Annotated in this window: 41 protein-coding genes and 2 pseudogenes (1 of these 43 running past the window's edge); 15 read left to right on the top strand and 28 right to left on the bottom strand. The window is 55.4% G+C overall.

The window, feature by feature from the left end:
* The 6 genes from Z948_RS17655 to Z948_RS17620 form a co-directional block, all read right to left on the bottom strand.
* A protein-coding gene (locus Z948_RS17655) for a calcium-binding protein (RefSeq protein ID WP_245604532.1) crosses the window boundary here: on the bottom strand, window positions 1-605 show its 5' portion. 178 nt of this gene lie to the left of the window's left edge; 605 of the gene's 783 nt are visible here — the first part of the coding sequence; the start codon lies at window positions 603-605; its stop codon lies off the left edge, out of view.
* Entirely contained in the window at window positions 574-1,764 is a 1,191-nt protein-coding gene (locus Z948_RS17650; protein WP_037968732.1) for a matrixin family metalloprotease, read from the bottom strand. Before Z948_RS17650 ends, Z948_RS17655 begins: the two co-directional genes overlap by 32 nt.
* 152 nt (window positions 1,765-1,916) lie before the next feature.
* Entirely contained in the window at window positions 1,917-3,146 is a 1,230-nt protein-coding gene (locus Z948_RS18345) for a hypothetical protein (protein ID WP_025057575.1), read from the bottom strand.
* A gap of 157 nt (window positions 3,147-3,303) precedes the next feature.
* Entirely contained in the window at window positions 3,304-4,923 is a 1,620-nt protein-coding gene (locus Z948_RS18340) for a calcium-binding protein (protein ID WP_025057574.1), read from the bottom strand.
* A gap of 151 nt (window positions 4,924-5,074) precedes the next feature.
* Entirely contained in the window at window positions 5,075-8,041 is a 2,967-nt protein-coding gene (locus Z948_RS18335; protein ID WP_025057573.1) for an ELWxxDGT repeat protein, read from the bottom strand.
* A gap of 178 nt (window positions 8,042-8,219) precedes the next feature.
* A complete protein-coding gene (locus tag Z948_RS17620) occupies window positions 8,220-9,614 on the bottom strand; it encodes a calcium-binding protein (RefSeq protein WP_052836229.1) in 1,395 nt (464 codons plus the stop codon).
* Between the two features lie 73 nt (window positions 9,615-9,687).
* Between Z948_RS17620 and Z948_RS0100200 the strand changes: the two genes are divergently transcribed.
* The 7 genes from Z948_RS0100200 to Z948_RS0100165 all read left to right on the top strand — a co-directional run bounded on the left by Z948_RS0100200 (window position 9,688) and on the right by Z948_RS0100165 (window position 17,173).
* Complete coding sequence (locus Z948_RS0100200; protein ID WP_025057572.1) at window positions 9,688-10,623, top strand: glycosyltransferase family 2 protein; 936 nt, start codon at window positions 9,688-9,690, stop codon at window positions 10,621-10,623.
* A 123-nt stretch (window positions 10,624-10,746) separates the two neighbouring features.
* Entirely contained in the window at window positions 10,747-12,186 is a 1,440-nt protein-coding gene (locus Z948_RS0100190) for a mannose-1-phosphate guanylyltransferase/mannose-6-phosphate isomerase (protein WP_025057571.1), read from the top strand.
* A 70-nt stretch (window positions 12,187-12,256) separates the two neighbouring features.
* The gene (rfbC, locus tag Z948_RS0100185) at window positions 12,257-12,829 is read left to right on the top strand and encodes a dTDP-4-dehydrorhamnose 3,5-epimerase (protein WP_025057570.1); all 573 of its coding nucleotides are present in this window, start codon (window positions 12,257-12,259) and stop codon (window positions 12,827-12,829) included.
* Window positions 12,826-13,875, top strand: coding sequence for a dTDP-glucose 4,6-dehydratase (gene rfbB, locus Z948_RS0100180; RefSeq protein ID WP_025057569.1), 1,050 nt, complete (start codon window positions 12,826-12,828; stop codon window positions 13,873-13,875). The genes rfbC and rfbB overlap by 4 nt, the downstream gene beginning before the upstream one ends.
* 3 nt (window positions 13,876-13,878) lie before the next feature.
* The gene (gene rfbD / locus Z948_RS0100175; RefSeq protein WP_025057568.1) at window positions 13,879-14,730 is read left to right on the top strand and encodes a dTDP-4-dehydrorhamnose reductase; all 852 of its coding nucleotides are present in this window, start codon (window positions 13,879-13,881) and stop codon (window positions 14,728-14,730) included.
* A complete protein-coding gene (rfbA, locus tag Z948_RS0100170; RefSeq protein WP_025057567.1) occupies window positions 14,727-15,605 on the top strand; it encodes a glucose-1-phosphate thymidylyltransferase RfbA in 879 nt (292 codons plus the stop codon). The genes rfbD and rfbA overlap by 4 nt, the downstream gene beginning before the upstream one ends.
* A gap of 65 nt (window positions 15,606-15,670) precedes the next feature.
* Window positions 15,671-17,173: a hypothetical protein gene (locus tag Z948_RS0100165; RefSeq protein WP_025057566.1), complete on the top strand. Its 1,503-nt coding sequence runs from the start codon at window positions 15,671-15,673 to the stop codon at window positions 17,171-17,173.
* Window positions 17,174-17,194: 21 nt separating this feature from the next.
* On the opposite strand, the gene Z948_RS0100160 is transcribed toward Z948_RS0100165, so the two are convergent.
* On the bottom strand, window positions 17,195-18,373 hold the full coding sequence (locus Z948_RS0100160; RefSeq protein WP_037968731.1) for a nucleotide sugar dehydrogenase: 1,179 nt from the start codon (window positions 18,371-18,373) through the stop codon (window positions 17,195-17,197).
* A gap of 141 nt (window positions 18,374-18,514) precedes the next feature.
* Here Z948_RS0100160 and Z948_RS18600 point away from each other — a divergent pair, with 141 nt between their 5' ends.
* Window positions 18,515-19,030, top strand: a complete 516-nt coding sequence (locus Z948_RS18600; protein ID WP_025057564.1) for a hypothetical protein — start codon at window positions 18,515-18,517, stop codon at window positions 19,028-19,030.
* A 49-nt stretch (window positions 19,031-19,079) separates the two neighbouring features.
* On the opposite strand, the gene glmM is transcribed toward Z948_RS18600, so the two are convergent.
* The 3 genes from glmM to Z948_RS0100140 all read right to left on the bottom strand — a co-directional run bounded on the left by glmM (window position 19,080) and on the right by Z948_RS0100140 (window position 23,466).
* Window positions 19,080-20,417 carry a phosphoglucosamine mutase gene (gene glmM / locus Z948_RS0100150; RefSeq protein WP_025057563.1) on the bottom strand — a complete coding sequence of 446 codons (1,338 nt, stop codon included), beginning with the start codon at window positions 20,415-20,417 and terminating at the stop codon, window positions 19,080-19,082.
* 50 nt (window positions 20,418-20,467) lie between these two features.
* On the bottom strand, window positions 20,468-22,306 hold the full coding sequence (gene glmS / locus Z948_RS0100145; protein WP_025057562.1) for a glutamine--fructose-6-phosphate transaminase (isomerizing): 1,839 nt from the start codon (window positions 22,304-22,306) through the stop codon (window positions 20,468-20,470).
* 170 nt (window positions 22,307-22,476) lie between these two features.
* Window positions 22,477-23,466 (bottom strand): replication initiator protein A, encoded by a 990-nt coding sequence (locus Z948_RS0100140; protein ID WP_025057561.1) that lies wholly within the window; start codon window positions 23,464-23,466, stop codon window positions 22,477-22,479.
* A gap of 444 nt (window positions 23,467-23,910) precedes the next feature.
* Between Z948_RS0100140 and Z948_RS0100135 the strand changes: the two genes are divergently transcribed.
* From Z948_RS0100135 to Z948_RS18325, 5 genes are all read left to right on the top strand, one after another.
* Window positions 23,911-25,287, top strand: a complete 1,377-nt coding sequence (locus tag Z948_RS0100135; RefSeq protein ID WP_025057560.1) for an AAA family ATPase — start codon at window positions 23,911-23,913, stop codon at window positions 25,285-25,287.
* Between the two features lie 106 nt (window positions 25,288-25,393).
* On the top strand, window positions 25,394-26,407 hold the full coding sequence (locus tag Z948_RS0100130) for a ParB/RepB/Spo0J family partition protein (RefSeq protein ID WP_025057559.1): 1,014 nt from the start codon (window positions 25,394-25,396) through the stop codon (window positions 26,405-26,407).
* Between the two features lie 473 nt (window positions 26,408-26,880).
* Window positions 26,881-29,274 carry a calcium-binding protein gene (locus tag Z948_RS18330; protein ID WP_025057558.1) on the top strand — a complete coding sequence of 798 codons (2,394 nt, stop codon included), beginning with the start codon at window positions 26,881-26,883 and terminating at the stop codon, window positions 29,272-29,274.
* A 119-nt stretch (window positions 29,275-29,393) separates the two neighbouring features.
* A complete protein-coding gene (locus Z948_RS0100120) occupies window positions 29,394-34,229 on the top strand; it encodes a beta strand repeat-containing protein (RefSeq protein WP_025057557.1) in 4,836 nt (1,611 codons plus the stop codon).
* Window positions 34,230-34,418: 189 nt separating this feature from the next.
* Window positions 34,419-36,920, top strand: coding sequence for a hypothetical protein (locus tag Z948_RS18325; protein ID WP_025057556.1), 2,502 nt, complete (start codon window positions 34,419-34,421; stop codon window positions 36,918-36,920).
* Window positions 36,921-36,950: 30 nt separating this feature from the next.
* Here Z948_RS18325 and galE read toward each other — a convergent pair whose 3' ends face one another.
* The 10 genes and pseudogenes from galE to Z948_RS0100055 form a co-directional block, all read right to left on the bottom strand.
* The gene (gene galE / locus Z948_RS0100110) at window positions 36,951-37,955 is read right to left on the bottom strand and encodes a UDP-glucose 4-epimerase GalE (RefSeq protein WP_025057555.1); all 1,005 of its coding nucleotides are present in this window, start codon (window positions 37,953-37,955) and stop codon (window positions 36,951-36,953) included.
* Between the two features lie 234 nt (window positions 37,956-38,189).
* Window positions 38,190-38,495 (bottom strand): NAD-dependent epimerase/dehydratase family protein, encoded by a 306-nt coding sequence (locus Z948_RS0100105; RefSeq protein ID WP_025057554.1) that lies wholly within the window; start codon window positions 38,493-38,495, stop codon window positions 38,190-38,192.
* Window positions 38,470-38,991, bottom strand: a complete 522-nt coding sequence (locus Z948_RS0100100) for an NAD-dependent epimerase/dehydratase family protein (RefSeq protein ID WP_037952761.1) — start codon at window positions 38,989-38,991, stop codon at window positions 38,470-38,472. The genes Z948_RS0100105 and Z948_RS0100100 overlap by 26 nt, the downstream gene beginning before the upstream one ends.
* A 588-nt stretch (window positions 38,992-39,579) precedes the next feature.
* Window positions 39,580-42,093: a DUF927 domain-containing protein gene (locus Z948_RS0100095; RefSeq protein ID WP_025057552.1), complete on the bottom strand. Its 2,514-nt coding sequence runs from the start codon at window positions 42,091-42,093 to the stop codon at window positions 39,580-39,582.
* Complete coding sequence (locus tag Z948_RS19125) at window positions 42,090-42,488, bottom strand: hypothetical protein (protein ID WP_025057551.1); 399 nt, start codon at window positions 42,486-42,488, stop codon at window positions 42,090-42,092. Before Z948_RS19125 ends, Z948_RS0100095 begins: the two co-directional genes overlap by 4 nt.
* 547 nt (window positions 42,489-43,035) lie before the next feature.
* A pseudogene (locus Z948_RS19120) lies at window positions 43,036-43,320 on the bottom strand (ISNCY family transposase); the annotation flags it as partial.
* A gap of 64 nt (window positions 43,321-43,384) precedes the next feature.
* Window positions 43,385-44,517 (bottom strand): IS3 family transposase gene (locus Z948_RS0100080; protein ID WP_245604531.1). Its coding sequence is split into 2 segments (ribosomal slippage): window positions 43,385-44,238 and window positions 44,238-44,517, totalling 1,134 coding nucleotides; the frame shifts between segments, so codons are not numbered across the junction.
* Window positions 44,518-44,585: 68 nt separating this feature from the next.
* Window positions 44,586-44,726, bottom strand: a pseudogene (locus tag Z948_RS18830) (helix-turn-helix domain-containing protein); the annotation flags it as partial.
* Between the two features lie 101 nt (window positions 44,727-44,827).
* Window positions 44,828-45,829, bottom strand: coding sequence for an IS30 family transposase (locus tag Z948_RS0100065; protein ID WP_025057547.1), 1,002 nt, complete (start codon window positions 45,827-45,829; stop codon window positions 44,828-44,830).
* A gap of 619 nt (window positions 45,830-46,448) precedes the next feature.
* Window positions 46,449-48,089: a calcium-binding protein gene (locus Z948_RS0100055; protein ID WP_025057546.1), complete on the bottom strand. Its 1,641-nt coding sequence runs from the start codon at window positions 48,087-48,089 to the stop codon at window positions 46,449-46,451.
* Between the two features lie 241 nt (window positions 48,090-48,330).
* On the opposite strand from Z948_RS0100055, the gene Z948_RS0100050 reads away from it, so the two are divergent.
* Entirely contained in the window at window positions 48,331-48,561 is a 231-nt protein-coding gene (locus Z948_RS0100050) for a hypothetical protein (protein ID WP_025057545.1), read from the top strand.
* 23 nt (window positions 48,562-48,584) lie between these two features.
* Here Z948_RS0100050 and Z948_RS0100045 read toward each other — a convergent pair whose 3' ends face one another.
* From Z948_RS0100045 to tnpA, 4 genes are read right to left on the bottom strand one after another with little or no spacing between them, the layout of a single operon-like run.
* Window positions 48,585-49,160 (bottom strand): plasmid pRiA4b ORF-3 family protein, encoded by a 576-nt coding sequence (locus tag Z948_RS0100045; RefSeq protein ID WP_025057544.1) that lies wholly within the window; start codon window positions 49,158-49,160, stop codon window positions 48,585-48,587.
* Window positions 49,129-50,748: an IS66 family transposase gene (gene tnpC, locus Z948_RS0100040; RefSeq protein WP_025057543.1), complete on the bottom strand. Its 1,620-nt coding sequence runs from the start codon at window positions 50,746-50,748 to the stop codon at window positions 49,129-49,131. Before tnpC ends, Z948_RS0100045 begins: the two co-directional genes overlap by 32 nt.
* Before the next feature lie 54 nt (window positions 50,749-50,802).
* A complete protein-coding gene (gene tnpB, locus Z948_RS0100035) occupies window positions 50,803-51,156 on the bottom strand; it encodes an IS66 family insertion sequence element accessory protein TnpB (RefSeq protein WP_025057542.1) in 354 nt (117 codons plus the stop codon).
* Window positions 51,153-51,554, bottom strand: coding sequence for an IS66-like element accessory protein TnpA (gene tnpA, locus Z948_RS0100030; protein ID WP_245604529.1), 402 nt, complete (start codon window positions 51,552-51,554; stop codon window positions 51,153-51,155). Before tnpA ends, tnpB begins: the two co-directional genes overlap by 4 nt.
* A 24-nt stretch (window positions 51,555-51,578) precedes the next feature.
* Between tnpA and Z948_RS0100025 the strand changes: the two genes are divergently transcribed.
* Window positions 51,579-52,088 (top strand): class I SAM-dependent methyltransferase, encoded by a 510-nt coding sequence (locus Z948_RS0100025; protein ID WP_156023565.1) that lies wholly within the window; start codon window positions 51,579-51,581, stop codon window positions 52,086-52,088.
* Here the strand turns inward: Z948_RS0100025 and Z948_RS0100020 are convergent.
* From Z948_RS0100020 to Z948_RS0100005, 4 genes are all read right to left on the bottom strand, one after another.
* The gene (locus Z948_RS0100020) at window positions 52,085-53,569 is read right to left on the bottom strand and encodes a phosphomannomutase/phosphoglucomutase (RefSeq protein WP_025057539.1); all 1,485 of its coding nucleotides are present in this window, start codon (window positions 53,567-53,569) and stop codon (window positions 52,085-52,087) included. The two genes, Z948_RS0100025 and Z948_RS0100020, sit on opposite strands and share 4 nt — an antisense overlap.
* 67 nt (window positions 53,570-53,636) lie before the next feature.
* A complete protein-coding gene (locus tag Z948_RS0100015) occupies window positions 53,637-54,638 on the bottom strand; it encodes a hypothetical protein (RefSeq protein ID WP_025057538.1) in 1,002 nt (333 codons plus the stop codon).
* Window positions 54,631-56,883: a glycoside hydrolase family 99-like domain-containing protein gene (locus Z948_RS0100010; protein WP_025057537.1), complete on the bottom strand. Its 2,253-nt coding sequence runs from the start codon at window positions 56,881-56,883 to the stop codon at window positions 54,631-54,633. Before Z948_RS0100010 ends, Z948_RS0100015 begins: the two co-directional genes overlap by 8 nt.
* Window positions 56,884-56,952: 69 nt before the next feature.
* The coding region (locus tag Z948_RS0100005; RefSeq protein WP_025057536.1) for an ABC transporter permease at window positions 56,953-57,671 on the bottom strand (719 nt) is incomplete at its 5' end.

The raw sequence follows: 57,671 nt of genomic DNA, 5'->3' as shown, positions 1-57,671 counted from the left end.
GTCGCACTGACATTCCCCAGCACCAGCAGGTCCCCCTCGGCGCTGTTATAATCCTGTATCCAGTCCGCACCGTGGCTGGCGATCCCGAGGTGGAAGAAATCATCCGCGCCGGTCCCCCCGTTCATCCGGTCAAAGCCGAAACCGCCATTGATGAAATCATCGCCATCACCGCCGAACAGCTGGTCCCCCAGCGCCGCACCGCTCATGGTGTCATCGCCCGCGCCACCGATCAGCGTATCAGCACCAAACCCGCCGGCAAGCTGGTCGTTGCCCGCATCGCCGCGCAGCTCGTCGTTACCATAACCGCCATCGATAGTGTCATCGCCGTCGCCGCCAAAGACTACATCGCGCAGATCAGCGTCAGAAGCGCCGCCCGTGATCTCGTCATTGCCGTCGCCACCGATCAGTGTATCGGCCCCAACACCCCCGTCAACATAGTCGTGGTTATAGCCACCCTCCAAAAGGTCATTGCCCGCACCGCCATACATCTCGTCATTGCCATCGCCACCAAACAACTGGTCGTTTCCATTGTTGCCACTCAAGGTGTCATTGCTAAGACCGCCCTGAAGGATATCATTGCCGTTGCGCCCCCCCCAACCAGTCACGCGCATCAGTCCCTGTCAGCACATCATTGGCCGCTGCGCCGTTCTGCTTGGGCGTGGGCGCGCCAAACAAATCCAGTGTACTGCGGATAGTGAGCGAACCGCCAAAGATACGGGTGTCGAACCAGATTTCCTCAACGTCCTCCATCTCAACAACAGCATCAAAGCCATCATAAACGATCCGCCCCTGCGCGCCCGACAGCGCGCTCAGATCATAATAGTCGGTGATCAAAACCTTGTCAGAAGCCCCGGCGCCCCCGTTAATGAGGTGGGTGCCCGTGTCGGCAACAAACCTGTCATTCTCGCCACCACCCAACAAGATATTGCGTCCACCGTCTGCCAACAGGATGTCATTGCCCGCACCGCCGTCCAGCACATCATCCAGATGTGACCCCAGCAGGATATCATCCTCGTCTGTACCAGTAATTTGCATCGTGGCCGTATCCGCATCCCACACCGCCTCCAACGATTGCAATGGCGCTCCATACAGCAGCTCCATCGCCTCACGGTCGACTGTGCCAAGCTGCGTTTCGCTCCTCGTGCGGTTATAGGGCATAATAGTGTAGCCACTGTTGTCGTGACCCGGCTGAATGATCGGCTCCTCGTCAAACGGGTGGCTCAGGCCGAGCGCGTGACCAATCTCGTGCTGCAAAACGCGGTAGCCATCGACACCCGGTGCGATTGTTGAGGCCCGCCAAAAATAATCGTCGCGGTCCAGAAAAATGTCACCGCCAATGCCGTCGTGAAAGGTCACATACTCAGAGATGCCGTTGCGCGATTGACTGTAGGTTTCGGGATAATACGCAAAGCCAGCGATCGAAAATCCGTCGTCGGTGAACTGCCCTTCCATGTCAAGAAATCCAAAGGTGATATCGCCACCCGCATCCGCTGGCACCTCTACAAAGGTAATGCCCGATGTGGCGGCCCATGCATCAAGAGCCGTGCGCGCATGGACGGCATGCGCTGCCGAAAACCCGTCAAAACCGTTTTGCGCACCCGAAAAATTATCATAGGGAGCAGCCTGCGTGGGAAACGAATAGCTGACCACCACAGGTGTCCCGAGACTTACCTCGAAATTCCAGCGCTCTTCTGCCTCCCTCCCTGTGAGGGAATAGACATCATTGCTGGCAACCAGATCGCCGTTACGCTCGAAGAAATCCATGTAAAACCCCTTTTTTGGGCACCATAGCCTCTATGCATGCCACATTCGGCGCACCCAAGAACACCCACACAAGTGAAGGCATCTTATGAAAAATGATCGCGGCAGGGCAATAACAGCACGGTGTTTTTGTATGTATTCAAGGCGGTGTCACATCAACCCACCAGATCATAAAGCTGACCGTCAATTTGGATATTGATGCTGTCTTGTCCCATGCCGTCGACAAGCGCCCACATGATTTGGCCAGTGGGACGGTAGATAACAAATGCCTCTGATACGTCATCTGCGCCCGACCCTTCGGTCACAGCCTCGTTGATCTGGAACTGGGCGCCGGTCGCATCTTCATTCCCGAAGACCAGCACATCGCCTTGCGCGGCATCATAATCCTGTATCCAGTCAGACCCATGGTTGGCGATGCCGATGTGGAAAAACTCGTCTGCACCATTACCACCATTCACCAAATCAGAGCCAAAACCGCCATTTATGAAATCATCACCGCCAGAGCCGAACAGCAGATCCCCAAAAGCAGAACCGGTGAGCTGGTCGTCTCCTTCTCCGCCAATGACCGTATCGGCACCAAAACTGCCTGCAATGGTATCATTGCCGCCGTCGCCGCGCAGGGCGTCATTGCCGTACCCTCCCTCGATACTGTCATTGCCCGCACCACCAAAGATGACATCGCGCAAATCTTGCGCCGTCTCGCCGCCGTACAGCACATCCGCACCATCACCGCCATTGATCGTGTCCGCACCATCACCACCCATCACAGTGTCGTCCCCACCACCTGCCAGCAGCCTATCTATAAAATCACTCCCTGTGATGAGTTCGCTTGCATCGGTGCCAAGGGTCAAGGGCGCCTTTGTGTCCATCTCGCGGCCAAACCAGACGTGATAGGCACGGCCCCCAAAAAATCCGCCACCACTCCCGCTCAGCTCCACACCAACGCCGATCGCGTTCCAGTCGGTATCTGCCCAAATCCCCTGGTTCAGGATCACTTCGTTGTGCCCGGACGACGTTTGCCATCCGGCCAATGCATCCTCTATGCTGCGATATCCCGCTGCCGAAATCTCAAAGCCAAAGCCGGGGTAATCGGTGCCCAGTCTCTCGGGCGCTTCCCACATGATTTCAGGCGCGCGGTGATCACCATAATAGAATGCATCCGACCAACTGTGCAGGTTAGCGCCCTCTGGCAGGGTAACACCCTCGGCCCAGATATTCTCGGTTGTGTCCAGTGTATGGCGCCCTGCCACCAGCGTCAGATCAAATGACAGCGGGATTTCGGACAGTCCGTTTTCGGTACGGTAATCCATGATCATCTGGTACAACTGCAGCTCTTCCAGACTTAGCGTGTCCTGAGAGGTGGGAGCATAAATATCAACTGTCATAGTGCTATCCTGAATCAATGCTAAAAGAGACCTATCCACAGATATGTCCATATGTTCGGTCAAAGCGTATTAAGTCAAAAAGATTTACATTTGATGAGAAGGGGCAGTCTGCTAACAGGCAGGAACCCGCCAATATGCGGGGCCCAAAGCGGCGGTTTCACCCCAACAAATCGAAAGTATCCCCCCCGATGCGAAGATTGATCTGGTCCTGCTCCATCCCATCAATCAGCGCCCAGACGATCTGGCCTGTCGGGCGATAGATCACAAAGGCTTCGGCCACATCATCTGCGCCTGCGTTGGGGGTAAATGCCTCGTTGATCTGGAACTGCTCGCGCGTGGCATTGCGATTGCCGAACACCAGCACATCGCCCTCGGCCGATCCATAATCCTGAATGAAATCCGTTCCATGACCATCCACACCCAAGTGATAGAACACATCCGCGCCAGCACCCCCGTTGGTCTGATCAAACCCGAAACCGCCGTTGATGAAATCATCCCCGTCACCGCCGAACAATAGATCGCCAAAAGCAGACCCCGTCACAGTGTCATTGCCGGTTCCACCAATCATCGTATCGGCCCCAAAGCCGCCTGCAATCACGTCATTGCCCGCATCCCCGCGCAGCGCGTCGTTACCGTGCCCACCATCGATGATATCATCGCCCTCACCGCCAAAGATGTTGTCGCGCAGATCAGCGTCAGTGGCCCCACCGTACAGCACGTCATTGCCATTGCCGCCGATGATGACATCCGTACCGTCACCGCCATACAGCGTGTCCGCACCCTCCAGACCCGACAGGCGGTCGTTCCCTGTACCGCCCAGCAAGATATCTGCGTCCGCTGCACCTGTCAGGATATCGTTGCCGCCAAAACCGGCGATGAGTACGGGGCCGCTGCCATCAGCCGTGATGGTGTCAACCTCAGTGCTTCCCGTGTCGAAATACGCCATTTCACGACCGTTCACAAACAGTGCGGTGTCTTCCTGAAGCGTATCACCCTCCGCAAAGGGGCCTGTAAGGGTTAGAAATGTCTCACCCTGCGGGCCAGAAAGGACAATATCCTCCAATGAGATACCGTCTTCGTCGTAAAACTCACCAAAAGCCAAGATCGATGTCACAATGCCAAAGCTGGCCAATCCACCACCCAGACCCTCTTCAAAGCTGCCGTTGAACGTGACGTCCAAATCTTGCGGGATCGCAACATTCACAGCCTTTGCACCCAGATCAATGTCAAAGGCGACCTCACCACCATCAGACAACCGGAACGACGAGATGTCATAGCGGGCAATGATGGCCTCATACTCCGTCTGCTCATCTTCGGAGACGAATTCAAACTCATCCCCAAACTCGCCGACGGCATCCAGCAGGTCCAGCACATCCGCGAACACGGTTGGAAAGTTACCCTGCACCTCAAGCTGCCGGTCGCCAACCGTCGCGGTCAACATGCGTGACGTGAGGCCAAGGGTAAGGGTCTCCGATCCATCGCCGCGTATCTCAATGCTCTGCAATGTCCCCAGCGAGGTCCCGTTTGCCAAAGCCTCAGCAAAATCCTCGAACGAGGAGGTAGGCGCAAACCCGAACCCGCGAAATTCAACGGATGAATTACCCTGACCGCCAAAAATGCGCGTGCTGGTCACGGATGTTGTATCGGGCTCATCCAGATCAAACCCATTAAGGCCGCCAAAATCGTCCAATGTTAGCTCTTCAAAGGCGCCCAGCGGGTCAATCGACGCGCGATCCATAAAGTTAATGAACGCTTGGGTGATATCGATACGGGCCATGGGATGTCCTTGAACTAGGGAAAACAGGGGTGTGTACGAGACGTTTCATACGCTGGTTCTCGTCTGGGTTACAGAATCAATTATGCGTCAAAAAAGCCCCCGCAGGATCTCTCCTGCGGGGGCTTTAATTTTACAGTGTGCTGGTCAAGTGTCAGCCCATCAGGTCAAAGACATCACCCTGGACTTGCAGATTTATGCTGTCCTGGGCAGCGCCGTCTATCAGCGCCCACATGATCTGTTTGGTCGGGATGTAGATGACAAACGCTTCGTCTACGCCGTCGCTGCCCGCATTGGCTGTGTTGGCATAGTTGATCTGGAACTGGTCTGCAGTCGCACCTGCAATACCTGTCACCAGAACGTCACCCTCAGATGCGTCATAGTCCTGAATGAAGTCAGTACCGTGACCCTCAACACCAAGGTGGAAGAACTCATCCGCGCCGGAACCGCCATTTGTGCGGTCAAAGCCGAAGCCACCGTTGATGAAGTCGTTACCATCCGCACCAAAGAGCAAGTCACCAAAGCCCGAGCCGGTGATGCTATCATTGCCAGAACCGCCAAACACGGTATCTGCCCCAAAGCCACCCTCGACCAGATCGTCGCCCGCGTCACCGCGCACCTCGTCATTGCCGTAACCACCGCGAATAGTGTCATTACCCTCACCACCAAAGATGTTGTCGCGCAGATCCTGCTGGGTCGAGCCGCCGATCAACAGATCGTCGCCTGCCCCCCCCAGGATATTATCGGTACCGTTGTCGCCGCGCAGTGTGTCATCACCGGCGAGACCGATCAGCGTATCATTGCCGCCACCACCTGCGATCTCGTCAGCCAGCGCAGTCCCTGTGAAGGAGTTGGCGCCGGCATCGCCTACCAACGTGACACCTGTGTCGGGTGTTTCGTCTTCATCCGTGACATTGACGGTGAAGATCTGGCTGGAGGTCAGCCCCCCCGCATCGCGCGCCTCAACCGTGACGAACTGGGTCGCCGATTGCTCAAAGTCGAACGGCGCTGTGGTTTGCAGCGTTGTCCCGTTGAGCGTGAAACCGGCACTCGACGAAGCGCCAAGCGAGAAGGTGAGCGCGTCGCCATCAGGATCAGAAGCCCCGACGGTACCAACAATCGTACCGGGTGCTGCATTTTCGACCACAGTGTTGGACGTCAGCGTCACAGCAGTGGGTGCTTCGTTCACATCTGTTACAGTCAGGGTGAATGTCGCGTCTGTGGTTGTGTTGCTGGCGCCCGTTGCGCGCACCGTGATAGATTGCGTTGCACCGCCCATCGCATCAGCATCCAGCGTACCGGCCGTCTGCAACGTGGTGCCGTTCAGCGTGAACAGACCGTTTGCATTATCCACCAACGAGAACGTCACCGCACCGCCTTCTGGGTTGTTCGCTGCTACATTGCCGATCGTTGTGCCAATAGCGCTGGCTTCACTGACCGTGGCATTGGACAGGGTCGGTGCGTCAGGCGCTTCAACAACGTTGGTCACATTCACCGTGAACGTCTGGCTGGATGTCGCCCCACTCGGGTCTGCGGCCTGAACGGTCACACTATGGCTTTGCGCAGTCTCGAAATCGAGCGTGCCGGCTGTGACCAGCAAATTACCACTCAAAGAAAAGCGCCCGCCTGCATCATTGGTCAGCGTATAGGTCAGAGCATCGCCATCCACATCAACAGCCGCCAAAGTACCGATCGTGGTACCCGATGCGACATTTTCAGCGGTTGTATTGTTGCTCAACGTGGCCTGTTCAGGGGCGACATTGATGTCGATCACACCAACCGGCTGGGCAAAGCTGCCATTTGCGCCGACGCGGACGTCCTTGACCAGCGTGGTGCCCGCGGATGTGCCATCCGTGACCCATAGTTCTGCGCCCGACGTGCCGTCATCCGCACCGAAATACATCAGCCCATCCGCCACGATCAGATCAGAAGGTGTCGAACTTCCGCCTCCCGGGTTGAGATCCTTGAACAGAACCGTGCCGCCTGTGGTGCCATCCGTCTGCCACAGCTCGATCCCGTTGGAACCGTCAAAGGCAACGAAATAGCCCTTGTCCTTGAAGATCACAATGTCATCACCGGTGGCATTGCTTGCCGGGCCAAAATAGCTGTCAGAGAAGGCCCCGCCGGGGTTAATGTTGCGCACCAGCGTCGTGCCGGCACCTGACCCGTCCGTTTTCCACAGCTCGATACCGTTGATGCCATCATTAGCGAAAAAGATCAGCTCGCCATTCAGCTCGTGCATCGTGCCTGGGAATGAATCACCTCCGCCGCTGTTAATATCTTTTACAAGGCTTGTACCGCCTTCGGTACCATCCGTGCGCCACAGCTCGGTGCCGTTGCTGCCGTCATCAGCCGCGAAATACAACGTACCGTTCAGCTCCTGCATGCCGTAAGCACTGCTGCCCAAGGCGCCGGGATTGATATCACGTACCAGCGTCGTACCCGTCGAGGTGCCATCGGTTTTATACAGCTCGGTCCCAAACGTGCCTGTTCCATCATCAGCGGTAAAGAACAGCTCACCGTTGAGGATATTGTTCGGGGCCATCGCAGGATTTGAACTGCCGGAGCCTATGTTGAGGTCGAGGATCCGCTGTGTTCCCGCTTCGGTCCCGTCAGAGCGATACAGCTCGTTGCCCGAGGTTCCGTCATCTGCTGCGAAAATCAGCGTGCCGCCCAAATCCACAAGGACATCAGGGTTACTGTTGGAACTACCTGATCTCAGATCCCGCAACAATGACACAGGGCCATCTTCGGTCGTTGTATACAACTCAATGCCGGTGTCGCTGCCAAAAGCCGTAAAATACAGCGTTTCTCCGATGACGAGCGAGCTGGAGAATGAACTGCTAAACGGGTTGGAGCTGTTGGGCCCGAATTCGATATCGGCAAACAGCGATGTGCCCGCAACCGTGCCATCAGATTTGAACAGCTCAAAGCCTGCATTGGTATCGGTCGCCGCAAAGAAAAGTGAATCGCCCAGCGTCTTGCTATAGAAAGACGGGAAAGACCCGTTTGGACCTGCGAACAGATCAATCAGCGTGGCATCAGTGCCATCTGCATTGGTAATCCACGCTTCGGTGCCTGTGCCACCATCATCGGCCGCAAAAAGAAGTACAGAACTCATGTTTATTCCTCCAAAGAATTATTGAAAATATTAGTGCGTAAAAAAAACCGCTTAAAATACAAGCGCCGTAAAAAACGGAAAGCCTCGGACTCATGCTTAATTTTTTAAATTATAAAGACCAAAATTGATATAAAATTTCATCAAGTGGTCGAAATTTTTTACCATCAAGAAAATTCCCCTAGGGAATGATGCCTTGTCGGCAGCAGGTTTTAGGCCGGTAAATCACAAATACTTCCTGTATATTCGCGTCCCCTGCACCGGGGGTCGTGGCAAAGTTGAGCTGAAACTGCGAAGCGTTGGCAGCACTGTTCCCAAACAACAGGCTATCCCCTTCCCGGTGGCTGAAATCCTGCACCCAGTCGGCCCCGTGATTGGGAACACCAAGGTGAAAAAATTCGTCCGCCCCCTCACCGCCATTCATCCTGTCAAATCCAAAGCCACCGTTGATGAAATCATCCCCGTCGCCACCAAACAGCAGATCCCCGAACGCAGCCCCCGTCAACGTGTCATTCCCGTCACCCCCAATGAGCGTATCCGCACCAAAACCGCCCGCGATCTGGTCATTGCCCGCATCCCCGCGCAGCGAGTCATTACCATATCCACCGTCGATAGTATCATTGCCGTCCCCGCCAAAAATTACGTCGCGCAGATCAGCAGATGTGGCACCCCCACGGATCAGGTCATTACCCGCGCCGCCATCGATTGTATCTGCGCCGTCAGACCCGTCGAGCGTGTCTTCTCCAAACCCGCCCAGCAAAACATCATTGCCACCAGCGTTATCTGTCGCGGCGCCCCCTGTCAGGCGGTCATTGCCCGCCCCGCCCTCAAGGGCGTCATCGCCTGCGGCGCCTCCCTCTAGAACATCACCGCCATTGCCACCGCTGATCTGCTGATCGACAGGTTCCACATTCACAACCACGCCATCGCGCATTTCATAAATCCACAGCCCCGGAACGCCGGACGGACCCAACCGCTCATCAAGGTCTCCAAGAACGTCATAGTCGTCGCGCGTCTCGATCAGTAGCGGATTCTGACCGCGCCCGAACAGACCCGCACGCGCACCCACATCCCCCTCACCGGTGCCAATAGTCCACCCAATCGTGTCGTAGCGGTACACGATATCGAAATCACCGCTGCCGCGGTCAAACAGTTGCCGCTGAAATGTGTTGGGGGCCTCCGCGTTGCGCCTGTAGACACCAACCGCATCCCACGTGATCGTCACCACATCACGGACCGCATCCACGTCCACCCAAACAACACCACTCTCGGAACCTTCACCATCCAGCCGCGTGTCCACACCCCCCCAAAAGGGCGCGATCATATCGCGGCTCAGCGTTCCATTGGAAGCCGTCGGATATGCAGATGTCCGTGCCCCGAATGTAACGCTCCCGTTCGTGTTGAGCCACAATTGGTCCGCCGCATATTCACGCCCTAAGTAATTTAATCCGTCTTCGAACACAGAAGCCAACGAAAGCTGCAAAGAGCCGTAAGCACTGCGCGTCATTTCCAGCTCGCCAAATCCGCGTGCACCGCCGAGGCCCGCCACCGCCCTGCCGTCTCCAGTGATCTCCATGAATATCTTCTGTGCGTTGCGCTTATTCGCCCCTTGTCATAGGGTAAAGGCCTTCCCAACTTGAAAGCCTGCCATGCCCGCTCCTGCCGTTGCCATCCTGCTTGCCACCTATAACGGCGCGGTCAATCTGGCCGAACAACTGGAAAGCTTTGCCAGACAGACCTATTCCCCTGCTCTTATTCTGGTGAGTGATGATGGCTCAACCGATGCTACACACACCATTCTGCGCGACTTTTCCGCCGCGCATCCCGCGCTGCCGTTCACAATGCTAAAGGGACCACAACAAGGGGCCGCCGCGAATTTTCTCAGCCTTCTTGCACGCTGCCCCTCCGACATCGACATGGCCTGTTTTTCCGATCAGGATGATGTCTGGCTGGAAACAAAAATCTCGCGTGCTGTGGCCGCTTTGACAGATCATGGTGACAGCGGTACCGCGCCCCTGCTCTATTGCGCGCGCACATGGGAATGTGATATGGATTTAAGCAACCGGCGTCTGTCCCGCCTGCCCCGAAAGCCGCCGGGATTTTGCAATGCACTGGTGCAGAATATTGCGGCCGGCAATACGATTATGCTCAACCGTGCAGCCCTTGGCATGGCGCGTGAGGCCGCAACATATACCAACGAAGTCGCGATGCATGACTGGTGGATTTACCAGCTGATGACAGGGGCGGGCGCGCAAACCATCTTTGATCCCGAACCGGTGCTGCTGTACCGCCAGCACGTTGGCAATCTGGTCGGTGCCAATCGCGGCGGGCTGGCCACCCTGCGCCGCCTGCGCCACCTGTTTACCGGTACATTTCGCACGTGGAACGACGTGAACATCGCCGCACTGGAGCAATCCTCGGACGTGCTCACTACGCAAAACCTCGAACTGCTGCGCCGTTTTTCGACAGGTCGGGCACAAGGGCCACAGGACCGCATGGCGATGCTGCGGGCCACAGGCGCCTACCGTCAGGGCACGCTGGGGCAGGCGTCACTCAGACTTGCGGCTGCATTAGGGCTTCTTTAAGCGCCTGCGCGGTGGTGAAAGCATTTCTGATGACCTGGCATTTTGCCATGATTTTGCTGTAAACTTGGCCTAAGCTCCTCAAAACCTATACCATCCAGAACACCGACCAGCGGAGCGCGCGCCATGTCTTCACCTTCTACCCTTATCCATCCTGTCCTGTTGGCAGGAGGGTCCGGCACACGGCTTTGGCCCCTGTCCCGCCAGTCCTACCCGAAACAATTCTCGAAACTGGTCGGAGACGAGAGCCTGTTTCAGGCCTCAGCACGCCGCTTTGCCAGTCCACAGTTCGCCGCACCCGTTGTCCTCACCGCCGAGGATTTCCGGTTCATCGTCACAGAACAACTCGCTGCGGTCCACCAGTCTCCACAAGCCATCGTAATCGAGCCACAGGGCCGCAATACAGCGCCCGCGATCCTTACGGCTGCCCTGATGCTGGCCACCCAAGACCCCGACGCGCTGATGCTGGTCGCGCCGTCGGATCACGTGCTACCAGATGAGGCCACCTTTCACGCAGCGCTTGAGGCCGCGCGCCCCCGTGCTCAGGCTGGAGATTTGGTCACCTTTGGCATCACCCCCACCAAGCCGGAAACGGGATATGGATATCTGGAACTACAGGCTGGCGCAGACCCCAAATCCGCCACGCCCCAGCCGCTGGCACGCTTTGTTGAAAAGCCCAACACAGCGCGCGCCACCGCGATGCTGGAGGCAGGTAATTTTCTGTGGAATGCTGGGATTTTCTTTTTCTCTGCCCGCGCCGTTATTGCCGCCTATGAAATCCATGCACCCGATTTGATAGCACCCGTGCGCGCCGCACTGACAGGTGCGCAGGCCGATCTGGGGTTTACCCGTCTGGCCGCAGCCCCTTGGTCCACGCTCCCCGAGATCTCCGTCGATTATGCGATTATGGAAAAGGCGGATAATCTAGTTGTCATGCCGTATGCCGCAGGCTGGTCCGATCTGGGCGGATGGGATGCCGTCTGGGCCGAGGAAGGGCCCGATGCGACAGGCACCGCCTGCACCGGCAGCGCCCATGCGATTGACTGTACCGATACTTTGTTGCGCTCCGATACCGATGGGTTGCATCTCGTCGGGATCGGCCTTGAAGACATCGTTGTGGTTGCCATGGCAGATGCCGTACTGGTGGCACGCAAATCCCAAAGCCAGCGCGTCAAAGAAGCGGTTGCCCTGCTCAAATCCAAAGACATCAAACAGGCCACACAACTCCCGCGCGATCACCGCCCCTGGGGCTGGTTCGAGAGTCTGGTGGTCGGTTCGCGGTTTCAGGTCAAACGTATCGTGGTCAAGCCCGGTGCAGCGCTTAGCCTGCAAAGCCATCACCACCGCTCCGAACACTGGATCGTGGTTGAGGGGACGGCAAGGGTCACCGTTGAAGGCAACGTGCAGCTGATCTCGGAAAACCAGTCCGTCTATATCCCGCTGGGGGCGACCCACCGCATGGAAAACCCCGGCAAGCTGCCCATGGTCCTGATCGAAGTGCAAACCGGGAGCTATCTAGGAGAGGATGACATCATCCGCTACGAGGATGTCTATGCCCGCTCCTAAGCGGAATGGTTTTCATTGCAGCGCCGTGGCAGTATGATCAAACCGACACGATTTTCCTTCAGGAGCCCGCATGCTTGACGTAAAGCCCACCAAACTACCCGGCGTGATGATCATCACGCCCGCCCGCCACGGCGACCACCGCGGCTTTTTTTCCGAAAGCTGGAATGTCAGCGCCATGCTGGATGCTGGTCTGGATATTGATTTTGTTCAGGACAACCATTCATTCTCCGCCGCTGCCGGCACGGTGCGCGGCTTGCATTTTCAATCCCCACCCCACGCACAGGGTAAACTGGTACGCTGCGGGCGCGGGGTTTTGTTCGACGTGGCCGTCGACATTCGCACGGGCTCGCCCACCTTTGGCCAGTGGGTCGGAGAAGAGCTGAGCTTTGAGAATGGTCGCCAGCTGTGGATCCCTGCGGGGTTCCTGCACGGCTTTATAACGCGCGAACCCGATACCGAAATCACCTATAAATGCACCGATCACTACGCCCCCCACTGTGACGGCGCGGTCCGCTTTGACGATCCCGACATTGGCATCGATTGGGGTCTGTCCTCGGACAAAGCTGTATTGTCTCCAAAGGACACAGCCGCCCCCCTGCTCAAGGATTTCCAATCGCCCTTCACCTATGAGGCCGCATCATGAAACTGATCGTTACGGGTGGTGCAGGCTTCATCGGCTCGGCCGTGGTAAGGCTCGCTATTGCGCGCGGCCACGAGGTCGTCAACATTGACAAACTGACCTATGCCGCCTGCTTGGACAACGTGGCCGAGGCCGCAAACAGTCCCAATTATTATTTTGTAGAGGCTGATATCTGCGATGCAGAAGCCATGGCAGATGCGTTTAAAACCCACAGCCCCGATGCCATCATGCACCTTGCCGCCGAAAGCCATGTGGACCGCTCGATCGACGGACCTGGCGCGTTCATCGAGACGAATGTGATCGGGACATACACGCTCCTGCAGGCCGCGCGCAGCTACTGGGAAGGCCTCGGCAAACCCGATTCCTTCCGCTTTCACCACATCTCTACGGATGAGGTCTTCGGCAGCCTTGGCCCCACAGGCCAGTTCACCGAAGACACGCCCTATGATCCGCGCTCTCCCTATTCGGCATCAAAGGCGTCGTCAGACCATCTAGTGCGCGCGTGGCACGAGACATACGGGCTACCTGTCGTACTGACCAACTGCTCTAACAACTATGGCCCCTACCACTTCCCCGAAAAGCTGGTGCCGGTTGTCATTCTCAATGCGCTGGCGGGCAAACCCCTCCCGATCTACGGCAAAGGCGACAATGTACGCGACTGGCTCTATGTCGAGGATCATGCCGACGCCCTGCTCAAGGTACTGGCCGAGGGCACCGTGGGCCGCAGCTATAACATCGGCGGCGAGAACGAGCGTACCAATCTGGAACTGGTCACCACCTTGTGCGCCATCCTTGATGATTTGCGCCCTGCCGCAGCACCTTATGCCCAACAGATCACCTATGTCACCGACCGTCCCGGCCATGACGCACGCTATGCCATTGACCCTACCCGCATGAACGAGGAACTGGACTGGCGCCCGTCTGTGACTGTTGAAGAAGGTCTCAAACGCACGGTGCAATGGTACCTTGATAACGAGGATTGGTGGCGCGCGCTGCAAAACCGCGACGGCGTGGGCACGCGCTTGGGAACAGGCTCTAATAAGGACTAATCGATGCGTATTCTTATCTTTGGTAAAACCGGTCAGGTTGCGACCGAGCTACAATTGCAGGCTGATGTTGTGGCCCTTGGCCGCGACAGCGCAGACCTGTCTGATCCGGCGGCCTGTGCCGCTGTGATTGCCGCGTCGGATTGCGATGTGGTGATCAACGCAGCCGCCTATACCGCCGTGGACCGCGCCGAGCAAGAAGAAGCGGTTGCCCACGTTATCAACGGCGACGCCCCCACCGCGATGGCCCACGCCTGTGCGGCGCGCGGCACCCCGTTCATCCATATCTCGACCGATTATGTATTTGCAGGCACCGGCACCGATCCGTGGCGTGTATCTGACCCTGTTGCACCGCAAAACGCCTATGGTCGCACCAAACTGGCAGGCGAAGAAGGCGTGCGCGCTGCGGGTGGGCAATCTGCCATTCTGCGTACCTCATGGGTATTTTCTGCGCATGGCAACAATTTTGTCAAAACCATGCTGCGCCTGTCGCAGACCCGCGATGCGCTGAGCGTGGTGGCCGACCAGATCGGCGGTCCGACCCCTGCGGCAGACATCGCAAAGGCCGCTCTGAGCATGGCGCAACAGATGCTATCAGATCCTAACAAAGGCGGCACGCATCATTTCGGCGGAACACCCGCCGTCTCATGGGCCGATTTCGCCACGGAAATTTTCACACAGGCAAACCGCGCCGTAACTGTCAGCGGCATTCCCACTGCCGACTACCCGACCCCCGCCTGCCGTCCGCTGAATTCACGCATGGATGGCACTACATTAGAGACTGATTTCAACATCGCACAGCCCGACTGGAAAACAGGCCTAGGCTGCGTCCTCAAGACATTGGAGCATACCATATGAAGCGCAAAGGCATTATCCTCGCAGGTGGCTCTGGCACACGGCTGTATCCGATCACCCTTGGCATCTCGAAACAACTGCTGCCGATCTATGACAAACCGATGATTTATTATCCCCTGTCAGTGCTGATGCTGGGCGGCATCAGCGAAGTCGCCATCATCACCACCCCGGAGGATCAAAGCCAGTTCGAGCGCCTGCTGGGGAACGGCAGCCAGTGGGGCATGGAATTCACCTATATCATACAACCAAGTCCCGACGGGCTTGCGCAAGCCTATATTCTGGCAAAAGATTTCCTTGCCGGTGCGCCCTCTGCGCTGGTGTTGGGAGACAATATTTTCTTTGGTCACGGCCTGCCAGAAATCCTTGCACAGGCAGATGCCAAACAGACAGGCGGCACCGTGTTTGGCTATCGTGTAGCAGACCCTGAACGCTACGGCGTGGTCGACTTTGATGACGAAGGGCGCGCAATCTCGATCATTGAAAAGCCCGAAGTCCCGCCCTCGAATTTCGCCGTCACAGGCCTCTATTTCCTCGATGGTGACGCACCTGAGCGCGCGGCACAGGTACAGCCCTCCCCGCGCGGCGAGCTGGAAATCACCACCCTGCTGGAGATGTATCTGGACGAGGGGTTGCTGTCGGTCGAACGGATGGGCCGCGGCTATGCCTGGCTTGATACCGGCACCCACGGCTCACTGCTGGATGCAGGCAATTTCGTACGCACCCTCGAGCGCCGCCAAGGTCTGCAAACCGGCAGCCCCGACGAGATCGCTTATGGCCAAGGCTGGATCAGCGACGAAGCGTTGCACGCCCGCGCAAAGCGCTATGCCAAGAATGATTATGGCACGTATCTTGAGGGCTTAATCGGCGAAAGAAACTGAAATTCAGTCGACCATTTCATCGATGATACGACCCTTTCGCACAGGCACCCTTTGAAAGCTCTCTGATGCATCCAAGCGATTTTTTTTGTTTTACCTCCGACAGCACGCTGCCGCTTCGGTTCTTCCGCGGCTATGCGTTTTGCGACACCGATTTGGTGATCGGGAATGGCGGATTAGACCAATATCACCGCGACGTGCCGTTCCACGAGGACGGACGTTATTTTATGCTTAAAAAAACAGGACCGCGTTTCGTAGGTGGTGCGGACTATAAAGGTAACATGAAGATGTTTACCTACAAAAGTGATGAGGGTTGGGCTTTTTCAAATTCCTTTGCACTGCTTGTGGACAAGGTAAAAGAGCGTGGCTGGAGCATAGCAGTCAGACCTGAACACTTTGCAACATGGAATTTGAAAGGTGCGTTTTGGCAACAACTCTGGTCTTTTGACACTGCCGTTGCCGAAATCAGTCTGCTGCCGTCACACTCCCTAATCAGTATCGAGGCAGGGCAGCTTTCTGTAAAAGTACATGACAACCTTGAGCGGTTTGCCGACTATGAAACCGCGATGGAGAATTTCCTGAACATCTGGTTGGGCCGCGCTGGCACCCTGATGCAAACCCCTTTGAAAGTCGACATCACCGGGGGCGTCGACTCGCGGGTGAACCTTTCACTTTTCCTCGCCGCTTCCAGAGTTTTTGGTGCACCCGCCCAAATGACATTCAACTGTGGTGCTTATGGCCGACACAAAGATGATTACGCCGTTGCCAAGACACTGAGTGGAGAATTCGACTTTGCACTGAACAAAAAGCTGGAAACAGATACCGTTTCAATGGACAGCCATGATATGTTCAGCTTGTGGCGGCTTACCTGCCTCGGGGCGTATAGCCCTCTGTATATGCCGCCACAAACAGCACACCCGAAATTAGTCCATGTGATGGGAGGCGGTGGTGAGGGTCATAGACCTTTCTACGCTCACACCAACATACGCGCGCACCTGCAATCCGTCCGTGGCCCCTTGTCGGATGCAAATTTCGATACCGTACTACAGAGCATTTACCAGAGCATCAAAATCGCAGGAAACAAGGTGCCTCCGATGATGCTACACTACCGTGAGTTCCGCGACCGACTCCATTCTGGACTGCTTGGCAATTACTCGATCCGCATCATGCCCCTTGCCTCACGGCATCTATACGCAGCAACACGGTTCAAGACGGCACAGGAACTGGAGCGCAACCAGCTTCTTTTTGACATTATGAACGCAGCAACGCCCGAATTGATGACGCAGCCGTATGATAATAGTTCAAAAATGCCATCAGAGGCCTGCCTGATGCATCTGCTAGACAGGCCACAACTGGCCCCTATGTCAGGGAAAATCTATTCTGGCACGATCCGCCCGTCCTCAAACACGCAAGGGAAAGCTCATTCTCCGCTTGCTCATCTAGCTGATGCGGCCGCACATACAAACGCATGTGATATCGCCGCACAAATCGCGCGTGAGGGTAAAGTAAGCCACCCTCAAGACGGCATCACGATCCACAACGCCCTCTTGGCTGACCTGTTAAATATATAAATCTATGGGCGTTATGCACCCCTAATCAGACCCGAACAGATCACGGGTGAACACGCGGTCTGTTACATCATCCAGGTCAGACGTCAGGCGGTTGGCCACAATCATATCCGCCTGCTCTTTGAAGCGGGCCAAATCATTCACCACTTCCGATCCGAAAAACCGGGCCTCTTGCATCGCCGGCTCATAGACGATCACTTCGATGCCCTTGGCCTTGATCCGCTTCATAATCCCCTGGATCGAGCTTTGGCGGAAGTTGTCCGATCCCGCCTTCATCACCAGCCGGTAAATCCCCACCGTCTTTGGCGCCGCCGCAATGATCTGGTCCGAAATGAAATCCTTGCGCGTGTGGTTTGCGTCTACAATTGCGCGGATCATATTCTGGGGCACGTCAGAGTAGTTCGCCAACAGCTGCTTGCTGTCTTTGGGCAGGCAATACCCGCCATAGCCAAACGAGGGGTTGTTGTAGTGATCCCCGATGCGCGGATCGAGGCCCACACCTTCAATAATCTGGCGGCTCTCCAGTCCTTGCGCCATCGCATAGCTATCAAGCTCATTGAAATAGGCCACCCGCATCGCCAGAAACGCATTCGCAAACAGCTTGATCGCTTCGGCCTCGGTGGGGCCAGTAAACAGTGTCGGCACATCATCAATATCGGCCCCTTGTTGAAGCAGTTGGGCAAATGCCTCGGCCGTTGGCCCCTGCCCGCCCACGACGATGCGGCTCGGATTGAGGTTGTCATAAAGCGCACGGCCTTCGCGCAGAAACTCGGGGCTGAAAATCAGGCGGTCCGTGCCCAACCGCACAGATAGTGCTTTGGTAAAGCCGACGGGCACAGTCGACTTGATTACAATCGCCGCCGTGGCGTTCATCTCCAAGGCTTGCGTCACAACACTCTCGACACTGGAGGTGTCAAAAAAATTGGTCTTCGGATCATAGTCCGTCGGCGTGGCCACAATGATGAAATCAGCCTGCCTGAAGGCCTTCTCGGGATCAGTTGTTGCGCGTAAATCAAGCTGCCCTCCCGCCAAAACCTCTTCCATCTGTATATCGACAATCGGACACTGCCCGGCATTGACCATAGCTACTCGTTCGGCATTAACATCCAGCGCACACACAGACGTATGACGCGCCAGCAGCACCGCGTTTGACAGACCGACATAACCAATGCCTGCGACAGCAATAAGGGGGGAGGAAGACATTGGGAAACCTTTACTCTAATTCACCTCGTCAGCCATACACCAACGTCCCAGATAGGTCTATTAGCGCAACACTGCCCAGCCATTTGTAGTGGACACCTACCGCTGATAGATGAAACCGGAATACACTGTCAGGAGACCGCCATGAACGACACAGACGATCTGCTAGCTTCGCAATCCGCTGCCAGCGCCGCACAAACCCACGAACAGATCGAGGCCGTCTTGCGCGCCGAGAACATCGCCCTGTCCCAAGAGCTGGAAAGCTTGCGGGCACAGATGGAGACCGATGAAGTGGTAATAGCACTCAAACATCGCCATGCGGTAGAGTTGGCCCTTGCGCGGATGCGCCAAATCGTCTGGTTTACAGGCCACGGCGAAGGATTGCCGGATCTGCAACAGATGAAAGAGATGCTGGACGCGAGCGTGTATTTCGACTCCGACTGGTATCTTGCACAGGATCCCGAACTTCGAGCGTCAGGCATGGACCCGTACGAGCATTACCTGCGCGCAGGCAACTACGAAGGGCGCAACCCCGGGCCAGATTTCAACACGATGGCCTATTACCTCGCCTATCCCGATGTCGCTGAATCGCGCTGGCCCGCGCTGCTGCATTACGAGGCCGCAGGCCGTTCCGAAGGCCGGATAATCGAAGCCCCGTAATCCCTATACAGAGCCTGAATTCCCTAGATTACAGATCTAATATGATCCATTATAGTGCCCGGATTTTCTCTGCGATACCCATCACAACATCCTTCAACAGTGCTGCGTCCTCGCTCTCACCCATCACGCGGACCAACGGCTCCGTGCCAGATTTACGGATCAAAAGGCGCCCTGTCTGCGCCAACCGCACCTCTCCCTGGGCAATGGCATCCTGAATGACAGGCAGCTCAAGCGGCGCAATTTGGGGAGAGAACTTTACGTTTTCCAACAGCTGCGGCACCGGTTCAAAGCTCCGCGTAAGCGCGCTGGCAGGTTTCCCGCTTTCCTTGAGTGCCGCAAGAAATTGCAGGCCCGCCACCAGACCGTCACCGGTCGTGGCATAGTCAGTCATCACGATATGGCCCGACTGCTCACCGCCCATATTAAAACCCCCTACGCGCATTTCTTCCACAACATAGCGGTCGCCCACACCCGTACGCCGCAACGTAATGCCCTGCCCCCGCAAATACCGCTCGAGCCCCAGATTCGACATCACCGTCGCCACAAGCGTGTTATGGTTCAAACGTCCCGCGCGGGCCCAATGGGTCGCCAACAGGGCCATGATCTGATCTCCGTCAGCCACTGTGCCCGTCTCGTCTAATATGATGATGCGGTCCGCATCCCCGTCCAGACAGATGCCGATGTCCGCGCCGTGATCACGCACCGCCTGCCCTGCCATTTCAGGATGGGTCGAGCCGCAGCCGTCATTGATGTTATATCCGTTGGGGCTGACCCCCAGCGGGATAATTTGTGCACCCAGTTCCCACAGGGTTTCAGGCGCGGTTTTATAAGCCGCCCCATTGGCGCAATCGATCACGATCTTCATCCCGTCCAGACGCACACGGTCCGGCAGCGTTGTCTTGGCGTATTCAACATAGCGGCCGGCGCTATCGTTCAGCCGCGTCACCCGACCGATCACATCAACCGGTTGCCCCAACGTGTCCCCGTCCAGAATAGCCTCGATCGCATGCTCAGCCTCGTCCGACAGCTTATAGCCGTCAGGCCCGAAAAACTTGATGCCGTTGTCATGGGCCGGATTGTGGCTGGCCGAGATCATCACCCCTAAATCCGCCCGCATCGAATGGGTCAACCGCCCCACCGCCGGCGTTGCAATCGGACCCAGCGCAAAAACATCCATTCCCGCCGCCGTAAAGCCCCCGGTCAGCGCATTTTCCAACATATAGCCAGAGCGCCGCGTATCCTTCCCGATGACAACACGGTGGCGGCCCTCACCGCGGCGAAAATACTGCCCGACAGCCATCGCCAGACGCACGGCAAATTCCGCCGTCATTGGGTGATGACCCGCACGGCCCCTGATACCATCCGTCCCGAAATAACTTTTGCTCATGATTGTTCCCCTCAAGCAGGATGCTTGTACTAAAATTTATTCTAACTAATTTACTCTACCGTCACCGATTTTGCGAGGTTACGGGGCTGATCGACATCAGTCCCTTTCTCAACAGCGGTGTAATACGCCAATAATTGAACAGGCACCGCATAGACAATAGGAGCAAATGGTCCCTCGATGTCCGGCATCCCGACGGTGTGCCAGACGCCTTCGCCTCCCTCGGCCAATCCTGCGGCATCACTGATCATAACGATCTTGCCGCCCCGCGCCATGACTTCTTGCATGTTGGAAATAGACTTATCGAACATCGCGTCACTTGGTGCTAATACAATCACCGGCAGTTGATCATCCACAAGCGCAATCGGCCCATGCTTGAGCTCGCCGCTGGCGTAGCCCTCAGCGTGGATGTACGAAATTTCCTTGAGCTTCAACGCCCCTTCGAGGGCCAGCGGATACATCGCACCTCGCCCCAGGAACAGAGCGTCATCCACGTGACCAAGTTGCCCTGCAACCTCCCTCACTGCGGTGTCACAGTGTAGCGCCTGCCCCACCATACGCGGCGTCGCCATCAGTTGCTCTTGGAGTTCAACCTCATCGGCCGCATCAATATGCCCCCGCTGGCGCGCCGCCTTGATCGCCATTGCCGCCAGCACCGTCAGTTGGCAGGTGAATGCCTTTGTAGAAGCCACACCAATTTCAGTGCCTGCCAGAATGGGCAGCGCCACATCACTTTCGCGCGCAATCGACGACGTGGCCACATTGACTACAGACACAATGCTGCGCGCCTTGCCCGCGCAATAGCGCAGAGCGGCCAATGTGTCGGCGGTCTCGCCGGACTGGCTCACGAACAACGCCACAGCCCGGTCAGACAACGGCGGCTCACGGTAGCGGTATTCAGAGGCAATATCGACCTCGACAGGCAGCTTAGCAATCTGCTCAAACCAGTATTTCGCCGTGTGACAGGCCAGAGCAGCAGTGCCACAAGCGACCATCACCAAACGGTCCACCTCCGAGAAATCGATGCTGTCCAACAGTCCGCGCCCGGCTCTGTCTGCCGCCTCGCGACCCCCAAGATAGAAATCTGCCGCCGCGGCCAGTACACGCGGCTGCTCGGCGATTTCTTTGGCCATGAAGTGTTTGTAGCCACCCTTGTCGATACTATGGACGTCGATCTCTACCGTTTTGCGCGCGCGCTCTACGACTGCGCCGCCTTCCTCATAAAAGGTAGCCCCCGCTCGGGTCAGCACGGCGACATCGCCTTCTTCAAGATAGGTCACATCCGATGTCATCGTCGCGAGCGCCAGCGCATCAGAGCCGATGAACATCTCGCCCTCGCCCCAACCCACCGCCAGCGGGGAACCCTTGCGGGCCGCGATCATCAGATCCCCCTCGCCTTGAAACAAGAACGCCAGCGCATAGGCGCCTTCCAACTTTGCAATGGTCGCCTTGGCGGACTCTTCGGCGCTGTGCCCCTGATCCAGAAACCAGTTGCACAACATCGCCACGGTTTCCGTGTCGGTCTGGGTTTCAGGGACAATCTGGTGCTGTGCCAGCTCTTCACGCAAGGTGCGGTAATTCTCGATGATACCGTTATGCACCACGGCCACGCGGCCACGGGCATGCGGGTGGGCATTCACAGTGGTCGCCGCACCGTGCGTCGCCCAACGGGTGTGCCCGATGCCAGACGTGCCCGTCAGCGGCTCATGTACCAAAAGATCCGCAAGGTTGACCAGCTTGCCCAAAGACCGGCGCCGGTCAAGCCTGCCGTCTTCCTCGCCTATCGTTGCAATGCCTGCACTGTCATAGCCGCGGTATTCCAACCGCCGCAGCCCGTCCACAAGGATCGGAGCTGCCTGATGTTTACCGATAACGCCAACAATACCACACATAATATTCTGCCTTATTTTAAAATAGTGGTGCCCCAATTTTCAAGATTAAGGCTAAATATGGGGGTGCCCTAAATTAATTTCTCAACTTTGCCAAGCAATCCCAAGCTACGGCGTGTCACCGCGTGTACACTCATGGGCCCAGCCCACGCACCTTTCGTATGCGAAAGCTTTCACCCGCGCACCTGTTTTGTCACCCAACCGATGAAAGCGGCGTCGGGATTGCGCAGAGCTCGCTGGCCCCGTGCCGCCCATGCCGCTTGCCAATCGGCTTGTAAGCCATAAACATCCATTCCTGGCGCAAGGCTACGTGCACGCTCCAGCGCAGCGGCACTGGGCACTGGCATCTGGCGCGGCTCCACAACCGTGCCGCGCCGCTCGAACCGCATCAGATCCCCTGGCACCTCAGCCACCGTATAATCGGGCAATAGATCCGCCACGATCATATCCCGCAGCATTTTGCGAAAAACCCTACGCGGTGAGGCCGATCCGGACTTCTTCAAAAGTGTGTCGACCGAAACAGTCCAGCTTGCCTGTCGCCCACAATGCTTTCGCGCCAACTCATAGATGCGCCGCTCCAGTGGTTTGCGCAGTGTGAAATAGGCGCGGTTCAGTGTCAGCACCGCCTTGTCCAGCACAGCGCGGTAGAGCCACTCGCTCAAGGTGACAGACACCCAAAGCATTCGCCCGCCACGTCCCTGCCGCACGATCTGCCAGTTTTCAATCAGGCCAAAACCCGATGTCACTTCCTGCCCGCCGGTCATCATGTTGGTGGTGATGCGCGTCCCTGCCAGCCGCTCGAAAGCATCACGTAACCGCTTGTATCCATCGCCGGAGGTCTCGCGACAGGTGGCAACCAACAGATCATGCGCCTTGAGCGTCATCGTACGAGTGATGTCACGCCCAATGTTCTGGGCCGCCATCAACTGGCTGATGCAGTAAATCAGGATATCTTTGTCGTGCACGGTCGCCAGTCCGCGCACCGAAGGCGTGACCGTGATGTCTGTGTCATTATGGGTATAGCTGAGGATGCGGCGGTCGGGCCTTGTGGAGAGCGAAAACATCGGATGCTCCATCGAGCCAATGTCGTCTTTCGGGGCAGCGTTAAAGATATCGCACAAAAAAAATGCGCCATCTCCACGTCCTAAAACCGGGGTGTTCATATGCCTGTCCTGTCACTGCATCTGCGCCGAACGGTTACGTACGGACCGTTCGGCGCGAATCTTCTTCGTGGTTTTATTAACACCAGCCTAAAGCTATCCACAGACTGCGTCTATGGCGCGCACAAGAGTGGCGTGGTTTCGGAATCGCTATTTCGTGGTTTCAGAGTCGCCTTAACGTGGTTTCAGAGTCGGGCTGACTGAATAAGTGCCTCCAACCATCTGAATTTGAAGTGCAAAAATCACAGGACTTTTTCTCTAACTAAAATATAACTAAATATAACTTGGAAATTCTCGTACGAGAAACCGCTTTTAAATATCATACCAACAATCAAACCCATCAATTTGCTAAAGAATAGGGCTGTTTGGCTGAGATGTTACTTTAAATATTACATGTAATGCGTTTTGTGATATACAGGTTGAAATACACAACATCGAGCATATCCCATGGCCCCAGAGACACCCAACCTTCCCCCTTATTTCAACATAGATCCCGATCAAGCACTTGCCGATTTAGGTGCGCCTGTGAGCGCAGACAGCTTTGCCAGTATTGCCCAGAACTGTGCCCGGGGGCGGGAAGATCTGGCAGGGCGAGGCCTGGACGAGACGGGCTGTAAAAGCCTGCGACCCTTCTCTACGTGGGAGATTACCCGCTACCTGATCCCCGTAGCCCAAGGCCACTTTCGCCGTGTGCTCAAACAAAATCCCCACCTTCCCCAAGGCGCGTCGGAAACTGCTGGCGGAGCCAAGTGGTTCACCTTTGAAGAGGTACTGTTGCTGCGGGCCCATTTTGCGGATCAGGGGTCAAAGTCGAAAGAATATGCCCCCTACCGACCCGAAGGCGCGAAGGCAAAGATTGTCGCTGTCGCAAACTTTAAAGGCGGGGTGGGCAAAACATCTACCGCAGCGCATCTGGCAATGTCGGCCGCACTGGACGGCTACCGTGTTCTGGTTGTTGATCTGGATTCACAAGGCTCGATGACCTCGATCTTTGGCGGCAAGGTCGAGGATGAGTGGCAGACGGTCTTTCCCCTCATCGCGCGCCATTATGCCACCCACCTGAAAGCCGATAACCAGATGAGGGCCTCTCAGGGGCTGGACCCCGTTTTGCTGGACGAGACACTAACGGAGGCTGTCGATATCACAACCAAGGACCTAATCCAGACGACACATTGGCCCAACATCGATTTGATCGGCGCGCAACTGAACTTATATTGGGCAGAGTTCCAGATCCCTGTGTGGCGGATGCAAGGACGCAGCTGGAAGTTGTGGGATGCGCTGACCGACACGCTAGAGGTGGATGGTGTCTTGGATGACTATGATCTGGTCTTTATCGATACCCCCCCTGCGTTGGGCTATCTCACGATCAACGGTTTGGCTGCGGCAGATATTCTATTAGTCCCGCTGGGGGCATCGTTTTTGGAATTCGATAGCACGGGCCGGTTCTTTGACATGCTGCACGCCACGTTTTCTTCAATCGAGACGGGGGAGAATATGGCCGCGCGCGCGCTGGGGCGACCGGAGTTACAGTTTGAATGGGACGCTGTGCGGGCAGTGATCACCCGTTTTGACGCGGCCCAGCAATCCGAGATGGGCGCGCTAATGCAGGCTTATCTGGGCGATACACTTTCTCCGCACCGGCAGGATTTTACCGCACTGATCGGGCAGGCGGGAGAGCAGGCCAGTGGTCTTTATGAAGCGGATTACCGTGACTTTAACCGTGAAACTTATGCCCGCGGACGGGCCACATTTGACCAGACCTATGCTGCGTTCAAAAAGCTGTTGCTGGGCATTTGGCGGCGTGACGAAGTCTCTAAAGATTAATTTAGGGTCTAATTGAAACCTTTCGCACGCGAAAGGTTTAGGTCCGCACGTAGTGGTAGGGCAGTAATAAGGTGAAGGCGGTTTTAGTGCCGCGAGGAGATACATTATGGCAAAGCGTAGAAGATTAACCCCTGCACAGTTGACGGCTAGTCCGGCTGTGGCGCCCGTAGCGCGTGCCCCGATTGCGCAGATTGCAGGAGATGCGGCATCGGTCGCGGCCTTTGAAGCGCTGCGTGCCGAGCTAGACAATGCGACACGAGAAGGGCGGATCATACGCGCTCTTCCGCTGGGGCAGGTGCTCGAGACTTATCTGATCCGTGACCGGCAACACACAGCGCAAGAAGATATTGATGCCCTCTATCAAAGCATTCAAGCGCGCGGACAGCAGGCCCCCATAGAGGTGGTGATGATCGAGAATGGTTTTGGCCTCATTTCGGGCTGGCGGCGCCTACAGGCGTTGCGGGCACTGTATGCCAATACTGGTGAGGCGCGGTTTGCCACTGTGCATGCGCTCATCCGGCAGCCGGCAGCACAGGCCGACGCTTATATGGCAATGGTTGAGGAAAACGAGATCCGTGCAAACCTGTCTTTTTATGAGCGCGCACGCGTTACGGTCCAGACTTTGAGGGCAGGGGTGTTCGAAACCGACAAGGAGGCGTTGCAGGGGTTGTTTGCGTCCGTAAGCTTTTCCAAACGGTCCAAGATTAAATCCTTCATGCCTGTGGTGGAGGCATTGGACGAGGTTTTGCAATCGCCGCAGGACATTCCTGAACGATTGGGTTTGGCACTGTCCAAGCTGCTGGGTGGGGATGCGCAGGCAGCGGCACAATTACGCGCGCAGCTGCGCGAGGCGCATGCGTCAGGCGGGTCCGAGCGTGAGGTGCTGGAGGCTGCGGTGACCAGTCAGATGAAGTCTGTGAGGCCCTCAGAGATACCTTTGGAAGATACCGGCCCAAAAGAGGAGGTTTCGGTCACCCTGCCCGCCCTGCCGCGGCAGGGGGCGTTGGGGGAGGGGTTGGAGATGCTGGCGCGCGACGGGCGTGTTGTGGTGCAAGGGACGGCGGTGAACTCTGCATTCGTGGCGCGGTTGGAGGCCTTTTTGAAGAATGGCGTGCAATAAATGGCTGTTAATTTTTATTGATTATTAAAGACTTGATTTGCATTTTTGGCATCTGGCATAATCCAACGTAATTCTCGATAAATGACGTATCAAAAAGGGTATTTTTTATACTTTCGATCTTACGCTTGGGGTCTTGGGCTTTAATGTCAATGATGGCTTCCTAATTAGCGGTAGTTCTTTGTATCCTTCTCTTCAATTTCGCAATATCGGGGACGAAAGTGTTGATCCGTCCTAAGCGATCGAGATTACATACTAAACGCCGAACGCCCGCATCTTGACCCCCAACGAGGCCTATGTGAGCCAAACAGAACCAGTGAGATTAGCGGCCTGACATGAAACCCTGATCCACCTTACCAAGGTCGTAAACTGGTCGAAAAACCAGGACCATCTCTGTTTTCAGACCATCGACCCGTTGATTTACTGTGATATAGCGTCTAGAATTTTAATATAATTTTAAAGCATTGGAGCCTGACATGAACGTTTACAAGCTAGATGGTATAACCTTCAATTTTGAATCCGAAACCGACGACGGCGTGACCAGCACGGATACCGTACAGCTCATTGTTACAACGCAAAATGATGTCACAAGCTTTTCATATAGTATCGAGGAGAACTTTTACGAGGGAGAACTTCCCTTCGTAGACGTTGACAGCGGCGAGGGTGGGCTGGTTGCCCTCAACAGCCTTTCGCTGGACGCGATGGTCGATTTGGGTGCCGAAGTTGATGCGTCGGTTGGACAGGTTTCGTGGGGCGCAGGGAAAGCCACACAAGTGCTTGTCCTTGACGTAGAGCGGATCGGCGAAGGGACTTTCGACTCCAACGCATTCATCAAAGAATCTGCGCATGTCTTTGTGCTGGGTGGGGATGCATTTCCGACGCTCAATACAGCGGCTCAAGCAGAAGCTTTTGATGAATCGATCACACTGCTCAGTCCCATCCCTGACAGCTCCCCCCTCGCTGCAGGCAAACAAATCCCGTTTGCAACTCTCCCGGGCGTTGAAGTGGGCATCCTCAATGACGTAACGGGCACAAACGCAGATGACACCCTTATCGGCACAGCAGGCGATGATCTTATCACCGCTCGATCTAACGATTCCGAAGATAAAATCACCGGAACCGCAGGGGAGGACATCATTGACCTCTACGGCACCGACCCTGGATCACGCGATTTCTACACCGTTTCCTACGCGGATTTGGCGGGCGGCATTACCTACACATCCGATGTAGATGCGCTGACAACAATCGTTGAAAAGAATGGAACAGGCCAGACAGATAACCTCATTGACGCGTTCTGGGCAATGAACTGGAACTTCGGAGATGGGATCTGGATCGGCGGTACAGATTTTGACGACACGTTCAACATCAACAATGCCCAGAACAGCACATGGACCGGCCTGCAAGGTGGTGCCGGTGCGGACACCTTCAACATTGAAGGCGGCACTATCGTACGTGTGTCCCACTACAGTGGCGCCACAGAGGGCGTCGACGTCAATCTGGTCACTGGCGTGATTGCAAGCGACGGACACGGCAGCACGGACCAGATCAACAATAACAGCTCGGCAACAAGGGTCGAAATTGAAGGCACCGATTTCGACGATATGATCCTTGGCAGTTACCGCGATGAGCGTTTCATTCTGCGTGAGGGAAATGACACCCTCGATGCAGGCGGCGGCACCGACTATCTGCGCTATGACCGTAGTGGCGTGACAGATGTCTATGCCGATCTGGATACGGGAACAATCACCGGCCTGTGGAATGGCGAGGAGTTCGAGCACACCGTCTCAAACGTAGAAGAACTCACCGGTGCCCGTGAGACAGACAGCGTTCTGGTCGGCAATGGGGCAAACAACCTCCTGCGCGGTGGTCTGGGCGATGACACCCTCGACGGTGGCGATGGCAGCGACACACTTCAAGGTGGCAACGACGGGGACGACTGGTTTTTTGGCGGGCAGGGCTTTGACTATGTGGAAATGTACGGCCAGACGTCGTCCAGCATCACCTTGTCAGGGTGGAGCGGAGCGGGCATCACCGTCAACGCCTCAAATGCAACCCACATCCTCTATGACGTCGAGGAGCTGCGCCTTGCGGATACCACCATTGATCTGACACAGTTCGTCGGCCCTGATGCAACCGCAGAGGACGATATCCTCTATGGCACCGCAGGTAACGATACGCTGAACGGGTTGGCCGGTGATGATAATCTTTATGCGCGTGAAGGCGATGACCGCGTCAATGGCGGCGACGGCAACGACATGATTGAGGGCGGCGATGGCAGTGACATACTGGTCGGCGGAGAAGGCAACGACAGCATCAGAGGCGGAGATTCCGAGAAAGATCTGCGCGACGTCATCTACGGCGGCAATGGCAACGATGACATAAACGGCGGTTACGGCAACGACGAGCTGCGCGGCGATGCTGGCAATGATACCATTGCAGGCGACTTTGGCGCAGATACGGTTATCGGCGGCGCAGGAGATGACCTACTAACAGGCTCTGCCTTGGGCGATATCCTGTTTGGCGGCGACGGCGATGATTTTGTCAACGGCGGCTTTGGCTATGACCGTGTGAACGGCGGTGCCGGTGCGGATGAATTCTACCACATCGGGATTGCCAACCACGGATCGGACTGGATTCAGGACTATGACGCGGCTGAAGGTGATGTGCTGTACTTTGGCAATGCGAATGCAACACTGTCTCAATTCCAGATCAACGTTGCTACCACGGCAAATGCAGGAGAGGCAGGCGTCGACGAGGCCTTCATCGTCTACAAGCCAACGGGCCAGATCATCTGGGCGCTGGTAGACGGGGACGGCCAAGATGAAATCAACCTGCGCATTGGGGCGGATACATTCGATCTAATGGCCTGACAAACGGATAAGGGCAACGACCCCAACACGCGCTTCGCTGCCCTTATTGGGGTCACCACATACGCCTGACACCACTTCACTACTGAGGTGTAAGCATATTAATACTGACAGGGAATTTCATGGTTACGAGGAATGGCAGCGGCGCAAATGATACTCTTATCGGAGATAATAACGCTAACGACACCCTAAACGGGTTTAGCGGTAATGACTTGCTCAACGGGCTTGGCGGTGCGGATGTTTTGAACGGGGGCAGCGGCGATGACCGGTTGGTCGGTGGGCGTGGTGCCGATACGCTTGACGGGGGGGATGGCACTGACGAGGTGCTCTATGACCGGGATGGTGGCACCAGCGGTGTAAGTGTCAATCTCGAAACCGGAGTTGCCCGCGATACCTTCGGTAATACCGATACGCTGACCAATATCGAAGCTGTTTATGGCTCTGACCAGAATGATGTCCTGACGGGTCGCCGCGGCGAAGGTGATCTTCTTGTCGGCGGAGGCGGTAATGACGTGATCAATGGCGCTGGTGGCGATGATACGTTGGCGGGTGGTGCCGGTGCCGATACCATTGATGGTGGGAGTGGGTTGGATCAGGTCGCCTATTTTCGCGAAGACGGGACAAGCGGCGTCAACGTTAATCTGACCACTGGCGTCGCAATTGATACGTTTGGCAATAGTGACCGTATCCTCAACGTCGAATATGTTCTGGGTACGGATGCCAACGACCGAATCATTGGCTCTAACCGTATCAAGGACGACCGTTTGTTCGGGCGGGGAGGCGATGACTATCTTGACGGGCTCGACGGGGACAATCTGATCTTTACCGGTGCGGGCAATGATACTGTTGTTGTAGGCACCACATTGGAAGACGCACGCGACACTGTTGTGATTGACGGGCGCGGCATCAAAACCATCACGGGCACTGGATCTGAAGGGACACGTTATGCGCATCACATCGTCTTCCGGACTGACAGTGCTGTTACCGTAAATCTTGCCAAAGGTATTGCGACCTCTGATGGCATGCGGACTGATTTCAGCGCCGCGCTCCACTTCCTCGAACTCAATGGTTCAGCTTATGCCGACAGTTTAACAGGGGGCAACCTGCGCCATCAGGAGCTGGAATGGTATGTCGGCTTTCAGGGTAACGACACAATCAACGGCGCCACGGGCACCGGTGACACGGTTGTATATAACGCCGAAGTCACAATCGGCCAGCTCAACTATCAGACTGGCCAGATCGAGCGTGGCATACAAGGCGTGGTGGTTAACCTGTCCACCGGTGTGGCCATCGACAGCTTTGGCGACCGCGATACATTAATCAACATTGATCAGGTGCACGGCACGATCTTTGCCGACAGCATCATTGGCGGGGCCGATGATAACGATTTCTGGTCACTTGCGGGCGCGGACACCATCGACGGCGGCGCGGGTATCGATGCGGTGCACTACGGTGAGGATCTGCTTACAGAGGGCGGCACGCTCGGCATTACTGCTGACCTGGTGGCGGGCCGGATCACGGACGGTTTTGGTGATGTCGATGTGGTGCGGAACATTGAGGATGTCTATGGCACCGATCTTGCAGACCTGATCAGTGGGAATGGCGGGGACAACCGTCTCGTTGGCGAGGCAGGGTCCGACACTCTGAATGGCGCCGGCGGTAATGATATTCTGCTTGGGCGCGACGACAATGACGTGCTCAACGGCGGTGTCGGTGATGACGAAATCTGGGGCGGCGCTGGCGCTGATACCATTGATGGCGGGGCTGGTCAGGATCTGGCCCGATATCTCGAGGCAACGGGCGCGGTCAATGCAAACCTGACCACTGGCGTTGTGCGCGACGGGTATGGTTTCACCGATACGCTCACTAACATCGAAGATCTGCACGCCTCTGGCAATAATGACAGCGTTGTCGGATCGAATGGTGCCAACCGCTTGTTCGGCTTCGGCGGGCGAGACACCCTTCTGGGCCAGGACGGCGATGATGTGCTTCTGGGCGGTGAAGGAAATGACAGCCTGCTTGGGGGCAATGGTGATGATGAGATTTGGGGCGAGGCGGGTGCCGACACCATCGACGGGGGCACGGGATCCGATCTGGTGCGCTACCGCGATGAGGCGCGCGGAGTAAGTGTCGATCTTTCAATCGGTGTAGCCACTGATGGTGGACAGGCACGTGACACGCTTATCAACATCGAAAACGTACACGGCTCTGAGCATGTTGACCAGATTACTGGCAACAGCGCGGCTAACCGCCTCTTTGGTTTTGCAGGCAATGACCAGATTTCCGGCAACGCTGGTGACGATATCATTCTGGGTGGGGCAGGCAACGATAGTTTAACCGGTGGTGATGGTAATGACCAGTTGTGGGGTGAAGTTGGGACCGACACGATCAACGGGGGGGCTGGCGCAGGGGATGTTGTGCGCTATCTTAATTCCACCTCTGACGTGACCGTTGATTTGGTCAAAGGCACAGCTTGGGACGGTTTGGGCTATTTCGATACCTTGCGCGATATCGAACATGCGCATGGCTCTGACTTCAACGATTTGCTGCGGGGAGATGGGCAGGCAAACCAGCTGTTCGGCTTTGATGGCAATGATACGATGCTGGGCGGCGAAGGCGACGGTGATGTTTCCTCCGGTGGTGCAGGTGGCGACACTTATATCTACCGTACCGGCGACGGGCGGGATTCCATCAACGATCTGGGCACGACCACAGGCGGCTCCGACACAGTGATCGTCGAAGGGTACCTAGCCGAGAACATGGCGGTCACTCTGGGTGGCGCGGACAATCTGGTTATGGATTTCGGCAATGCCCATGGCGCGCGCGATGTGCTGACGCTGGCAAACTCCTATTCAGGGACACATGCAGGTGCGATCGAGCAGGTGCAGTTTGCGGATGGCTCCACCTTTACCATGGAGCAACTGCACGCGCGGGTCTTCGAAAATCGAAGGGATGCGATCGATGTGGGTGATTTAGTCGAGGTGGGCGATGTGGCCACCAGCGGCGCGGATGTACTGAGCGTGACATCGACCACCACAACTCTCGACGGGCTGGGTGGTAATGACATCATCAGCGGGCGTGAGACAGACGACGTCCTGCGTGGTGGCAGTGGGAGTGATACACTGAAAGGCAATGCGGGGGATGACACCCTTGATGGCGGCACGTCGAATGATGTATTGTTCGGTGGCGAGGGAGCAGACCATTTTGTCCTGAGCACAGGCATGGGCAATGATACAGTGCGGGATTTCGAGTTTGGCACCGACGGTTTGGATACCTCGGGTCTGAGTTCGAGCCAAATCTCGGCGCTTGTGACCACGCAGGTCACAGGAGGTCAGAAAGTAACACTTGCCGATGGGGGCAGCATCACACTGTTGGGGGATACAAGCGGTGATGTCGACCGTCTTGTTATCATTGGTGCCGAGACACAGGATGCCACCCTGACGGTTACACTGGAAGGCGCCACGACATTGCTCGGGGAGACCCCCTCAGCGGTTAGCTATGAATGGTTGCGCGATGGCAATGTCGTCAGCGGTGCAACATCTCAAAGTTATGTGCTGACGCAAGCCGATACAGAGGCGCAGATTTCAGCACGTGTCACCTATAACGGAAATACACTGACCAGCACGCCAACACAGGCCATTACGAACCTGAACGATGCCCCCGTGGGCGCACTTGTGGTTAACGGCACGCCAACTGAAGATCAGACCCTCACAGCCAGCACTGCGGATATTTCTGATGTCGACGGGCTGGGCAGCTTTAGCTACCAATGGCTGCGCAGTGGTGAACGGATCGAGAGCGCTGTCGCATCAAGCTATACCCTGACGCAACGGGATGTGGGCAACTTCGTCACCGTAGAAGTAACTTATACCGACGGCAGCGGTCAGGCAGAAAAACTGATCTCCAGCCAGACAGGCCCTATCGCAAACGTTAATGATCCTGTTGGCGGCACCCTGATCGTAGGTGGGGGGCTGCGCGAGGGCGAGCAGTTGAGCGTAGATCCCGCGATCACAGATGAAGACGGCCTTGGCCCCATTTCCTACCAGTGGTTCCGTGATAATGTTGCAGTGAGTGGCCAAACCGGCACAACCTATACACTGGGGGCTGACGACGTCGAAACAGAGCTGTTTGTGCGCGGCACATATACCGACGGCTTTGGCACTGTCGAACAAGTGTCTTCGACCCCTGTAGAGGTGCAAGCCGCTCCGGTGATCGAAGAGCCTGTTGATGTCGGCTTCACCCTGTTCGGTGATACGGGTGACAATAGGCTGACAGGGAGCGAATTTGTCGACAATATCAGTGGTGCGGCCGGCAACGACCGACTGATCGGGAACGCGGGCGATGATACGCTGGCAGGCGGTGACGGCGCCGATACGATCAATGGCGGCAGCGGCAATGACGAGATCACGGGCGGCGCTTCTGACGCTGATCTGCGCGATGTAGTCTTTGGCGGCGACGGCGATGACACTATCGATGGCGGTTATGGTAACGACGAGCTGCGCGGCGATGCGGGCAACGACCAGCTTGCCGGCGGGTTTGGTGCTGATACGCTGATCGGTGGCGCGGGCGATGACACCATGAGCGGTGCGGCGCTGGGGGACCAGCTGTTCGGCGGTGATGGCGATGATTTCATCAATGGCGGTTTCGGCTTTGACCGGATGAACGGGGGGACCGGCGCGGATGATTTCTTCCACCTCGGGATCGCCAGCCACGGTGCGGACTGGATACAGGATTATAACAGCGCCGAGGGGGACCTGCTGGTGCTGGGGAATGTCAGTGCGACCCGCACCCAGTTCCAGATCAACGAGGCCTTCACTCCCGGTGCAGGCGATGCGGATGTGGCGGATGCGTTCATCATCTTCCGCCCCACGGGCCAGATTGTCTGGGCACTGGTGGACGGCATGGGCCAAGACGAAATCAACCTGCAAATCGGTGGCGATGTGTTTGATCTGACAGCCTGAAACTCAAAAGGGCCAGAATTAAATACTGTTCTGGCCCTTAATTCACCTCCTTTCACAGTTTGAATGGACCTCTGCGAGAGTGCGTGTGGTACACTGCCCCACGTGACCAACAGATGTCTCAGTCTTTGCTGAATGGGGGCATCCTCGCATGTTTGTCTGTTTTTCAGCAGGTGTGAGGATATTTGTAGTATGGGCTTCAACATTGTTTTTGATTACCGGTTCGATACAACGGGTTTTTATGACGATCCCGCAGTCCGATTGGTTCTGGAGCGCGCTGCCGAAATCTGGTCAGGGCACATTCAAGACGAATTCGAAGATGTAGCTGCTGGCACGACCTTCACCATTTCAAACCCTTCTGTGCCGGGCCAGACCGAGACAATTACCCTGACCGAAGACATAGATGATCTGTTGATATTTGCAGGTTCGCGCGAACTCAACTCGCTTGGGTTGGGGGGATTTGCAGGCACAAACGCCGATGGTGATATTTTTCAATCCCGTGTGAGCCATGACTTCCGCGATACAGGTGCAGTCACCGATTTTGAGCCTTGGGCCGGTATATTGGTATTGGGCGAGCGTGATGATTGGGGTCTGGATCTGGATGCACCCGAAGAGGGCAAAAATGACCTGCTGACGACCGTGCTGCATGAGCTGGGCCATGTTTTGGGCATAGGGACATCAACCACCTTTGAGGCGCTGGCTGTTGATCACACATTTACCGGTATCAATACTCTTGCTGTTAACCGCGGTGCTGGTGTGCCATTGGATGAGCATGACGGTCATATAGAGGAAGGGTTCCACGACGATGATGCGCTGCTCGATCCGGTCGCACTGATAGGCACCCGTAAATTACCGGGCCAGCTAGAACTCGCAATGTTGGCTGATATTGGCTATGAGATAGAAGGATATACCGCACAAGGAAGTACTCTGGAGCTGACAACACAGGAGGGGGAAACTGTGTTTGGCACCATTCTCGGCGATTATATCGACGGCCTTGGCGGGGATGACCGCCTGCAAGGGAATAGTGGCGATGATACCTTGCTTGGCGGTGGGGGAGATGATGTTGTTTTCGGGCAGGAGGGCAATGACTTTCTGGAAGGTGGAGATGGCAATGACTTTTTGCTGGGCGGAGCAGGGAATGACATCTTGCGCGCCGGCGCGGGGGACGATTCCATTCGAACCGGTGACGGGGCTGATCGCATCATCCTAGAGAACGGCATGGGCAGTGATACGGTCTATGATTTTGAATTCGGTCTTGATGTGCTTGATCTGGGTGCATTGGACGACACGGCACGCGCAGACATAACCGTGACCGAGTACGACAGTTTCCAATATGTCAGCTTGCCAGATGGTGGCGAAATATTTGTACTGGGCAACTCGACAGAAAGCGTGCCAAGCGTCACACTCACTGGGCAGGCAGAGCAAGGTGCGACGCTCACGGCCACATTCTCAGGCCTCACGGACTTGTTCGGGGCTCTTGTTGCAGATATCAACTATCGTTGGCTGCGTGACGGCGTACAGATCGATGGTGCCACAGACAGCAGCTATGTCCTGAGCCAGCAAGATGTGGGCACCAAGGTCAACGTGAGCGCCGAATACAGTAATGGTGGCACCACGCACCGTGTCATCAGCGCCACCACCGCGTCCATCAGGAATATCAACGATCTGCCAGAGGGTGTTGTCACTCTTGCGGGGATACCTGTTGTCGGGGCGGAAATAACCGCGATCACCACCTTGCTGGAGGATATGGACGGGCTTGGAGAGTTGGGCTTTCAATGGATGCGCGATAGCGTGCTGATAGAGGGGGCGACCGGCGCTTCCTACAGGGTTGTGTCGGAGGATGCAGACAGCGCTCTTACGGTTGTGGTGCAGTATATTGACGGGCAAGGCACCACAGAGATGTTGACCAGTGCGCATGCCACAACGCCTGTAGAGGCTATTACTGAAGAGTCCGTGTTGGACCTTGAGTCGGAGCTGGAGGTGGAAGTCAAGCTCGTGCCCCTGGTCACGTCAGAAACGCCACTATCCCTGACGGGTAGCACGCAGGACGATCGACTTGTCGGTGCAGATCTGGATGACGTGATCTATGGGGGGCTGGGGAATGATACATTGGTCGGAGGGAACGGCGACGATCTTCTTGTCGGCGGTGAAGACGTGGATGATCTGCGCGATCTTATCTTTGGAGAGGCAGGGAACGACACAATCGACGGTGGCTATGGCAATGACGAGTTGCGCGGCGATGGTGGCAATGACGTGATAGTGGGAGGTTTTGGCGCTGATCTGGTAATCGGGGGCGAGGGGAATGATATGCTTACCGGGTCCGCCCTGGGTGATCGCCTGTTTGGTGGCGACGGAGACGACTTTCTCAATGGAGGGTTCGGATTTGATCAATTGAACGGGGGCGATGGGGCGGATACGTTTTACCATCTCGGTACTGAAAATCATGGGGTAGACTGGATACAGGATTATCTTGGCAGTCAGGGCGATACACTTGCTTTTGGCAATGCCGCTGCAACAGCATCGCAGTTCCAGATCAACACTGCGTTGACGCAAAGTGCGGGAGAAGCTGATGTTGCAGAGGCCTTTGTGATCTACAAACCAACAGGCCAGATCCTATGGGCACTGGTGGATGGCGCCAACCAAGACGAGATCAACCTGACACTTGGGGGCACGACATTTGATCTGTTGGGGTAAACTTCCTCGGCGGTAACAAGATTTTCTGCTTCAGGATGAAACTTTACGCGTGCGTATCTGTTCTGCAAAAGCCCATGCATCGCGGACGATGGTATCGAGATCACTATGTATCGCCTGCCACCCTAATACGGTATGCGCACGAGCCACATCGGCCACCAAGGTTGCGGGATCACCAGCGCGCCGGAGGTCCTCCACTACATCAAAATCCGTATTTGATATCCGTTTCACCGCATCCACAACCTGCCGGACACTTCTGCCTTCCCCCGTTCCCAGATTGATTGCTTGAACTCCTGGCACATCCCCTTCAAGCAGATGACGCACCGCTGCCACATGGCCCAAGGCCAGATCGCTCACGTGGATGTAGTCTCTGATACAGGTGCCATCGGGGGTCGCATAGTCTGTACCGTAGATCTTGATTTGGGAGCGGGTGCCCTGGGCCGCTTGAATGATCAGCGGAATGAGATGGGTTTCAGGGTCATGGCGTTCCCCGCAGCGGCCTTGGGCATCCGCGCCACTGGCGTTGAAGTAGCGCAGTGCGATGGCCTGTAGGCCATGCGCTGTGGCGCAGCTTTCCAAAATGGTTTCCACCATCGCCTTGCTGTCACCGTAGGGATTGATGGGCTGGCGTGGCAGATCTTCGGCCAGCAAGGGCCTTTGGGTCTGGTTACCGTAAACGGCCGCTGTGGAGGAGAACACCAACCGTGAAACACCCGCAGCATTCATCGCCTCCAACAAGGATACCGTTCCGGCCACGTTGTTTTCGAAAAAGGGCAGTGGCGTAACGACAGACTGTCCCGCCTCGATCAGCGCGGCAAAATGGATGACGCTCCCGATGTCATGGCGCTGCATCGTGTCAGTCAACAGGGCGGTATTCTCCAACGCGCCCTCAACCGTTTCGGCGCCAAAGCAGGCATCGCGGTGCCCACTTGAGAAATTGTCATAGACAACCGCGCGATACCCCGCCTCTTGCAAGGCCAATGTGGTGTGTGATCCGATGTATCCGGCCCCTCCGACAACGAGTATATTTTTGTTCATGGGCTGGCTCTTTTACATTATACATCTGTTTGAGGTCTTTGATTACACTTCAGGCCCCAACGGACAAGATGTAAGCGCCTCGCTTCCCTCATCTGCAGCCCCGCGGCTTTTGTCAGGTGCATAACCTCCGAATGCCCACACTACTTGAACACCCTCTTTTGGGGAACAGCAGGGCAGAACCTTTGTGTCAGAAGATAATAACAAGCCTCGTAGTTCAGGAGAGGGCCCTATGTCTCAGGCTGTGTGAGAAGTATCTTTATCAAGGGCACTGCGCCATTGGCTGATCATCTCGGCCGCAGTTGATTCTGCCGGATCAAATTCATGCAGCACAGCCAGCGCGTTGCAATCGAGAGTGATATGCTGATGAGCTGTGTCTTGAGCGGTATGTAATGTGACCGGCATGCCCGTCGCCTTGGCCAAGGCGCCCATGGTGACAGGAGAGGGGGCAATATTGAGCACATCGGGAAGCTGTGCACGGTGTCGGGCTAATGACACGATAGCACGCGCCAGACTGTCAGGCCCAATATAGGAGCGGCGCATCGGCACCCGCGACATTCCCTATACGTAGACAGTACAAATGCACCCCCGATGCGCGAGCTTGTGTGTGGCAAGCGACTTCCATCGCATGTTTAGCGCGCCCATAGTCGTTGACCGGCTCCAGCGGATCTCTTTCGGAAAACGGATCATCGCTGTAACTGCCATAGACCGCAGAGCTGGAGGCAAGCAGAACATGCCCGATTCCGTACTGTGCAGCAGCCGCAATACAAGCAGACCCGATAGCAGTGTTGAGTGACAGATCGGCACCCGGCCTCCGAACAATCCCTGACAGCACCCCCATACAGTCAAAAGGCGGCACCGTGCCCAAGGCATCTGGGGGCTCTGACAAAACGTTCCAGACGATATCACTCTGATGCATAGGCGACGGGTGCCGCGTCTGAAAGGTAAATGTCGTACCTGTTTCACGCGCCCAGCTGCGCCGTACTAAACTGCCGATACGACCACTGCCGCCCAAAACCAAAACCCGCAGTTTCATCATATAGGTGCTCTTAGGTTTATATACGCAGCATGTGTGCCGTTGAAGGGACCAAAACATTTAGCAATAAATATACGTATCCAGAAAGAAGGAGATTCATACAAATCCTATCGCAATTTAGGTTAATGGGGGGCTATTTATTGTACCCGATAATGCAAACTTACTGGAACTGGCGGTGACACGTAAGGCGCCGCTATTTCTATACTATATTGTGGCAAAAAGGCTGTGACAGGATAGTGGTGTGGCATGACTTATCAACCAGCCAGCCAGCGTCCTGGACGGTCTAAGCACCCTAGCCAAACTCACAGCCTGAGACAGCCTTGGCCACGCTGCATACGGCGGTGGTCTGCCCAGACATGACTCAGAGCTTGTTGCATGAGAGACCGGACCTGTAGGTGCAGTAGTCCGGCAATTTTTGACAGCGCGTTAAGATGTATTCAACACGCATGAATGGATACGAAAAGCGACATTGAAATTAATCTGGGACATCTTAACCAAGCCGCAATTCATCCTGAAAAGCACGACCATTTCAATAAAGTGAGGGAAGGTTCCGGGCAAAGACGGGCACTCCAGTGGAGCGCCCTTTTTTGCTTAATCGATGTCACCAATCCTGTCCGGCCTAATCATGTAAACTCGGACTGGACGTGACCCTTCGGGCAGACGGACATTTTTCTGCAAGCGACCACCAGTGTCACCAGTAAGGGCACCCCTTTCCCGCAAAAGTTTCGCAACATAAACAGGATCAAGACCTGCACAAATTTCTGTGCGCCAAGCCTGTGGAGTAACGTAGTAAACCATCCCGTTCGTATCTTCGCGATAACCGCACCTGTCACGGACGGTGGTGTCCATATCCGAGCGTGATTCATTATCTTCCCCAATACCGTCGGCATTTTCCACACGCTTGATCTTTTCGAACCGGCTTGCCCCGTGGCTCTCAAAGAACTTTGCGACCTGACGCAGGGCAGTAATTTCCTCGGTGGACCCGTTGGTGCCACGCGCAGCAAGCCATGCTTTGAAGCAGCTCATTGCTGCCCGTACAGCGGTTTCTTCAGGCCAGGCGACGATCTTCCAGCGGGCCGCAAGAGTACCAGCTGCAGCGGCAAGGCCAAAACGACGCGCAATCCGCCTGACTTGAGGATCTACTTCAAGATCTACAACATTCTTTACAAACGTCGAGATGATCATGTCGATCTCTTTTTTTGCGCCGTTCGGATTAGTGACCAGATGTTCGACAAAGGCAGGGCCAGCATGACCATAATGAGTTTTTGCTTGCGCCGTAATCCACTCGGCAAATGTTGCCTCACTTTCATGCTCACCAATACTCTCGAAGGTCTGCTCTTCGGATACGGAATGGGGAATATCCACCAATCGCACCGCAATGCCACCTGTGAGTGCGGAGCTGTCCCGCCCTCGACCGCGGCCTTCAAGGAGGGTGGCGACAGGCTCTTCGCCGGAAGACAGCATCATGGCGAACCACTGCGCGGAGGTGGTGGCGTTCCCCTCACGGTTTGCACGGGCCTTTCCCTGTCCATTGGACATACGGTAAATCGCTTCGCGAACCTCATCACTGCTTGCGACTCCGATCTCGTCGAGCGCGATAAAGCTATCGGAGTGCTGAGCAGCGATGGCTTCGCCGCCATTGGCAGTCATTGTCCAACTGCGCACGGCGCCATCGCGGCCACCCCCACCCCAGACAGATGCCGCCGTGATGAGCAGGCTGGTTTTGCCCCGCGACGACCGATCATAGAGGTGAAAGCCCCCGCCGGTTTCACCTATGACTCTTGCAAGAGGACCAGAGAGTGCAACGCAGATGCCAAAAACAGCACGAGAGGAACCTGCAACGGATTTAGACAAAGCACGCCATCCGTCGAAGCGACCGCTTGTCTTGAAAAAATGTTCTGCGTTGTTGTTTTCCGGGGGCAAAATGCGCGGTGCGCCTTCGGGTGAGATCACACGGTCCGGCAACACAAATGACTGCTCCTTCCATCCGCAGCGCGTTGCAACCTCGACAATGGTATCGGTCTGAGCGTAGGCGAAGTGCTCTCTCAGTGCCTGACGACCTTGCGGGCACTGGCCACAGATAACTCCGCGGCGCGCGAGAAGCTCGCGCATCTCGCGGCCGTCTGAAGCCGTCATGGCATCAGGAATTACAACTGTTTCCCACGTGCCGAGCGGTGTGAGATAGGCCACTACTTTCCCCCAACCTGCACCATCGGCTGCAGTCCTGCTGCGTCCGATCACTGCAATAGGAGAGGCGACAAACACAGTCACACGGTCACCGCGGTTATTTTCTACTTCCTTTGTAAGGCCGTTATCATTCAGCGTCAGGATTTCAGGGAGATCGACCTTATAGCCGTAAGCCTCAAGGAGATGAGCATGAACCGATGGGGCAGGTGGGATAGCCTCCTGCGCTACCAGCGTATCAAGAATATCGTGATCCGGCAAAAGTGGGAGGGTATCAATCCCGTTGAAAGTCGCGCCTGCTTTGCGCATATCTACGATGTCACCCCTTTTGGGAGCGCTCCCGATCTTATCTTTCAACAGCGCCTCGATAGCGATGACACGGACGCTGTTTGCCCCGGCTTCATGCAATATTTTGACCAAAGCAATTGCTGCCTTTGCACCAGCTTCGTCGTGATCCGGCATGATCATGACATTCCGTCCCTTCAGGGGAGAAAAATCTGCTTTGCGGACGCTATTGGAACCACCGGGCCATGTCACGACTGCTACTGTAGGAAATGCTTCCTGCGCAGAATCCGCACATGTTTCACCTTCTACGATCAGTACAGGGGCATCAGACATCGTCGCTAAAGCAGGGCGGCCGTAGAGAGAGCGCGGCGCGGGAGGGGCTTTGTACTGCCATGTATGAGAACCGTCAGGATTGGCAACGAAGATGGCGGGACGAAACGTTTTTACAGTTTTCGTGGCATCTTCCGGGTCAGGGGCCTCAAGACGGAACACCTGAAAAAGGGTATCGCCCTTCTCATCGTAGTAGCAGTGAGCCGTTGCAAAGTGAGGATGATTGAACAGATCACATGGTGGGGCGTTCGGGGGAACAGGTGAGATCATAGTCGCGTTTGTGTCCGGCAAAGAGATATCGCTCATGCGTCCACCCCCAGTTCGTCAGCAAGCAGGCGCGCTGCCTCAATCTGGGTCAAGCCCTCCAGATAGGCCCGAAGGCTGATAGGATCGCCGCCCTGTACTCCCGGGATTGCGAACTCTGCCCACATCCCAGTATCAACATTGATCCTGAAACTTCCGGGACGCCTGTCGTTGCGCGTAGGGTTGCAGGCCACCCATTCTCTTGACTGAAGCCTTCCGCTAGGAAGCCAGCGTGCACAAAGGCTCTCGAACATGGGCAATGCTGCGTCGTTCACAGCAAGGAAAATATCCTTGCCGTGCCGACGGAGCCGCTGCTTCGTATTTTTCTTTGTCTTATTTTTTGAAACCAGGCTGGGTGAAGACACCTGCCGGCAGAGATCAAGGGGATGCTTATGCATATCGCATACTCCATCAATAGTAGGCATTGCCCACGGTAAAAGAATATGAGACGATCATAACGAAGACCCTAATAGCTCCGGGTGGAAGTGATTGGCGTTACACCACCCGGACATCTTCGATAGCCATCTCATGGCTCATGATTTTATATTCTCGCAAAGCACTGTTGCGGCAAGAGAGTGACCGGATCTGATCTAATTTCTTTGTGGATAAGTTTTTAAGTGACTGAAATATAATGTTATTTATCGGACGTTAAAAATCACTCTTTCTATATGTAGAAGAGTAGAAGGCTTGAAGCGCATATCTTTTTTCCTAGATATCGTTCCCACTGTTCCCACCCCAAAATCCAAAGAGTATGCTCCTGATGGATCACCTTTCTATGACGCGTATATGTGCTCTACAGGCCCAGCTTTTCTTTTCCGAACTACGTGGTAACGACGGGAACAATGGGAACGGGAAAGGCTGCATAAGAGGGCAGAGCAGCTTTGCCCGATCGGTTAATAAGATATTTTACTGCCCAGCGATTGTTAAACGATCAGCCTTTGTGGGGATCAGTTCGCCAAAGCATTCTCTGCGGAGTCGCGGCTGATGGAATGTGCGGGGCTGTTTGCGGGACAACCATATGCCATCTTCCTGCATCCATTTGCGCAGCGTCTCACGGGACACTTTAAAACCGCGATGTTCGGCCAGCATCTCAGCCGCCTGGGGCGGCCCGAAGTCTGCGTAGCTCTTTTTGATCAGGCTCAGCGCGTAGTCACGGTTGGCTTTGTGGATTTGATTGTTCGGTGATTTGCCGCGCGCCTTGTGCCGGATCGCGGACGCGCCATTCTGGCGATACAGAGGTGGTCCTAGATTTTGGACCAGTTTGCAGCCTTGCTAAGATGGATCAGGTTTTCATTTAGGCTGCTAATCTCATTGGTTCTGTTTTGCTGACATAGACTTCATCGGGGGTCAATATGCCGTGCGTCGAGTGGGGGCGCTCGGCATTATAGTAGGTCAGCCATTTTCCGATACCCGCGCGCATTTCTGAACCTGTCTCAAAGGCATTCAGATAGACGCATTCATACTTCAGCGACCTCCATAGGCGCTCGATCATCCGGTTGTCGCGCCACGCGCCTTTACCGTCCATGCTTATCTTGATTTTTGCGTCGACCAGCACGTCGATCCAAGCGCCGCTGGTAAATTGGCTGCCCTGATCGGTGTTGAATATCTCCGGCTTGCCGTACTCGGCCAATGCTTCCTTCAAAGCCTCTACGCAGAAGTCAGCATCCATGCTGTTTGACAGCCTCGATGCCAAAACCTTGCGGCTGCACCAATCCATTATTGCGACCAGATACAGGAAGCCCCGCCGCATAGGAATGTAGGTAATGTCTGCGCACCAGACTTGGTTTGGTCGGTCGATCACCGCATTCCTCAGCAGATACGGCCAGATCTTATGTTGCGGATGCTTTTTGCTGGTGTTTGGTTCCTGATAGATCGGAACCAACCGCATGAGGCGCATCAACCGGCGGACACGGTGGCGACCACATGGGTGATTATTGCGCTTCATGTACCGAGCCATCTGACGCGACCCATACCAAGGCGTTTCCAAGAACTGCTTGTCGATGATTTCCATGACTTGCAGATTTTCTGCGCTTTCGCCGACAGGCTGATAGTAAAGGCGTGACCGCGACAGCTGCAGCAGTTCGCACTGTTTACGCATACTCAACTTATGATCACGGCTCACCATTTTTTGCCTCGCGTCCCGAGCAACTGATGCGAGGCGTCCGCTAAAAAATCCCGTTCCACCACCAGCTGGCCAATCTTGGAATGCAACTTGTCGACGTCAGCAGCACTGACCGGTTCGGGCGCTGAGCCTTTGCGGGTAAAGGCAGTCGACATGTTCTCTATCGCTGCACGCTTCCATGTGCCGATCTGAGTGGGATGGACCCCATATTTCTTGGACAGTTCCGCCAGCGTCATCTCCTCGCGGATCGCTTCAAGTGCAACCTTGGCCTTGAACTCAGGCGAGTGGTTCTTTCGTTTCTTCATTTCGGATCACTTCTTTCATCATGCGATCCACCTTAACGACTGGTCTGAATTTCTGCGACCACCTCTTACCGCTTCAAAAGCCTGAAAACTTGGCGTCGTGTCAGATCCAGCATGTTCGCGGCATTGTCGACTGACAGACGACCATCATCCACTTGTGCCAATACTTCAACGCGGTTTAACTCGCGCTCGCTCATCATCACCCATCCCATGTCCGCTCATCCTCACATCGTTTTGCCAGGAGAGTGACACTTCTGCTTTGCTCTGGGGTGACATTATCGCTTGTGAACTCAAGTTAGGTTGCGACATTTTTCTATCTTAGTTTTCTGATTTCTTCGGCGAAGGCTTCGGCCGGCGTTCGCCATCCTAGGCACTTCCTTGGCGTTCCGTTCAAGCGGTCACAAATCGCCATTATATCGCGATTTGAGAGCGCGGCGATTGGTGTGTCACGAGGAAGATAACGACGGGCACGTTTGTTCAAACTTTCTACGGACCCTTTTTGCCAAGGTGCCTGCGGGTCGCAGAACCAGGCTTCGGTGCCGATCCCCGGTTCGAGCTTTCGCCAACCTGAGAACTCTATCCCACGGTCAAAAGTGATGGATTTGCGCGCGGTTTGGGGCAGGGGCTCCATGATATTCATCAGCCGTGTCATGAAGTGCTTTGAACTTCGATCATTGTTGCGGAACAGGACGGCGAAGCGTGTTTTGCGTTCGACCAAAGAGGCCACGTTTGCCTTGCCCTGCTCGCGGCGAAAGATCATCAAATCGCCTTCCCAATGACCAAACTGACGACGGTGGGCGACATCATCGGGACGGAACAAAATGCTGACATCACGGTCAAACTTTGACTTTTGGCGCTTACGGGCACGACGCGGCGTCCGGTTCTTTCGATGCAAGGGCAGGTACCACCAAAGTTCTTGATCCATGCCTTCTTTGGAGTAGATGTAGCGATAGATCGTTTCTTGGCAGACACGTTGTTTGTCGCCTTCATAGATCATCCGATTGCCGATTTGCTCGGGCGTCCAGCCTTGTTTGATCCGTTCAATCACGCGCTTACACAAATCAGGGTGTCGGATCAGTTTGCGTTGCCTGGATCGGCGTTTCTGGGTGCGCTGGTGTGCTGCCATACCAAAGTATCCAGCATACTTCTTGGGTAAAGAGTCATCCGCCCAAAAGTTGCGTTTGATCTCGCGAAAGATCGTCGATTTGTGACGCTTCAGAACGCGCGCCATCTCAGCGACAGGGACCTTTGCGAGCCACCAATCTTCAATTCTACGACGTTCTTGCATGCTCAGTTGCGTGTAAACGGTTCCCATGCGATATTCCTCCTATTAGATAACTCATTGTTTTCTAATAGGAGTCGCACTTCAAAGTAGCGCGCACCCGGCTACACATGACTTACACATAAGGTTTATTATGTAATGAATATTAGTGAGCTGATATAAAAAATTGATTACCGTTTCATATCGGCTCATGCATCAGATCAAAAACAGCCCCGCCAACCTTTAGGTTGATCGCATCCATATCCACACCAGCGGCCATATTGTCTAGCCGGTTAGCCGGTAAATGGCGAACACCTCTTCTAAAGTGGCATCACCAGCCCCTGATGTGTTGGCCATATTGGTCTGGGATTGCGCGTGTGTTGCATTGGCCCCCTAGAAAGCCAGCACATCACCGGCGGAGGCATCATGATCCTGAATCCAGTCCGATCCGTGATCGAAGGTGCCAGGTTGAAAAAATTATCAACGCCGCCCCACCATCGAGGGGGGCGATCTCCAGGTTTTCGGGCAACCCCCTGTCTGTCGCCCAGTGTAATCCGCTGCGGGCCACCAACAGGAAGCAATACCTGCGTGTATTCTATATTTTGTTCCATGACGCGCATTCTCTCAAGCGATTTTGGCGCGTGCGGGAGGGAGGCGCGCAGAAGTTTATCGATCAGACCAGATCAGACAAATCGAACAGGATCGGGGCAACAGAGCCGCCTTCTGTGGCAGGCAGACGCAGCAGAATTTGATCGATCTCTGACTCGTTGCCAAAGGTAAAGACACTTTGGAAACCGTTCTCGCTGCGAATACCAAGATTGTAGTCCCGCGTTTCCAGACCGTTTGCGGTGAGCGCGGTTGTATAGAGCAATTCGATGCTGTCACGGTCCACCAGATCACCGTCCAGAACAAGGAAGTCGCCCTCGTCATAATTATAGTCGAGGATGCGTAGCTGGTCGCCGCGCTGGGTGGAAGCATAGAACCGGTCAGTGCCCTCCCCGCCCGTGGCCACATCCGCGCCCAAGGCGCCAAAGATGAAATCATCCCCTGCGCCGCCTTCGATTGTATCACGGCCTTGTCCGCCGGTCAGGATATCATCCCCCTCCCCGCCAAAGATCATATCGTTGCCGCCACCAGCCAACACACTGTCATTGCCAGCCTGCCCTGCGATGACGTCCTGGCCATTGGTACCCAGAACAGTGTCATCGCCGATCCCTGCATCAATGTCTGCACCACTGCGGCCGTAGTAATAGTACGAATTTCCCTGATCATTCAGGAAGCTGCCATCAATCATGTCGTCACCGTTGCCGCCCGTGACGGTACTGTCGCCGCTACCGCCAAAGCGGATGATGTCATTGCCATCGCCACCAGACAGATCGTTTGAGCCGTGTCCGCCATTGATCAAGTCGTCACCTTCACCCCCGATGATGGTATCGTCGTCGATACCGGTGCGCAGCGTGTCATTTCCTGCCCCTCCGTCGATGGAGGCGCCAACCCGTTCATTACCATAATAATTCTGGCCAGCTCCGCTGGAGGTGATCAGATCGTCCCCCTCCCCGCCGGTAATTATATCCGGGCCGCCCTGACCCTCGATCGTGTCATCGCCGCCCAGACCGTCAAGGACATCGGCCAAGGGCCCGCCCATCAACAGATCGGCCTCATCCGTGCCTGTCAGCGTAAAGCCAAACGGCTCCCCGTCGCGCAACAAAATCTGCTCTACCCCTGCTACGCCTGTGTTGCCGATGCGGGTATCAAGATCATTGAATTGAGTGTTTGATCTGTTCAGATTCAGAAGTTGTCGAAACCCAGATGACCCGTAATAGCTGTAAATATCTACGTCGAAATAGGTATTACCGTCCCCGCCGTAATCAATCTCGAGATAGCGCAGGATGATTTCGGAATCTCCCTCGCCACGGTCGATAATCTCGGCCTGAAATGTTTGCCGCGGCGACTCGATATAGGACAGCCCCACATTGTTCCATGTGATGACAACACTATCGCGTTCTTCGTTGGTATCAAAAAAGATACCTACATTATCTTCCGTATTCTCGGTGGCGTGCGCATCAAGGTCACGGCTAAGAACATATAGCTCGCCCTGCGTGTATCCCGCCGCGCCGACAAGCTCCATGCCGCCGTAGGTATTGACGCGAAGCTGAGTGACTGTTCCACCGCCAAAGCTAAGCCCGTCTTCGAATATGCCTGTGATATCGAAAAGTTGTTCTCCATATCCGTATTGGCCAATCGACAATTTGGATTCACCGAATTCCAACAGACTATTGTCCAAGACAGATGTGTATTGCAGTTCGTTGCCCATAATAGGCACCTCTCAAAATGTGTAGCTGTCAGGATAATTCCCAGACCGTTTGAATAGCGTAATAAATTTATCCACTAACGGTAGAATTCATTATGGTGCTTTTATAGTCAAGAAAGCAGTTTTTCTACATTGCCAGTCACCGTTTGCGCATGTCAGTTAGGATGCGTCCGCCATGAAATGCAAAACATCTTATTGCCAAAATAGGATGCTCACGGTGCAACAGTGAATTTCAGGAGCTCCCATGACAACGCATTTAAGCGACGTCGATGCCGCAATCGGTCATTTACCTTACATGAAACGCGCGCAGGCGGACCGCCTTCGGGAACTCATCAGAAACAACAATGCACGCCGCATCCTCGAGCTTGGCTTTTTTCATGGCAAAAGAAGTGCCTATATCACCGCCATTCTGGAGGAACAGGGCGTTGGCCATCTGACGACAATTGATCTGACGTCAGCGCGCACAAAGGCGTAAGCGGTGCTTTAACCCCACGTTGATCAGTTGATCGTCTTTTTCGGCTTCCACCGTTTTGCCAGCTTGAGCACTTCGAAGCGCAGTTCGTCTGCTGGTGGTGTGCTTGGGTCGAACGCACCGCCATACCATTCCTTGAGACTTGCGTGTTCGGGATGTTTGGCATCGGCCATCGCGTCCAGGAACTCTTTGTATCCGGGGAAGCCGCCGACGTCTTCTGGCGGGCATAGACCTGAGATGTCTGTCAGGCGGGGGTAGAGGTCGCCCGGGTTGGGATCGGTGAACTCCCCGATTTGCAATCTGTGTTCCCAGCTATCACCGAAGTCGTAGATGTAGCGGATACTGCGCGCGCCGGTGTCTGTCAGCACCTCGGCCAATGTGGTTTTGTTGGCTGGCAGGTCATCACCACCAAAGTCCGGATCGGGCAGCCCCCAGGTCGCGCCCTCTGCCTCAAACATGTACAGATGGGAATTGATCCAACCCATAGCGGCCTGCAGCGTCAGGTGCAGGCGGTCGAGGCGGATGTCTGATGGCACCTGCAGAGTGCGGGTGACGGTGGGTTCGATGTACTCAAGCGTGACCTTGATTTCGATGATGCTCATGACCGTCGCCTTTTTGCCTGAGCCGATTGTAGCTCCAAGGCAGCAAGGCGTCGATATCTGATTGTTTATGGCCGCTCACAATGGCTGTAAGCGTTTCCGCCAGATATGCGTGTGGATCGACTGCGTTGAGTTTGCAGGTCTCGATCAGGGAGGCGATGACGCCCCAGTTTGCCGCTCCGGCGTCATCGCCAGCGAAGAGTGCGTTTTTGCGGTTCAAGGCGATGGGCCGGATCGTCCGCTCCACGGCGTTGCTATCCATTTCGATACGTCCATCAACAAGGAACAGCATCAAGCCGCTCCAGTATTTTGCGATGTATTTGAGCGCTTCGCCCAGAGGGGCTTTGGAGGAGACGCGGGCGCGATTGGCGGTCAACCATGCTTCAAACACTGCGATCAGCGGGGCTGACTGATCTTGTCTTGCCGCCAGCCGGTCCTTGTCGGTCAGGCCCCGGATATCCTTTTCGATGCGGTAGAGGGCGGCGATCTGTCTTAATCCCTCTTCGGCGATGGGAGCTGTGCCGGATTGCGCGACCTCGTGCAGTTTGCGCCGTGCATGGGCCCAGCAATAGGCCAATGCAACACGGTCATTCACGCGTTTGAACAAGCGGTTGTAGCCTGCATAGCCATCGACTTGGAGGATGCCCGAGAATCCTTTCAAAATATCATCTGCATATTGGCCGGACCGCCCCGGCGCGTAGGTAAAAGCCACGCCCGGCGGTGACACGCCAGCCCACGGTCGATCATCACGGTCCAGCGCCCAGAAGTATCCGGTCTTTGTTTTGCGCTTGCCGGGATCCAGCACTGGAGCGCGGGTCTCATCCATGAACAGCTTCGAGGACCGCTTCAGGTCGGTGATCAGCGCATCAAACACGGGCCGCAGTTCATAGGCCGCTTTGCCAACGTACCCTGCGAGGGTCGAACGGTCCAGATCGATACCTTGCCGTGCGTAAATCTGGGCCTGACGATACAGCGGCAGATGATCCGCGTACTTGCTGACCAACACATGCGCCACAGTGGCTTCCGTGGGCATGCCGCCTGGAATGAGGCGCGCGGGTGCAGGCGCTTGGACGACCCCGTTCGTGCAGGACCGACAGGCATACTTCGGGCGGCGTGTAACAATGACCCGGAACTGCGCCGGAATGATGTCGAGGCGTTCGGACACGTCCTCACCAATCACATGGCGCTCGGCACCGCAGCCGCAGATTGTGCTGTCAGGCGCAATCACCTCTTCGATGCGTGGCAGATGTTTGGGGAGCGACCCGCGATTGGTCTTACGCGGCTTTGCCGTGGGCGGCGCAGGCGGATCAAGGGCTTCGTCTTCGGCGTGAACCGCTGCCATTGCCGTTTCGATGTCTTCCAGCGCCAGCTCAAATTGCTCAGGACTGGCTTTCTCGGAGCGCGCGCCGAACAAGGCGCGTTTGAAGTCAGCGACCAACTTCTCCAGCCGCTGGATGCAATCTTCCTTGCGTTCAATAACAGCGTCCCGATCCGCGACCAGCGCATCCCGCTGAGCAATCTCAGCCTGAGAAGCCAAGATCATGGCCTTCAGTGCATCAATATCATCTGGAAGATTTGAACCCGTTATCATGGCGGATACCTATCAAATGATGCCACCAATCACCCGTGCAAAAGCCTGCCTGATTCACTCTGCCGCAGTCGGCGGGCGTGCTGCCAAAGCCTTCACTTTCCGCCAGTCCAGCCCGGAGAACAGCGCCTCAAATTGAGCGTGGTTCAGCGCCATCAGCCCGTCTTTGATCGCAGGCCAGGTGAAGGTATGTTCCTCCAGCCGCTTGTAAGCCATCACCAGTCCGGTGCCGTCCCAATACAAGAGCTTCAGCCGGTCCGCTCGCTTTGCGCGGAACACAAATACCGTCCCGGTGAACGGTTCTTTGCGCAGCTCGTTCTTGACCAGTGCCGCCAGTCCGTCATGACCTTTGCGGAAGTCCACAGGTTTGGTCGCCACAACGATCCGCACTCGGTTCGACGGAAACATCATGCGCGTGCAGACAGGGCATGCACAATCTCGGCAATCCGGTCCGGCTGGGTCCCGGCATCCAAACGAATAGTGATTGCACCATAAATGATCTCAACAGCACGTTCCGAAGGGGCCGCAATCGGCGCTGCCTCAGGTGCCAGCACCACAGGGGCAAACTCGGCACCCACCAAATCCGGCACAACCAGCTTGCCGTCCTTCGCCAACCGCCGCCATGAGGACAGGTGATTGGGCCGCAAATCATGCCGCTGTGCCACTTCATTGACCGTCACACCGGGCACCAGCGTCTCGGCAACAACACGGCCCTTGAACGCATCAGACCAATTCCGCTTGCCAGACGGGCCAACCATGACCTCCATCCGGCCAGCGTCCTCCATATGGTGCTCTATATGTCCTACCAACGCCGTCTCCATCCAAATCTACACATGGAAACGGACTCGCAGATCAAGCAGCCGTCAGGAAGGTGGGGTCAGCGCACCGCTTACACAAAGGCTCCAAACATCACTGATATTCTTGCTGAACTGAAGCTCGGCCACCGTGTCACACCGGTCTTTGCCCATCGCTCCTATACGTGGGAGCTGCAAAAGATGTTACGCGCACGTCCACGTCCTGTTTTTGATCTGTGCTATCTGGACGGAGGGCACAGCTGGGATGTTTCAGCGCTAGGGGTCTTCCTTGCGGATCGTTTGATCAGACCCGGCGGGCTGCTTGTGCTGGATGATCTGGATTGGTCAATTGCGACCTCTCCTGCGTTTCAGGAAGGCCCCGAAACTCTCGGTCAATTCAGCAGCGATGAACAACAAGCCAAGCCGGTGCGCCTCTTGTGGGAAGAAGTGCTGCCCGATCTTGGCTATAGTCATTTTGCAATACACCCCAATCTGGGCTGGGCGATTGCCCGTAAGCGCGACACAAAAGCTGTCGTACCGGCAGATTAAAACGTCTGGTCGTAGTCGCCCACACCGGGCTCGGAGCGGATCACATCGTCAATCGCCTTAAAGATCGCGCGCAGCTCGGTCTCTGATTCAGCGCTTTCACAGACCACCACCAGATTGGGCGTATTGGAGGACGCACGCACCAAACCCCAGCTGCCATTATCAAGGATCACGCGGGCACCATTCACGGTCACAACTTGTGCAACCTTGCGGCCTGCCAGCTCTGTCACGCCTTCAAGCTTTGACACAATCCGCTCAAGGATATCGTATTTTTCCTCATCTGCGGCATAGGGTGACATTGTGGGCATGGAATAGGTCAGCGGCAGCGCACGGCGCAGATCGCTCATGGACATGTCAGGGTTGCGGTCCATCAGTTTGCACACTTCAACAGCGACACGCATCCCGCAGTCGTACCCGCGCCCGATAGGCTCTGCCAAAAAGTAGTGGCCCGATTTTTCAAAGCCCGCGAGCGCGCCCAGGGCATGCACACGGCGCTTCATATGGGAGTGGCCGGTCTTCCAATAATCCGACTTGGCACCATTTGCCTTGAGTACTGGATCAGAGGCAAACAGCCCTGTTGATTTCACGTCTGCTACAAAGGTCGAGTTGGGATAAATCTTGCTCAGATCACGCGCCATGATGACGCCCATCTTATCGGCGAAAATCTCTTCGCCCTCATCATCGACAACACCGCAACGGTCGCCATCGCCATCAAACCCAAGGGCAAAATCAGCACCTGATGCTTTGACAGAAGCGCTCATGTCATGGAGCATTTCCATGGCTTCGGGGTTCGGGTTGTAATGGGGAAATGTGTAATCCAGCTCGTTATGGCTTGAGACAACTTCGACGCCGATCCGCTCGAACAACTCAGGTCCAAAGGCGGCGGCCGTACCGTTGCCAGTAGCGCAAACGACTTTGAGCTTACGGGTCATTTTGAAGTCACCCACGAGGTCGTCAAGATACGCCTCACGCACGCCTTCAACAAATTCGTACTTCCCGCCGTCGCGCAACTCACCCTCACCGTTCAGGACAATATCGCGCAATTCATTCATCTCGTCAGGGCCGTGGGTCAGTGGGCGTTCAAAGCCCATTTTCACGCCTGTCCAGCCATTTGGGTTATGCGACGCAGTAACCATCGCCACTGCAGGCGCGTCGAGATGAAACTGCGCAAAATAAGCCATTGGAGAGACAGCAGGACCAATGTCTTTGACATGAATGCCCGCCTGCATCAGCCCCAGCATCAGGGCGTTTTTGATGGACAGCGAATAGTCACGGTAATCATTGCCCACAGCAATGACCGGATCAATCCCGCGGCGGTGCATCTGTGTACCAAGGCCAACCCCCAACGCGGTAATACCTGGCAGGTTGATCGCCTCCGGGTATTGCCAGCGCGCATCGTACTCACGAAACCCCGTCGGAGCGATCATTGGATCGCGCAAAAACTCCCAAGTGTTTGGAGCAACAACAAGCAACGGTTTGATCATTTTAAATTTCCAATCGATCAAAATAAGAGAGGTCAGGCAGAGTATTAATCCGGCTTAAGAGCAGGGACTATTTCTGCCCGTTCATCCGGTCTAGCACAAGAACATGGGCTAGCTTAGCCCAAATCGGAGATTGCACCTGATTACGGTAGAGCTGGATTGCCTTCGCATTCGGCGGCGTTATTTTGAAATCAGGTTGCACCGCGCTGCGGCGTTCTGCAAGGCGGGCATTAAGCGGGGCAAAATGCTTCTCCAATTCAGCAAACTCGGATTGCGTGAACAAGCAGGGAGTGACATCTAATCCAGCCTCTTCCTCGAAGGCAGTTGTCGCACTTACCAGTAACCAGTCAGGTGCAGTTTTAGGTTCTGCCATGATGTTACTGACCCAGGATGCCAGCGGATGAGGCGAGACATTTGAAAGCCCCCCATTTACCAATTCAAGTGCATCCGCTTTTAAGTCTACGCCCAGATGACGCAGCAAATAGCCGATAATACGCCCCTCCGCACGTCTACATGCGTTGAAGTCCAGCAACGTGATTTCTTCTGGCGCAAAGGTTTTTTCAAGACGGTCTAGGATCAGATTGTAATCCACCACCAGCCCCATCGACATACCATTATCAATCGCAGGTTTTGATATCTTCGAGGGCCGTGGCGGGTTATTGCGACGGCTCAATTCAAGATATATCGACTGCATAAACTGCCACTGAGTACGCAGGATACATATCACCTCAATCTCGTCAAAGAGGGCAAGCCGTTCACGTACGGCAGCAAAATCCACCGCGGCCCCGGGGTTATTGCGCGAGAATTCCTCCGAGCTGAGGAACACGGTAACATCACGGTGTGCATATTCTTCGGCGATATTGCTATAGGCATCCAGGCTGGTGGTGTCGGGCTGGTAAACTTTTGGCAAGTTCGACCAATCATAGACTAGCCCGTGATGGCCTGTTACCCGCCCCATCCGCGGATATATCAGCCCATGTTGCTTCAGTAGCGGTGCATTCTTATGGAACATGTCCTGAATGGTAGTCGTTGCCGTTTTATGCGTTCCAATATGAAGGACAACCTTAGACATCGTTATTCTCCTTGCCCACTTTTTCTTCCAACATACGAAGTGCCATATCACCATAAGCAGAATTAGGCTCTATCACAGCTTTTTCGGCCCATTCATTCCAGGCGTTCACAAACAGCTCCTTGCGGTATGAGCCTGAGATACGGTGTCGTTTTACCTCGTCCAGCCAAACACCGAACCGTGCTGGATTGGCACCATAGGCCATATGCGCCTTATACCCGCGCCGCGCCGAGTTATCCCAACTGGGCATCACACCGCAGATGGTATTGTCGGGCAACCCGTTGACATATTCCTTTGAAACCGAATTCTTGATGACTTTATTGTAGTCATAGACCAGCCCTTTAAAGCCTGTGCGTACATCACGCCCCAGCTTGTTGCCTTCAGGACCGCCAAACACATAATCGTCCATTGTGACGATACCATGAGGAGGCATTTCGACCCAGAAATCAAACAGGTCATCTGCGACAGGCGCGTCACCACCAACGTGGAAACACACAGCACCCAATTCGACATCTCCGATGCCTGCAGCCGCCCATGCGCGGCGCATCTTTGCGACCGAAGCGGCAGGATCAGGCATGTCTTCAGGCCGGTAGATCACAAAACGCGGACGCACCCCGTCGGGCCGTATATAGCGCGGGTCGCGCATATACTTCAGACTGTCATCAACCAGCTTCTGCTCAAACCCGCGCTTATAGGTTTGCTCCAGCAAGACGGTCCCCGACAGCCCGTCCCAGTTACGCCGCCAGCTCTCGTTGGCCCAGCACAAATAGAACGGGAAGTTGATTTCGGGACGCTCAAGCAGCTTGTCCAGTGGCGCCTCCAGCACGCGGCGCCCGTCGAACCAGTAGTGGTAGACACAAAACGCATCAACACCATGTGCCTGCGCCAACGCCGCCTGCTCGCCCATCACTTCGGTGGCACGCAGATCATAAAACCCCAAATCTGTCGGCAACAAGGGCTGGTTGTGGCCGTCAAACATGGATTGTGCAGCAACTACCCCACGCCATTCGGTAAAGCCTTTGCCCCACCATGCATCGTTTTCCGGAATCGGATGGAACTGCGGCAGGTAGAAAGCGCTCACAAAATCGGGCTGCGTCATATCACTGACATTTACACCCGTGTTCAGCTGTCCGTCACGGATTTGTGCCACCTGTGTGGTTTGGCGGATCTCCATATCCGCCGCATCCGAAAGAAACCCCATTGTGCGCTCCAGCGCATGGGCCAACGTGCCGTCAACCTGCGCCATCTCCGGGTCAAACTGCTCGACATGCAGGTTCATCGCCTTCAGAAGACCCACCACCACAGGCTTCATCCAGTAGATCGAGCCTGCAGGGAAGGACAACCGTTTGCCGGAGATTTCCATCTCGATGCGGCGCAAAAGGCTGCGGGTCGTCTCAAGGTTGCTGCCCCACCATTTGGTGTCGTCAAAATGCTGCCCATCGGCAACCCAGAAGGCTGCTTCTTCATCGGCGATAAATGTCTCGAGCAAGCCTTTCAGGCCCGCATCGGGCAACACACCGTCAATCAGGTGGCGCCGCCAAATTTCGCCGTCCTCGCGGTGCGGTGATTTTTTGGTGTGAATTTTGCACACCGCCTTGTAGCCCGTCAGCGCACCCGCGTTTACCAGCGTCAGAAACGGCAGGATATCACGGCCACGGTTTTCAAGCGGCACCACAACCGTGGACGGGAACTCTGCTCTGATCTGTGCTGCCAATTCCTCCGTCTCATCTCCGCGGTAAGTCAGCGTGATGAACAGGTCATGCTCTATGTCCAGACCGTCAATCTTGGCTTTGAACTCGGGCCACAGGTCGGGATAATAAATGTGCATAACGATCGCCACATCTGCCCGCGTACGTGACGCATCGAACCGCAGCTTGGGGGCCAGAACCGCAGGCATTTCTTCCACCTTAGGTAACTCTTTGGTGATGCGGTCTTCTTTATAGCCAATGCTTGCGTAATGCAGGAATGGCGACATATTTTGCATGGCAACATCAGGATTATACCGCAGATATGCTGAGGGCGAGAAATCGGGATTAGGCCGGTAGCCCATCAATTCACCGTACACCACATAGTGGCGCAACAAGAAGGGCCTGAACAACGCATGTACCTGCGGGTAGGCACCAGCGTAATAGATCGGATCAAACAAACCGCTCTCACGCCCGGCCTTAACCGCGGCCCACTCTGACGTTTTGAGAAAGAAGATGCGCAAAAACCGCAGCGCGCGCGCTCCCACTGAGCCTGGGGTCATAACTGGATTCCTAAATTTTTTTTCGCATATCAACTGATGAAGAACTAAGCAATTCGTTCTACACATCTCTTATAATTCCAAGATATCCTTATGATAGCGGTACAACAAAAGTAACCCGAAGATAGTCGGCACGCTTGCAAACGCAAAAACATAAACGGGCGAGGCATATGGTGCATCATAGGACGCATAAAACCCCGATCGCATGATTGAAAGAAGGTGAACCAGAGGATTGTAGAGCAGCAAGCTGCGGTATTGCTCAGGCAAAGGTTCAATAAGGAAGAAAATTCCCGATATCAGGAACAGCGGGCGGTTCAGAACAGCCCAGAGCGTCCTCCACACTGGAAACATAGCGTTTAGGACGCTGTTCATTAGCCCTATCCCCACACCCAGAGCAATTGCCATGTAAATAGCCAGACCGATCGCTCCAAAATCATAACTTACAGCTTCGGATGTCCATAAAAGTACCCCCGTAATGATAATTAATCCGACGATCAGTTGCGTGATGACTTCCAAGATGAGACGCGCGACAAGTGCATCAATATATGTCACCGAAGGGTAGGCCAAAAGTGGTTTGGAAAACTGTACAGCACTGGAAATTTTCATTGAAATACCCCCATAAGCCAGAAAAGGAAGCATACCCGTTGCATAGAACAACAAGAAACTTGACCCTAGAGGCGGTGTGCGAAAGATATACGAGAAGACTATCGACATCATTAAGATTCCCCCAACAGGCTCCAAGATGGTCCAAATATATCCGCCAGGCGAGCGGCCATATGATGTAGACATTT

The sequence above is a fragment of the Sulfitobacter donghicola DSW-25 = KCTC 12864 = JCM 14565 genome, from assembly GCF_000622405.1.
In the GTDB taxonomy this organism is placed as follows: domain Bacteria; phylum Pseudomonadota; class Alphaproteobacteria; order Rhodobacterales; family Rhodobacteraceae; genus Sulfitobacter; species Sulfitobacter donghicola.
The sequence above is the reverse complement of the archived record's forward strand: the minus strand, read 5'-3'. Positions and strand labels throughout refer to the sequence as shown.

Coding starts and splice junctions, on each gene's coding strand:
- Z948_RS0100055 (WP_025057546.1), bottom strand. CDS start 48,089: ATGGGCAACGAACTGCAATACACATCTGTCTTGGACAATAGTCTGTTG.
- rfbB (WP_025057569.1), top strand. CDS start 12,826: ATGAAACTGATCGTTACGGGTGGTGCAGGCTTCATCGGCTCGGCCGTG.
- Z948_RS19125 (WP_025057551.1), bottom strand. CDS start 42,488: ATGCATAAGCATCCCCTTGATCTCTGCCGGCAGGTGTCTTCACCCAGC.
- Z948_RS0100140 (WP_025057561.1), bottom strand. CDS start 23,466: ATGAACACCCCGGTTTTAGGACGTGGAGATGGCGCATTTTTTTTGTGC.
- Z948_RS0100105 (WP_025057554.1), bottom strand. CDS start 38,495: ATGCGCCGCTCCTATATTGGGCCTGACAGTCTGGCGCGTGCTATCGTG.
- tnpB (WP_025057542.1), bottom strand. CDS start 51,156: ATGATGTTTCCGTCGAACCGAGTGCGGATCGTTGTGGCGACCAAACCT.
- Z948_RS0100190 (WP_025057571.1), top strand. CDS start 10,747: ATGTCTTCACCTTCTACCCTTATCCATCCTGTCCTGTTGGCAGGAGGG.
- Z948_RS0100015 (WP_025057538.1), bottom strand. CDS start 54,638: ATGTCTAAGGTTGTCCTTCATATTGGAACGCATAAAACGGCAACGACT.
- Z948_RS0100100 (WP_037952761.1), bottom strand. CDS start 38,991: ATGATGAAACTGCGGGTTTTGGTTTTGGGCGGCAGTGGTCGTATCGGC.
- rfbD (WP_025057568.1), top strand. CDS start 13,879: ATGCGTATTCTTATCTTTGGTAAAACCGGTCAGGTTGCGACCGAGCTA.
- Z948_RS0100200 (WP_025057572.1), top strand. CDS start 9,688: ATGCCCGCTCCTGCCGTTGCCATCCTGCTTGCCACCTATAACGGCGCG.
- Z948_RS0100135 (WP_025057560.1), top strand. CDS start 23,911: ATGGCCCCAGAGACACCCAACCTTCCCCCTTATTTCAACATAGATCCC.
- tnpC (WP_025057543.1), bottom strand. CDS start 50,748: ATGATAACGGGTTCAAATCTTCCAGATGATATTGATGCACTGAAGGCC.
- Z948_RS0100010 (WP_025057537.1), bottom strand. CDS start 56,883: ATGACCCCAGGCTCAGTGGGAGCGCGCGCGCTGCGGTTTTTGCGCATC.
- Z948_RS0100025 (WP_156023565.1), top strand. CDS start 51,579: ATGGAAACGGACTCGCAGATCAAGCAGCCGTCAGGAAGGTGGGGTCAG.
- glmS (WP_025057562.1), bottom strand. CDS start 22,306: ATGTGTGGTATTGTTGGCGTTATCGGTAAACATCAGGCAGCTCCGATC.
- Z948_RS18345 (WP_025057575.1), bottom strand. CDS start 3,146: ATGACAGTTGATATTTATGCTCCCACCTCTCAGGACACGCTAAGTCTG.
- rfbC (WP_025057570.1), top strand. CDS start 12,257: ATGCTTGACGTAAAGCCCACCAAACTACCCGGCGTGATGATCATCACG.
- Z948_RS0100045 (WP_025057544.1), bottom strand. CDS start 49,160: ATGAGCATCATCGAAATCAAGGTCACGCTTGAGTACATCGAACCCACC.
- Z948_RS0100065 (WP_025057547.1), bottom strand. CDS start 45,829: ATGGGAACCGTTTACACGCAACTGAGCATGCAAGAACGTCGTAGAATT.
- Z948_RS0100160 (WP_037968731.1), bottom strand. CDS start 18,373: ATGTCTTCCTCCCCCCTTATTGCTGTCGCAGGCATTGGTTATGTCGGT.
- galE (WP_025057555.1), bottom strand. CDS start 37,955: ATGAACAAAAATATACTCGTTGTCGGAGGGGCCGGATACATCGGATCA.
- Z948_RS0100130 (WP_025057559.1), top strand. CDS start 25,394: ATGGCAAAGCGTAGAAGATTAACCCCTGCACAGTTGACGGCTAGTCCG.
- Z948_RS18335 (WP_025057573.1), bottom strand. CDS start 8,041: ATGAGTTCTGTACTTCTTTTTGCGGCCGATGATGGTGGCACAGGCACC.
- Z948_RS0100165 (WP_025057566.1), top strand. CDS start 15,671: ATGCATCCAAGCGATTTTTTTTGTTTTACCTCCGACAGCACGCTGCCG.
- Z948_RS0100095 (WP_025057552.1), bottom strand. CDS start 42,093: ATGAGCGATATCTCTTTGCCGGACACAAACGCGACTATGATCTCACCT.
- Z948_RS18340 (WP_025057574.1), bottom strand. CDS start 4,923: ATGGCCCGTATCGATATCACCCAAGCGTTCATTAACTTTATGGATCGC.
- Z948_RS0100120 (WP_025057557.1), top strand. CDS start 29,394: ATGGTTACGAGGAATGGCAGCGGCGCAAATGATACTCTTATCGGAGAT.
- Z948_RS17620 (WP_052836229.1), bottom strand. CDS start 9,614: ATGGAGATCACTGGAGACGGCAGGGCGGTGGCGGGCCTCGGCGGTGCA.
- rfbA (WP_025057567.1), top strand. CDS start 14,727: ATGAAGCGCAAAGGCATTATCCTCGCAGGTGGCTCTGGCACACGGCTG.
- Z948_RS18600 (WP_025057564.1), top strand. CDS start 18,515: ATGAACGACACAGACGATCTGCTAGCTTCGCAATCCGCTGCCAGCGCC.
- glmM (WP_025057563.1), bottom strand. CDS start 20,417: ATGAGCAAAAGTTATTTCGGGACGGATGGTATCAGGGGCCGTGCGGGT.
- Z948_RS0100050 (WP_025057545.1), top strand. CDS start 48,331: ATGACAACGCATTTAAGCGACGTCGATGCCGCAATCGGTCATTTACCT.
- Z948_RS0100020 (WP_025057539.1), bottom strand. CDS start 53,569: ATGATCAAACCGTTGCTTGTTGTTGCTCCAAACACTTGGGAGTTTTTG.
- Z948_RS18330 (WP_025057558.1), top strand. CDS start 26,881: ATGAACGTTTACAAGCTAGATGGTATAACCTTCAATTTTGAATCCGAA.
- Z948_RS18325 (WP_025057556.1), top strand. CDS start 34,419: ATGGGCTTCAACATTGTTTTTGATTACCGGTTCGATACAACGGGTTTT.
- Z948_RS17650 (WP_037968732.1), bottom strand. CDS start 1,764: ATGGATTTCTTCGAGCGTAACGGCGATCTGGTTGCCAGCAATGATGTC.